Annotated in this window: 24 protein-coding genes, 1 tRNA gene and 3 pseudogenes; 15 read left to right on the top strand and 13 right to left on the bottom strand. The window is 59.1% G+C overall.

The window, feature by feature from the left end; all coding sequences use genetic code 11:
• The 3 genes from YUU_RS0138110 to YUU_RS53050 all read right to left on the bottom strand — a co-directional run.
• A partial coding sequence (locus YUU_RS0138110; RefSeq protein WP_027527032.1) for a sulfotransferase occupies positions 1-692 on the bottom strand: 692 nt, incomplete at its 3' end.
• Positions 693-990: 298 nt separating this feature from the next.
• The gene (locus YUU_RS62920; protein WP_084801738.1) at positions 991-1,164 is read right to left on the bottom strand and encodes a hypothetical protein; all 174 of its coding nucleotides are present in this window, start codon (positions 1,162-1,164) and stop codon (positions 991-993) included.
• A 128-nt stretch (positions 1,165-1,292) separates the two neighbouring features.
• Entirely contained in the window at positions 1,293-2,138 is an 846-nt protein-coding gene (locus YUU_RS53050; protein WP_210164184.1) for an ISL3 family transposase, read from the bottom strand.
• A gap of 961 nt (positions 2,139-3,099) precedes the next feature.
• Between YUU_RS53050 and xopAD (YUU_RS53055) the strand changes: the two genes are divergently transcribed.
• The 3 genes from xopAD (YUU_RS53055) to YUU_RS0138140 all read left to right on the top strand — a co-directional run bounded on the left by xopAD (YUU_RS53055) (position 3,100) and on the right by YUU_RS0138140 (position 13,103).
• Entirely contained in the window at positions 3,100-10,266 is a 7,167-nt protein-coding gene (xopAD, locus tag YUU_RS53055) for a XopAD/skwp family type III secretion system effector (RefSeq protein WP_371260553.1), read from the top strand.
• 807 nt (positions 10,267-11,073) lie between these two features.
• On the top strand, positions 11,074-12,138 hold the full coding sequence (locus tag YUU_RS61675; RefSeq protein ID WP_245288230.1) for an outer membrane beta-barrel protein: 1,065 nt from the start codon (positions 11,074-11,076) through the stop codon (positions 12,136-12,138).
• A gap of 263 nt (positions 12,139-12,401) precedes the next feature.
• Positions 12,402-13,103, top strand: a complete 702-nt coding sequence (locus YUU_RS0138140) for an SDR family NAD(P)-dependent oxidoreductase (RefSeq protein ID WP_027527034.1) — start codon at positions 12,402-12,404, stop codon at positions 13,101-13,103.
• A gap of 851 nt (positions 13,104-13,954) precedes the next feature.
• Here the strand turns inward: YUU_RS0138140 and YUU_RS62925 are convergent.
• A complete protein-coding gene (locus YUU_RS62925) occupies positions 13,955-14,233 on the bottom strand; it encodes a diguanylate cyclase domain-containing protein (protein WP_371260555.1) in 279 nt (92 codons plus the stop codon).
• Positions 14,206-14,874: pseudogene (locus YUU_RS53065) on the bottom strand (aldolase); the annotation flags it as partial. The pseudogene YUU_RS53065 and the gene YUU_RS62925, both read right to left, overlap by 28 nt.
• Positions 14,875-15,032: 158 nt before the next feature.
• Between YUU_RS53065 and YUU_RS53070 the strand changes: the two are divergent.
• The 3 genes and pseudogenes from YUU_RS53070 to YUU_RS57245 form a co-directional block, all read left to right on the top strand.
• Entirely contained in the window at positions 15,033-15,548 is a 516-nt protein-coding gene (locus YUU_RS53070; RefSeq protein WP_156944743.1) for a transposase, read from the top strand.
• Between the two features lie 459 nt (positions 15,549-16,007).
• Positions 16,008-17,585: a hypothetical protein gene (locus YUU_RS59300; RefSeq protein WP_156944744.1), complete on the top strand. Its 1,578-nt coding sequence runs from the start codon at positions 16,008-16,010 to the stop codon at positions 17,583-17,585.
• Between the two features lie 126 nt (positions 17,586-17,711).
• Positions 17,712-18,062 (top strand): annotated as a pseudogene (locus YUU_RS57245) (transposase); the annotation flags it as partial.
• A gap of 97 nt (positions 18,063-18,159) precedes the next feature.
• Here the strand turns inward: YUU_RS57245 and YUU_RS0138175 are convergent.
• Positions 18,160-18,690 carry a site-specific integrase gene (locus YUU_RS0138175; RefSeq protein WP_027527037.1) on the bottom strand — a complete coding sequence of 177 codons (531 nt, stop codon included), beginning with the start codon at positions 18,688-18,690 and terminating at the stop codon, positions 18,160-18,162.
• A 1,888-nt stretch (positions 18,691-20,578) separates the two neighbouring features.
• Here YUU_RS0138175 and xopAD (YUU_RS53085) point away from each other — a divergent pair.
• The 3 genes from xopAD (YUU_RS53085) (at position 20,579) to YUU_RS61680 (ending at position 37,455) form a co-directional block, all read left to right on the top strand.
• The gene (gene xopAD, locus YUU_RS53085) at positions 20,579-26,650 is read left to right on the top strand and encodes a XopAD/skwp family type III secretion system effector (RefSeq protein WP_051390109.1); all 6,072 of its coding nucleotides are present in this window, start codon (positions 20,579-20,581) and stop codon (positions 26,648-26,650) included.
• A gap of 1,246 nt (positions 26,651-27,896) precedes the next feature.
• Complete coding sequence (gene xopAD, locus YUU_RS53095) at positions 27,897-36,038, top strand: XopAD/skwp family type III secretion system effector (protein WP_245288231.1); 8,142 nt, start codon at positions 27,897-27,899, stop codon at positions 36,036-36,038.
• A gap of 403 nt (positions 36,039-36,441) precedes the next feature.
• Positions 36,442-37,455 (top strand): integrase core domain-containing protein, encoded by a 1,014-nt coding sequence (locus YUU_RS61680; protein ID WP_027527039.1) that lies wholly within the window; start codon positions 36,442-36,444, stop codon positions 37,453-37,455.
• 234 nt (positions 37,456-37,689) lie between these two features.
• Here the strand turns inward: YUU_RS61680 and YUU_RS53100 are convergent, their stop codons facing one another.
• Both YUU_RS53100 and YUU_RS0138215 read right to left on the bottom strand, forming a co-directional pair.
• Positions 37,690-38,346 carry a nucleotidyl transferase AbiEii/AbiGii toxin family protein gene (locus YUU_RS53100; RefSeq protein ID WP_051390110.1) on the bottom strand — a complete coding sequence of 219 codons (657 nt, stop codon included), beginning with the start codon at positions 38,344-38,346 and terminating at the stop codon, positions 37,690-37,692.
• Positions 38,343-38,606 carry a hypothetical protein gene (locus YUU_RS0138215; RefSeq protein ID WP_027527040.1) on the bottom strand — a complete coding sequence of 88 codons (264 nt, stop codon included), beginning with the start codon at positions 38,604-38,606 and terminating at the stop codon, positions 38,343-38,345. Before YUU_RS0138215 ends, YUU_RS53100 begins: the two co-directional genes overlap by 4 nt.
• A gap of 369 nt (positions 38,607-38,975) precedes the next feature.
• Here YUU_RS0138215 and YUU_RS59305 point away from each other — a divergent pair.
• Positions 38,976-39,080, top strand: a tRNA-Ser gene (locus YUU_RS59305).
• A gap of 344 nt (positions 39,081-39,424) precedes the next feature.
• Here the strand turns inward: YUU_RS59305 and YUU_RS59310 are convergent.
• Positions 39,425-40,021, bottom strand: coding sequence for a hypothetical protein (locus YUU_RS59310; RefSeq protein ID WP_156944745.1), 597 nt, complete (start codon positions 40,019-40,021; stop codon positions 39,425-39,427).
• Between the two features lie 242 nt (positions 40,022-40,263).
• Between YUU_RS59310 and YUU_RS60550 the strand changes: the two genes are divergently transcribed.
• The 3 genes from YUU_RS60550 (at position 40,264) to YUU_RS0138245 (ending at position 42,809) form a co-directional block, all read left to right on the top strand.
• Positions 40,264-40,602, top strand: coding sequence for a hypothetical protein (locus tag YUU_RS60550; protein WP_027527042.1), 339 nt, complete (start codon positions 40,264-40,266; stop codon positions 40,600-40,602).
• Complete coding sequence (locus tag YUU_RS60555) at positions 40,602-40,820, top strand: hypothetical protein (protein WP_027527043.1); 219 nt, start codon at positions 40,602-40,604, stop codon at positions 40,818-40,820. Before YUU_RS60550 ends, YUU_RS60555 begins: the two co-directional genes overlap by 1 nt.
• A gap of 198 nt (positions 40,821-41,018) precedes the next feature.
• A complete protein-coding gene (locus YUU_RS0138245) occupies positions 41,019-42,809 on the top strand; it encodes an adenylate/guanylate cyclase domain-containing protein (protein WP_027527044.1) in 1,791 nt (596 codons plus the stop codon).
• A gap of 45 nt (positions 42,810-42,854) precedes the next feature.
• Here the strand turns inward: YUU_RS0138245 and YUU_RS53105 are convergent, their stop codons facing one another.
• From YUU_RS53105 to YUU_RS62930, 3 genes are all read right to left on the bottom strand, one after another.
• Entirely contained in the window at positions 42,855-43,082 is a 228-nt protein-coding gene (locus tag YUU_RS53105) for a hypothetical protein (protein ID WP_371260556.1), read from the bottom strand.
• A gap of 136 nt (positions 43,083-43,218) precedes the next feature.
• Positions 43,219-43,524 carry a hypothetical protein gene (locus YUU_RS0138255; protein ID WP_027527045.1) on the bottom strand — a complete coding sequence of 102 codons (306 nt, stop codon included), beginning with the start codon at positions 43,522-43,524 and terminating at the stop codon, positions 43,219-43,221.
• 791 nt (positions 43,525-44,315) lie between these two features.
• A complete protein-coding gene (locus tag YUU_RS62930; protein WP_371260554.1) occupies positions 44,316-44,825 on the bottom strand; it encodes an excalibur calcium-binding domain-containing protein in 510 nt (169 codons plus the stop codon).
• A gap of 612 nt (positions 44,826-45,437) precedes the next feature.
• Here YUU_RS62930 and YUU_RS59320 point away from each other — a divergent pair.
• Positions 45,438-45,596, top strand: a complete 159-nt coding sequence (locus YUU_RS59320; protein ID WP_156944747.1) for a hypothetical protein — start codon at positions 45,438-45,440, stop codon at positions 45,594-45,596.
• Between the two features lie 223 nt (positions 45,597-45,819).
• Complete coding sequence (locus YUU_RS0138270; protein WP_156944748.1) at positions 45,820-46,239, top strand: hypothetical protein; 420 nt, start codon at positions 45,820-45,822, stop codon at positions 46,237-46,239.
• A 508-nt stretch (positions 46,240-46,747) separates the two neighbouring features.
• Here the strand turns inward: YUU_RS0138270 and YUU_RS57265 are convergent.
• Positions 46,748-47,688: pseudogene (locus YUU_RS57265) on the bottom strand (IS630 family transposase).
• Between the last annotated feature and the right edge of the window lie 293 nt (positions 47,689-47,981).

Consider the following 47,981-nt stretch of genomic DNA (forward strand, 5'->3'; position numbering starts at 1 on the left):
AGCTCATGAAAGTTCTGTACGGTTTGGTCTAGCGGTCGCGTTTCTTGGCGCTGAAGCATGGCGCTACCAGACAGCTGAAGCGCTGGGACCCCCAGGAACGCCCAAACCGTTGCCANGCAGGCGCTTGGTTGGTGAAGTAGCCTTTCATACTCGATCACGAGCATNCCGGTCGACGCGAAGGACTGAGCAACTCGGGCATGGAAATCGTCGGCGGCCTTGAAATAGGCCTCGCAGTCGGCGATTGACAATGTAACGCGCGGCGGCGGTGCCGCCTCGCCGTCAGAACTGAACTTCAGCCATTGGCCACTCTGCCTTGCTTGCACCAGCGATCGAAGCGATTCCATAGTGTTTCTCCGAAGCACGAGGATGACTTTCAGGCGTGGCCAACGAACCAGCTCGGCAAAAACACCGGAACGATCGTGAAACTGTGGTTCGTTGATCTTGCAACCAACATGCGTCAGCTTAGGCTTATCGCTTCGCGTCGGATAGCGCAGATACGCAAGCTCGAGAAGCTCGCGATCGCTCCGCAACGAACGATCCTTATCGTGCCAATTCGTATCAAATGTATTGAGCAGCTCACCGTTGCTCAACACGTTCGGATGCTCATTCAGTAACGCTTCAAGATAATGGGTGCCGGTCCTCGGCATTGCCAGGATTACAAATGGCTCGGGCGGCGATGTAGGGCGGGTCATTTACATCTTCCTTAGATAATATTGCTTGCGACAACTCGAGATCGCATCAACGACGGTAACGTTAGCAGGCTCATGGTCCCTGCGTTTCGCGGTAGCGGGCTCGCATCTGGAGACGTCCGGATGACTCATGGTGTGATTTGGCGATCTCATAACTTTCTGCAATCATTTGTTGAGTAGCCTTGGATGGTTTGCGGCATAGGGGCTGATGACACAAAAAGTCGGCCACACCAGCTGTTCGGCCAGCACATCTAAGACAACCATCCGGTGTAAAAAAGCAGACTAGGGCCGTCGTCAAACGTCAGATACACGCTGCAGCGTCTGCCGGCGTCAGCGCGCTCGTTAGGCGCCCTAGATAAGGAGCCGGGATCCGCCACAGTTCTGGCCCGTTCCGATTGATTAGGGTGCCGCTCGGCCAATCGCTCATCCTGCCCTCAATCGCGAAAACCACGACCATGACGTCCTCGATACGCATGGAAGCTGAGATTAACAGCAACGATCGATAGCCATCCGGATATGCCCGAGTTCAATTTAAATAAACTGACGTTTTCTACCCTCATTTCGTGGGATTGGTAAAATCGATTGTATGGATGGGACATCCAGTTAGCGGCGCAGTCGCCAGGCAGGCTGGATCACACGACATGAGCCGATCGGACCCCCGCTCATGCCGATCCGCGGCGCGATCCCGCGCGACGACAGGCCGTCGGCGTGCAAGTCGAGGATTTCGGCATAGAGTGAACGGCGATGGCTGCGCCGCGTGCTGCGCAGCTGATGAAGTTTTGTAGAAGGCTCTATCGGTGGTTCGAGCTTGGTTTTATCGTCTTCGACGATGTCGGCGATCGTGGCCTTTCCTGCGGTATCGACCGTCTTGCGATGACGACTAACTGCCGAATGCAGCGCTTCACCCAGATTTTGGAGAAGATGAAAACGGTCAGCGACCTGTGTTGCATCGGGAGCACCACGACGGGCGCCCTTAGAATAAATGCCGGCACGATCGCGCACGATAACTTCGATGCCTGGATGGCCTCCCAGCCAAGACGCGATCGCATTGGCATTTCGGTTCGGTAAAAGATCGATGACGCGATGCCGCTCTAGATCGCAGATGATGGTCCCGTAGCGTTGCCCCTTGCGCCAGGCCCAGTCATCGATGCCGATCACGCGCGGCGGCTCAGGCGGCTTGAACTCGGTTGCGTGGATCATCCACACCAGCGTGTCGCCGCTGGCCGGCATACCAAGTTTGTCCGACAAACGTGCACCCGGCTCCCCGCCGATCGCGAAGCCGATCGCCTGTTGCCTGTCGCAGAGACGGGACGTTCGCCTTGCTTTCGGTCGCGCCGTTTCCGGCAACCGCTCAGCGAATATCTGACGCAGGCATTGCGAATTCGTGCATCGAAAGCGTCGCGCGTGAAGCCGGATCTCGACGGCCCCGATCTTGCCGCGGCAGATCAGCTAAGCGTCGCGCGTAATGGCTGTGGACGCGGCCCATCTGGCAGCCGCAACAGGGGCAGAACGAAGACCGCTGTCTTCGTCCGAGCCACGAGCATCACCTTATTGCTCTGGGCAAGGATCTGGACAATCGAAACCTCGGGAAGACGAACGGACGGAAGGCAGGGAACAAGGGCGAATCACGAGCGTCGACTGCGATTCCGACCTTATGACCTTATTCGCGCTTCCCGTGAATCCGTCAACTTACACCAAATACGAGGAGGAACCTAATTCTGTCGTCCATCTTTCCTGCCAAGCCTAGCAGTGTACGGCAACCTTGCACTTGCTGATTTCGTTCCGGGACTCCCGTAGTTGTTTGATGGAAGCGGCAGTAGCGAAGATCAGTCCTGGATCAGCTCTTCCGCCGCCCAGGGCCATGAAGACCAGATATTGGGTGGCGCGTTTCGCGGTGACTTCGTCAGCTTGCTGTCAGCTCGCCTATCTAAGTACCGGCCCGCCATGGAGGGCCGGGGACACCCGCCTTATCGCATTACTAACGTCGGCGAGTGTTGTCCTCAGTGAGGCGGCTGCGCCGATCTCTTCTTATCTAACTCAGCGGTCTACCCAGGTTTACGTCGCCGGGCGTCGCGGCGAACAAGTTGCAGGTCAATGAGTATTCCATAGTGGCCTTACGAGTAGCTCGTTCAAATTCGAGGCAGATCCCTCGACGGTCTTTTACTCCGACGTTTATAGGGGGCCGGCTGCGGCATCGGTGCCGAAAAGGATGTCGGAGCAGAGGCCAGAAATCTTGCGGACTCTGCGGCTCACCCGGCTTGTTGGACATCACCACTGAACCGTTCGCTTTCGCTTGCGCCGTAACCTGCTCGGGGCTCATGTCACTGATTGTTCGCCGGAAACAGCGCGTCGCCACGCATGGTACAACAACCACTATTGCTAACATTCTCGGCTGCATAGGAGATGGATATTGAAGCGCATTAGCGACCGTGGGCGGTCGGACATCTCGGAAGAAGCTGAACGTACCCAGCGGGCGGAAAGTGTGCGCGATGAATTAGTGGGGGCAGCTCGAGGCCGATCGTTCTTGTCTGTCGTGGAGCGCGTGCGCTCTGATCTTCAACACTCCAGTGCGCCGGCTCGGGAAGCAAACTCGCAGCGTTTGGGCGATGATCAGTGGCGTGTCGACCAGGGGACTGGGAACGCGCAGATTGACACAACTGAACGATATGGCCGATCCTTGCCCTACCTAGAGGCTGGATCCGAAGCGTCGCGTATCAGCGATGTGGCCATGGAGAGCGCCGACCAGCGGTCTTATGGTTCTTATCCTCACGTGCTAAATCGGGGGGCGACCTCCGCGCGTGCGGACGGCGAAACTCTGCAAAGTGATCGAGCACCCCGAAGCTCGCAAATTGGGTTCCCACGCGGTAAGCAATGCGCGGCCGTGCTGAGCGAGAGAGCAGCGAAGCGGCGCATCGACGAGGTGACCGCGCAGAGCTTGCATGGCCTAACCTCGGAAGCACATAGACGTGCAGGACCAGACGAAGCGAAGCTCCGTGAAGCGATCGACACCATCGATCGCGCCTGTCGCGCTCACGACTTCTATACATTCTCAACTGCTGTGGTGGATCACACGAAGCAGGGCCATCCCAAGCAGCTGAGGATGCCGGGCCTTGCAGCCTTTCTGCAAAGAGCCGCCACCCATTTCGAGAGGGAATTTGTTCACGTCTGGGAGGACGATGTCCGCAGGCGAAGGACATGGGGGTACGCCACGACATGTAACGCGGTGAGCCGAGAGGCTGGAGGTGAAGCAGGTATAAAGGCTTGTAAGGCCATGGCAGCTCGGGTGTTAGAACTTGATGACGCGCAGATCAAGAAGCTTGATCCTAGGGCGCCTTCGCTCTTCGCTTCATCGTTTGGTCGTCACCCAGAGTCGAAGACATGCCGCAATGCAACGATGAGAATCGCCGAATTTTATCGCGATGAAAGTGGAGCGCTTTGGGACCTGAAGAGCCAGAGCCTATCGTTGCTTGCAAATGGGTTCAGCAAATGGCCGGCAGAGGATATCTGTCGCGAAGGCACGGTCGCGATCGCCGGTGTGGTCGTTGCCCATCGTGCGGAGCTCTCTGACCACAACGAGCAGCACCTGGCGAACCTGGTGAACGGTTTCAGCAAGTGGCCGAAGGAGGAGAACTGTCGCCGAGCAACCGTTGCCATCGCCAGAGAGATTCGCGACGGCCGAAGGCTCTCTGGTCTTCTTCCGTTGGGACTGGCAAACTTGGTGAACGGCTTTAGCAAATGGCCGAATGAGGAGGCCACCATTGATGCCGCAGTCACGATCGCCAAAGAGATTCGTGCTCGTGCCCGTGAAGCCACTGGGCTATCCAATTTCCCCGCGCGAGAACTCGCAACCCTGGCAAACAGCTTCAGCAAGTGGCCGGAAGAGGCCGGGTGTCGGAAGGCTACGATCGCGATTGCCGAGCAGGTGATTCATGGCGCTAACCTGCTCTCCCATGCTATTCCGCAGAACTCTGCGAACCTCGTGAACGCTTTCAGTAAGTGGCCGAAAGAGGCGTCCTGCCTCCAAGCCACAGTTGCAATCGCCTGTGAACTTCCCGACGACGGCCGGCTCGCTGCTTTTGATCCCCAGCACCTAGCGAGCTTAGTGAACGGCTTCAGCAAATGGCCAAAAGATGCGAACTGTCGACAAGGCGCAGTCGCGATAGCACGCGAGATCTTTGATCCCAGCCGCTGTGCCAACCGGGTCTCCGGTTTTTCCAACCGGCAACTGGCTAACTTGGTTAACGGTTTCAGCAAGTGGCCGGAAGAGCCGACTTGTTCTCGTGCTGCAGTCGCGATAGCGAAGGAGATCACTGGTTCCGGCCGCGCTGCCACCAGAGTTTCTGGTTTAACGCCGCACGGACTGGCAAACTTGGTGAACGGGTTCAGCAAGTGGTCCGATGAGGCGACCTGTCGCGAAGCCACAATCGCGATCGCCGATGAGATCCTTGGCCGCGCCGAACTCTCTGATTTCACTCATCAGGAGTTGGCAAACCTGGCGAACGGTTTCAGCAAGTGGCCGAAAGAGACGGTCAGCCGCCAAGCAATAACTGCCATCGCAGGTGATATCGTTCGCCGCCGCGCCGATCCCGAGGGTTCCTTCTCCGATTTTACCGATCAGCATCTAGCAAACCTGGCGAATGCCTTCAGCAAGTGTCCGGAAGACGTGGACGCAGGCCAAGCCACGGTCGCTATCGCCCGCGAAGTCCTTGGACGCCAGCTCTCGGGTTGTAGTCAGCAGGACCGCGGGAATCTGGTAAACAGCTTCAGCAAGTGGCCGGAAGAGGTTGACTGTCGTCAAGCCGCTGTCGCAATCGCGCGCGATGTTCGTGGGAGCGACAGGCTCTCTCAATTTAACGGACAGGAGCTGGCGAACCTAGTGAACGGGTTCAGCAAGTGGCCGGAAGAGGAATCTTGTGCTCAAGCCACGATCGCAATCGCCCGTGAGATCCGCGATAACGACCGGCTCTCTGATTTCATTCCGCAGCACATTGCAAGCCTGATCAACGACTTCAGCAAATGGTCGGAAGAGGCGGCGTGCCGGCAAGTCATAGTGGACATCGCGCGCGGACTTGGCCGGGGAGTGCAACGATTCAGCGCTTTCACGACGCCTGAGCTCAGCATCATTGCTAATGCTCTGGCGCGAAGTTTCATGACGGGCGAGGACAGCGGCGAGATTGCGGAAACCAGTCTGCTGAAGGATCGGCTACACCAGCTGTCTCATTATCTGCAGTATGCGAGTGATCGGCTGGAGCGGGCAGATGTTCTGGCCATCGCTACCATTCTTAAGGCTCTGGCTAAGGTCCGACTAATCGATGATCTCGATTCGCTTGCATCGATTGGATTGAATCGGCTCAACGAATTACGTTCTCATCCTGATTTCGCCGCCGAGAATAACCTCGAAACTATGGGCCATGTTTCTGCAGCTCTGCTGCCGCTAGCGCGCAGCCAACAGAAACAGTTGCGCTGGCACCGCAGGCAGGCTCTCAATTTGCTGAACGACTTGCAACCGATCGTGGAGCGCAAGATCGAGGCGCATCTCAATGCTGGCAGGGCCGAGCGGGCCCGTGGGCCCGTCGCGAGCCGCCGTCCCGCTCTCTCGATCTATCAAGTGCTAAAGGCCCGGACGATCGTACAGGAATTGTTCAAGCGGCCGTATGTCGAGGGCAAAAAGTCTGACTTGCAGATGAGGCGGCAGGAGCTTGAGCGCAAGTCCAAGGAGATCCTGGCCAGCGCGCGCAGCCTTATTGAAGGCGATCTCTCCCACATGAGTTGGAACCTGATCGCAGAGCTCGAAGCGGACGAGCCGCTCGATGCGCTAGACACGTTCATGTTACACAACGTGGCCGCGGTCCACGCCCAACATCCTGCGTCCAGCTTCGACGTGCACGCGCTGTTGACAGAGATGGACCATGAGCCCAGGCCCCCACAGGGGCAAGCTGGACTCGTGAAGTTGCCGGTCGTTGACATGCAGGGGCGACGACTAGCCACGGAGCCCGAGACGCGGTATTCGATTTTTCATCGCCTGACCTCGGGGGCCTTGCCGGTCGTCGCGGTTCAACTGCCGGGAAAGCCGAGCACATTCTTGTTAGCCCGGACGCTCACCATCGATGGTGTGCCATATCGAATGGACCTATTCGGCGGAAGCAAGTTAAAAGGGCCGAAACAAACCCTGTCTCAGATTGCCGCCCGCGCTCCGGGCGACGCGGGGGCCACCACTTCTGGGGGAAAGCTGCTTGCCATTCCGTATGCCGAGACCGCGCCTGGGACGGCGTTCGAGCAGCTGTCACGCGCCTGGTCCCCGTTCAAAGAGGCATATTATTACACTCAGCGCAGGGGATTTGCGGCGCCACCTGCTATCAAAGATCTAGGCCCTCATGACTACGCGCTGGAGGGCAGCTTCAAGTTGTCACTGCTGCCGGACCGCCGTACTGGCGAGGAACATCCCTTCAAGCTGTCTGGACCGGATGGGCCGATAGCTTTGCGACCGCATGACGGCTGCGGGTTCATCAGGGCATCGCTGGCCGAGCGTATGCTAGCTGTTCGCCGGGCTGGCCAGCAGGAAGCTTCCGATCGGGTGCCTGCTTTTGGTGAGGGACGGAGATCGTCGCTGCCCGCCTCGGCGCTGCAACACTATCCGCGCAGCGAGCAGGTGGCGCAAGAGGTGCGAGAGAAGGCTGCGAACTGGCTTGCGAGCAGACGAGAGCAGGAACTGACGTCCGAACAGCTGTTTCGCACCGTGACGGCTGGACACATCGAGGGGCCCGGCGCGGTCGCCGTGCCATCCGATGATGGCCATCTTCATGTGCCTAAGCTCAAGAGCGACACGTTGGCCGGGAGGGCTAGCGTGCTGATCGGCCGTTCCCCCTATGACAAACCCAATCTGCGGCCGTTCGCTGCCGAAAAAGTCAAGTCATCAGTTGACGGCGACCCGACGGCTGTGTTCCTCGACAAGTGCGTGGCCATGCAATACAGCTTCAATGTCGCGGAGAAGTCAGGGGAGCAACTGGCGGCCGACGATCCGACCTTTTTCGCCAAAGGCATTCTGATCGTGGTGCCGGATGAGATGTGGCCGGCGAACTATCGAGGTCGTGGCCTGGTGATGTCAGCCGAGGACGTCAAGTCCCACTCGGGCTGGACCAAGCGCAAGGATCGCGTAACGGCGGACACCTCGCTCGATTGTGTCGGCATTCTCCAGGCCACTGAGATCTTCGCTCCGGGGTCCCTGGTTGCCGTCCCGCCTGATGAACAGAAAAAGCTCGACGGCGACTTCGACGGCGATACGGTCACTATCATCGCCGACCAGCCGCGGCTTTATGAGCACGTCCGGCAATTCGATGACGCGGAGCAAGCTCGCGGATTTCACTCGCTTAAGCCGCCAAAGTCGCATACGCCGGCGATCGAGGACGGTAGGTACCAATTTAGTCGCGCCAACCAGATTCTTGCTGCCACGAAGGATGTCTTGGGAATCTACAGTTGCCTGCAGCGCACCTTTTTGGCTCAATCGCATGAAGCACGGCGCTGGTTTGCCGAGCGGGCCATCTTTGGCATCTATGAGGGCTTTCATCACGAGCTCACGCGAGACATCCGCCTCTTGCTTAATCAAGAACAGGCGAGCGGCGAGGATATCCAGAGCAAGCTTGAAAGGGCGATGCACGAGATCGAGGTCGCAGAGCATCCAGTCGCTCGTGAGATCTCCGAGTTGCTCGCGGCCGACCTGGAAGCGTGGGCTGGGAGTGCGAATGGGCAGATCCCGCCCGAAACGATCGAAAGCGTGAGCGACCGAACCGCGACGGTAAGCCAAGCGCTCTCTGAGCTCTTCCCAAATGTGGCGGAGGCCTATGTGACTACTGCCCATCCACGGGATCGTGTCCAGGCTGTGCTCGACCATTACCCTGCGCGCATCTATCCACGACCGGATGGTTACGATCCGGATGATCTCATAGAGAGTGCAAAGAATCTCCTAAGCCTCGGGATAAAGATCGGGACCGACGCCTATAAGTCCGATACTGGCGCCCGCGTCTTTATGAAGAAAAGCCAACAGCTTCAGCGACTTCTGCACCAGATGCCAGGCTTGAAAACCGTGCCCTACATCAAGAGCACGGCGGCGACGCTAAACCAGGGAAGATTCGATGTCGACGCGACGTTGGAGTCGCTAAAGGACAATCCCACGCTGGCAGCTTCAATCATGGAAGTCTCGATCAACCTCGCCGTTGAAAACCACATCCTGCCCAAACCATTCAGTCGGAACCTGACGGCCGAGGATTCCGGCATGACGACCACGTTGACCCGCGAGGAGGCCACGGAGCGCGCAAAGGCCGAATTTGCCAGGGCCGCGGCAGAAGAGAGGGAGATTACAGCAACGGCATTCCAGGTCGCCGAGATGCTCAGGCAAGCGGATATCCAGGTGAGTCTGCCGCATTTCCGTGACCGCTTGAGATCGAAAACCTCCATGACAGACGAGCTGACCGGAGCCACGGTTAAGTCCGACGGCAGCACCCAGCTGATCAGCAGCGCCGTCCGCTATGTCTTCGAAATCCCCGACAAGGATCTTGCGGGCGCCTTCAAGAAGACCATGCTTACGTTATACGAGTTGGGCTACGCCGAAATCCGCACCACTAACTGGTTCAGGATGCGAGATCCAACTTTCGTCGGCATAAAGACTGTGCTCGCCACCCCCGGCGGTTACCGCTTCGAGATCGAATTCCATACGCCAGACAGCTATCAGGCCAAGCTAGATAATCACGATACCTACAAGGAGCACGACAGGTTGCGGCGACAGGCGAGTGGAGCTGCTCTCGAGCAATCTAAGGCGGAATTGCTGGCAGAGCGCGCGAGAAAGGTCTGCAGTCAGGTGGCGATCCCCTACGGCGTCAAGGACTTCCCTCACTGGCATATCGAAGGGTCGGATGCACGTGGCGTCGACGCGGCGTTCGGATTGCGAGCCGCTGCACGAATAAGCACGCCAAAGATGTCTCAGACTGCAAAAGAAGTTGTTGCGGCACTCGGCGTGCAGCCGATTGTGCTCGTCGGCCTGCCGGCCGCCGGTAAGTCCTCCATCGGCGCAGCTCTCGCGAGGCGACTGGGGCTGGCCTTTATCGACTCCGACAAAAAGATCGAGAAGGAGACGCGCATGTCGATAACGGAAATCTTCGGTGCCAAAGACAAAGGCATGCAGTGGTTCAGGGAGCGCGAGGCAAGCCTGATCGCGCAGTGCGTGGAGAAAGGTAACGTGGTCCTCGCAACCGGCGGTGGGGCATTCGAGCGCGAGGAAACGCGGCGCCTCGTGCTGGACAAGGCGGTGTCGATCTGGATCGACACCAACCGAGACGAGATATGGAAGCGCCTGGCAAGAGACATTAGCCGTCCGTTGCTGCGGACCGACAAGGCGGAGGATAGCTATGTCGCCGAGAGCTCCAACGGGTCAGCTATCAAGAAGGAGCGCTTCGAGAAGATTGTAGCGCAGAGAACGCCGTTCTATCGCCAAGCCGATCTCACAGTCGTTCCGCCCCACAAAAGGAACAATAACAAGAACGCGGATGCATGTGTGGAAGCGCTCCACGCTTATCTCCGCCATTAGCGGGGGCAATATGAAGCAGGCGCTGGAAGTAGCCGGGCCTCAGTGTCGCGGCGCAGGCGGTGGGCTGTATCGCTGGGCCCGAAGTCAAGATCGCGATGCGCGAGGGGCTAGCGAAAGAACTAATTGAACGGGCCGCGAATGCCGCGGTCGACTTGACGGTCTCGCAGGCGCAATCCTATGCGGAGGACTGTTTGAATAACCTGAAGGAGCGCCTTGAGGCCAGTCCCATGCATGCCGCGGGCGCTCCGAGCCAGGTTGGCACGACAGCATCGTCGCAGAATGTGGCCTGACGGGCATACTAGAGCTTGCCTCGACGTGGAAGCCGGCACACTGTTGATGATTCAGGTTATCTCGTTATGAGGGAGAAAGCGCGAGAGCCTTAAGCTTTCCTTGCGTCGAATCTGAATTGGCTTTCGCGTTCAAATCGTCCGTCGGCGCACCCAGCGTCTCTGACGAGAGTGACATTGGAAGACCGACGCACCATATGGGCTCGTCCTGGGGTGCTGTCCGCTACGTTTCATTGCGCTCGAGAGGACCAGGTGCTCAACGGTCTGGGGACGCACATGCGCTGTTGCGCCCCCGCGAGCGACCAGCGGTGCGGGCCTACAGCGTGCGTTTGGGTTCGACCACAGACGTGCGGCTTGTTCCTACCACCACAGGCCTTGTCTGGTAGACAACATCGCCATCGAAAAAAAGCCGGGATGCGCATCGCAGCCGCTGGCCTAGATCCTGCACACCACAAGCAGCGCGGAAGTGACGCCACGACGTCAGCCGTTCGAGCTGCGTTGCCGATGGCGCGAGCGTCGGGTGTTCGAGGGTGATATGGGATCTGGATTCCTTTCGTGGGGTGCCGCAACAGTTGCACTCGTGGGATGCGGTGTCACTTATTCGGCAGATCTGGAGCCGGCGATGAAAGTCCCGCCAGCACTGTGGAGCTGGACCGGAGGCTATATCGGCGTGCACGGCGGCGGTGGCTATGGCCGCACATCCTTCAGTGACCCCTACGGCCCGTTAATCGATGGCGACATCGTCAAGACGCCTGCGTTCCTGGCCGGAGGGCAGATCGGCTACAATTGGCAAACGAACGGGTGGGTTTTCGGTGCCGAATTAGACGCGAGCCGTGCTGTTTCCGATGGCACAAACAGCTGCCTTGCTTTCTCAGGCAATGTTGTGATCGCTACCTGCAATGCAGGTCCGAACGTTTTTGTCACAGGGACCGCTCGTGTCGGCTACGCTTTTGGCCCGCAGGGCCAAACGCTGGCCTACATCAAGGCAGGGGTGGCCTGGCAAAACAATCGCGGCGATATCGCCAACAAGAACGAATTCCAGGATGGAAGCTTTGCCGGCTACCCACGACGAGTAACGGAGTTCGATTACGGCCGTTTAGCTCGGCTACCAGGCGATCGGGGCTCGCATCGCGCCCGCCGCGCCCGGCGGCGACTTCTCGCCGCTCACTACAGATGCCGCCATGCTGCGCGAAACCATCCGCCGCATCGACGACACGGGTGTGCGGTGTTCGACGTCGAGACCGCGCGCCTGGCTGCTGATTTCGAGCCAAATCGCTTCGCCGCCTTCCTCGAAACGGCGGGCACGCTGAAGGCGCGCGCGATCCTCATCGCCGGTGACGATCCGGACGAAGCGCGCCTGACGGAATGGTTCGCAAAATTCTACCGCGCCGCAGCGCCTCACGGCCTCACCGCCGATCTCGAATTCACGCCGTGGACCGCAGTCAAGAACGCGACGGCAGCTTTGCGGATTGTGACCAGCGCGAATGAGCCGAACGGACGGGTGCTGATTGACGTACTGCATGCCGCACGCTCCGCGACCAGCCTCGACGATATTGCGAGCCTGCCGCGCCGCTTGCTGAGCTAGGCCCAGCTCTGCGATGCACCCGCAGGCATCCCCGCCAGCAATGACGAGCTGATCCAAACCGCGCGCTGCGCCCGGCTTCTGCCGGGCGACGGTGGCATCGATCTTGGCGGGATCGTCCGTGCGCTGCCGGACGATCTTCCACTCAGTCTCGAGATTCCAAACGATGAATCGCTTCCGAAGATTGGTGCCGAGGAATGGGGACGACGCGCGCTGGCCGCAGCCCGCAGGATCGTCGCAGACGTGACAACCGGAAAGGCGAACGCATGAGCGAGTTTAAAGGACGTGTTGTGATCATTTCCGGCGGCTGCGGCGGCATCGGCCAGGCTGTTCGCATGCGGCTCGCTGCCGCTGGCGCGACCGTTGTCGTCTGGGATCTCGCCAATGCTGCCGACGATCGAATCGATCTGACCGACGAGGCGGCTGTCAACGGCGCCATGGCGCGCCTGTTGGAGCAGTTCGGCCGCATCGATGTCCTCGTCAACGCCGCGGGTATCACCGGCCCAACCGTCAACATTGAGCAGTACAGCCTTGCCGAATGGCGGCGTGTGCTCGATGTGAACCTCACCAGCACCTTCCTCTGCTGCAAGGCAGCGATCGCTCCGATGCGACGGCAGAACGCCGGTCGCATCGTCAATCTCGCCTCGATCGCCGGCAAGGAAGGCAATGCCGGCATGACCGGATACTCCTCGGCTAAGGCTGGCGTGATCGCGCTGACGAAATCACTCGGCAAGGAATTGGCTGCGACGGAAGTCCGGGTCAATGCGGTTGCCCCTGCGGTGATCGCTACCGATCTCGTCAAGCAGATGTCGGATGACGCCTACCGCAGTGTGCTGGCCAAGATCCCGCTCGGACGCGCCGGCAGGCCGGACGAGGTTGCCGCACTGGTCGCATGGCTCGCCTCAGATGAATGCTCATTCTCAACCGGTGCAGTTTTCGACTTGTCGGGCGGAAGGGCGACATACTGAGCCAGCCGTCGGCTGTGGAAGTTCGACAGTTATATCAGGAGCGGTCTTCTTCCTGCATCGGAGGCTCCTCCCTGACTTGCGCCGTCCTTCGGGCGTAGCCTATTTTATTGAGAATCGGAACCGGAGGCGGCGCGCAATCACCCCGATTGCGCGCCTCGATTGAGAGAGACAACGAGCGCCAGCAAGTTCGCGTTTCGGACGATCCTGCGCGTCGTTGGTTACACGACACTGGACACTATTGTCCCTGTCGTCAGAGACGTAGGTTGATAATTGCTGTGAATGAACTCCCGCTTGAAGGCCGATAGAGCAAGTCAAATTGTGAGTCATTGGGCCTGCTGCGCGCGGAGCTTGAGCGTGACACGTGACATGAAGCTCATGGGATGCGCGTCAAACCGACAACTGTCGCGAAAAATATACGTCTGAGGTCAGCTCATCAGTAAGATCGCCGCCAGATAAGGCTGGGGAGCCATTTAGGCGAAGCGGCGTATCATCGGTCGCACAAACCTAGCATCGCGTCACATTAGGGACGTGCAAACGAGATCTCTCGTCTAGCCGAGTGTAGGACATCGCAAATCGGAGCGAAATTCGCGCCGCCAGGAGGAGAGGTTTCACAGCTGCGATCCGATCCTCGTCTCAGCCGTAAGCCGCTTGCACAGCCCGCGGAAGGCAAAGAAGCAGTGGCAAGGGCCGTTGTACGTCCTGAGACGCTCGACCTTAATGCCGAGTTCTCCCGCCCACCTCGAAAAGAATTCGATTAGCCGGAACTATCTTCAGCAAATGGATGCAGACGTGGATCACGCCCGACAGCCAGTGCAGGTCGGCGAGGTCCTAGAAACCTATACCCGTGCGGCTCATCCGCGGGGCTGCATGGTCGTTTTGGCAGCCACGAATTGCGCGATGAGAACAGTCTCGATAGCCGCAATATCGTTGCCATCATGCGCTCGGGGCGTTCGGGAACAAATGCCAGGCGAGCCGATGTCGACAATAGCGTCGCTCCAGGCGATACAATCGCGTCCAGCCGCCTTCGCTTCGTACAACGCCCGGTCTGCCTCCTTCATGAGGGCTTGTGCATCGCCGTCGAAATGATCACGCCATGCGGCCCCGATGCTGATACTGACGTTGCGGCGCAGGCTCGCTCCAGGTAGTAAAGGTCATCCCAGGCTTCGGCGATGGTGTTGCCCAGCACCATGACGCCATGATGCTTCATGAGGATGATGTCGGCATTCCCGACGGAAGCGGCGATGCGATCGCCTTCTGCGCTGTCGAGGGCGAGGCCGTTATAGTCGCGGTCCAGGGTGGTTCGCCCGTAGAACTTCAACGCGGTCTGGCCGGCAAACAGCAGCGGTTCGCCTTCGACCATGCAGAGGGCGGTTGCGTGAGGCATATGGGTGTGGAAGGCAACCTTCGCCCGCGACACCTTCAGGTGCAGTCGCGTGTGGATGAAGAAGGCCGTGGCCTCCGGCATGCCTTTTCCGGACAGCACGTTGCCATGAAAATCTCAGATCAAGAGATGCGAGGCGGTGAGCTCGCTGAAGGCGTAACCGTAGGGGTTTAGGAGAAAGAGGTCGTCATGGCCGGGCACGACAGCAGAAAAGTGGTTGCATATCCCCTCATGCATGCCGAGCCGTGAAGCGAAACGAAAATAGGCGGCGAGATCGACGCGCGCGTTCCATATGGCTTCACTGTCGAAATCCGGTCGATTTGGCCGAGCGATCATCCTAGCATCGGCGGGCGTCGCTGGATTGGTGTCGTGGTTCAAGGCGTGAGCCATTGTCGAGTCCTTTTGAGCCGGCCACAGGTCGTGCCGCTAGTTTGCTTTTCTTGTCTTCTGCTCGTCGGGTACGAGCGTGCCGGGCGCGGCCGCGACGCTGGAGGTCAGATAGGCAAGGATCACCTCGACGATGTGCGCCGTTCGGCGCGTGGACAAGGATGCGCCTGTCTCTCGCCCAGTTCAGCGAACCGGTGTGGTCAGGTCACTTGCCGTCCTGGGCGGGCTTCATCACCACTGCCTCAGGGCGTAGGTTTTCGGTACACACAGCCAGAAGTAATCTGCTGTCGCGTCACGAAAACCTCACCCTGGAGGGGAAGCGCTCACTCCAGATTCTGCTCGCCGCAAATCGGCGCCTCAACGCCGCTTGTGTCCTCAAGGAGGCCTTCGGCCAGCTCTGGGATTACGGGCGCGAGTGTTGGGCGAGGCGCTTCTTCGACAACTGGAGAGCCAGCCTCAAATGGCAGCGCCTCGAACCCTACGAGCGCTTCGCCGACATGATCGAGCGCCACTGGGATGGTATCGCTGCCTACTGCGAGCCAGAAAACAGAGTCTCGCTTGGCTTCGTCGAAGGCCTCAACAACAAAATCCGCGTCTTCCAGCGACGGGCTTACGGCCTGTGCGACAACGAATATCGCCGCCTCAAGGTTCTCACCTGCATGCTTCCGCCGCCATGATCCCCAAAATCGTCCACTCGGTTCCCTGAAGACCCCGGATTGGTCGAGGTGGTCAGTTAAGTACCGGCAGACACTTGGGATCGGCGAGGACCGCGACTGTCCTTTGCTGCCTTTTAGTGAGTCCAACTCGTTCCAGCGTCAGCACCATTTGATGAACCGAGGACCGGCTGACGCGGAATATTCCCCGATGTCGGCTTCTGCCGGAGGCCTGCGGTTCAGCTTCATATAGGCATCGCGCTGTCGGCCATGCTTGTCCCGCGCTCGGGGTCTATTTCAGTCAGCTTCTCGAAAGCTAGGCCTGGTAGTTGTGATCTTCTCCGGTGACCTCGTGGACGTGAGGCTGGCGTGGACGCAAGCAACTTCAATCCATTCGATGTTTCGGGCCGGCCGGAGGCGCATCACGCCATATTGCAACAACCGCAAGCGGGACAGGCCGGGCAGGAGGACTTTGAGCGACGCTTGGCTGAGGTGCGCCAGGCCGATGTTGCTCCAGCCGCGGACGCGACACCAGATTCCCGCTATCCTCATCTAACTGAAAAAGACCGGACCCTAATCGAGGCGGCAGCCGAGCATTTTGCGAGGAATGTACAATCGCACACGGTCGGCACTTATACTTGGGCTCTTCGCGTACTGGGAAATCATCTTGCCTCTCGGGGCCAGACGATTGATGCGCTTGATCACGATTCGTTGGTCTGGCACGCTAGTGCGTTCTTTCCCGCTGATGGTTCAATGGTTACCGCATTGAACGCGCTTCGTAAGTACCGCGAGCCCAAGGCTTCAGATAGCTCCCGACGTTATGTTCCTTCTTTGGAGGATGCGAGCCTGATCGACTCAGCCATCGGCGCAGCTGCTGCGCGCCGAAGATGGACGCCTACTACCGCCGACAACAATGAGAAGACTCTTCGCAGATTGGCGAAATCTCTCGAGTCTCAGGGACAAACAATTGCTACTCTTGATCACAATTCCCTGGTCGCTCACGTCAAAAAGTCCTTCGGGGATGACGTAAAAATGGCGTCTGCGTTGGAGGTGCTTCGTGAGTACCGTGAGCCCGATGTTGTAGCTGCTCGCATTCCGCGTCGAAAGGATGAGTGTGTTCCCTCTATGGAGGACAAGGATCTCATCGATAGTGCGGTTCTTGCCAGCGGGCGACCCGAGCATACCGTCAAACACTATACCGACAAACTTTACAGGTTTGCTGGAGTGCTCAAAGAGGACGGCCAAGGAATTGCTAAGCTGGATCACGAGTCCCTGATCAGGCTTGCGAAACGCCTATACTCAAGCAACAAGAATTTAATCACCGGGTTGAACATCATTCGCGATTACCGCAGCGCGCAGGAGCCCGCCGGCGCGGGCAGCTCTCCACATGCGGAGGGCCTGGCCGTGCAGTCGCCGGTGCCAAGTGTCAATTCAGGGGAGCTTCTGCGACGGCTGGACGGTCAGCCCGCTCCCTCGCGATCTATTTACGATTCGGCGGAGCTTCGAGGTGTCGCGGATCAAACTGGCCAGTTGCCAGCCGAAAGTTTGGACACAGCAGAGCTTATGGCGATGCTGGCTTCACCCACCCGTTCGCCGGGAGACAGTGTTGATCAGCCAAGCCCAGCCTTCCGCTCGCCAGTCCACGCTGTCGCTCCTGATGAGATTGGGCCGGCAGCGGATAGAACCGGCCAGCTGCCGGCTGAAAGTTTAGATACGGTAGAGCTTTTGGAGATGCTGGCTTCACGTACCCATTCGCCGGCCGACAGTGTTAATCAGCCCAATCCTTCGCCCCTGTGGGAGATGGGGGAGTCGACCTCCGGCCCGGAATATCTCCCGGTTCACGCGCCGCTTGCGGTGCCGAATCTAGATTCGTACCTTCCCCTGGGCTGGCAGCACGGCGACCAGTGGGCGACGGAAAACTTCATGCAGGGAATGCGCTTGCATAACGTGCTGCCGAGCGCGGCTGAGCCGCAGACAAATCTCGCCATTCAAGGCGTGAACTACACGGCCACTATCGGGCCACCAGGTTGGGAGAATGAGATCTTTCTCCGCCAACGCTGACTAGCCCGTCATATTCATCAGCGGATTGTTGAGAAGCTGGCGAGCGTGGCGTAAGCCGCGGAGGTGGCGTAGGATTCGGTTGCTGACACCCACCCTGCGCGCATCCGGGCCGCCGCCGCACTCGCCATGACCGACAATACGAGTCCGCCGTTCTCATTTCCAGCCGTTTTCCCGCAAGAAGATCACAGCCGCGTTTGACGGCGGCAGGCTGACGCCGGATGGCGGCGTCATGCTTCTGGCCATGGCGGACCAGCGCTTCGGCTTGGCCGCGAAGTTGTCCTGCGTATTCTCCGAGCGGCGCGATCCGGGACGCTTCGTGCACAGCCTTGGGGATATGATCCGCGCCCGTATCTTCGCCATCGCGTGCGGCTACGAGGATGGCAATGATCTCGATCGTTTAAGCGGCGATCCGGCGTTCCAGCTGGCCTGCGGCCGGACACTGGCCGTGATCTGTGTTCGCAGCCGACGCTATCGCGCCATGGCCTTGAACATCTTCACGTAACAGCACGGTTTCCGGCCAGAGTAGGCAGATGCTTTCTTGCGGCTCTTGCCGGTAAGGCGAACGCAACTTGGGCTATCGAACCGGATCGCCCTGGGACAGAGATCGAGAGCCTCCTGTGTCCGTGCCCCGCTGTTGTAGAGGAACGAGAGCAGTGCGTGATCGCGCATGCCTTCGAGCGTGGAGCGGTCTGGCTGGGCAAGGATCGCTGCTACCTCCGCTGGGTCCAGATAACAGGGTTCGGATACCGGCGCCCGCTTGACTGGGATGTGAAGGATTTCCACGCACTGAGCGATCGATGCGGGGATCCTTGGTTGCGACGAAGTTGAAGAAGCCGCGGATCGCGGCAAGCCTGCAGTTGCGCGTGCCGATCGTACCGCCGCGGTCGTGCTCGGCGTGACCGAGGAAGGCAGCCACCCCGTCGGCAGTCAGATCGGCCAGCGTGATCACCGCCACCTTCCTTTCCGCGCGTTGTGCGGCGAACCGCAGGAACAGCCGCCAGGCGTCATGATAGGATCGGACCGTGTGGATCGATGCATTGCGTTGCTCGACGAGCCCTTCGTAGAAGAACGCGCGCATCAACTCCGGGAACGCGTTCTTGTTCATGGCCGCACCTCCTGCCCCAGATCGAGGAGGCATGGCGCGCCTACGGCCCTGAACCGCTCGTTCGCAAGATGCAGCAGGTCTTGTGTAACGGTGATGTAGATGAGGGTGTAGTGGACATCCTTATGGCCAGGATATGTCACGAGGAACGGGCAGCCGGTCTTGCGGATTGATACCCGAGCGGTACCATTCGAGGATACGGTGCACGACCATCGAGTGGCGCAGGTCATGAAGACGGGGGACCATTCGCCCTTCTGGCGGCTTCAGCCCGGCTCGGCGGATCACGTCGACGAGCAACAAGGCGATGACCTGCTTTGTATAGCGGGCGTTGCGCCCCTCGTGACAGAACAGGGCGGAGTGCGGATCCTGCGTGCACCGGCCTGCTGCCGCGCATCGAGATAAGCCCGAGGCGAAAGTGTAGTGCTAATGCACGTAGCCGTAACTTGCGACCAAAGGCCGGACTTTTCTGGAGCTGAACACGTAAGCTGATGAATGCGTCAGCTTGCCGTCAGATTGTCTCTCTAGGAATTTGCGCCGTTAAGCCAGTAGCTGCCTTCACAGCTGATAAGCCAACGAGCAGTTTGATGCCTGGAGTGCTACGACGATCTCTCCATTCGAGTTGAGCATCTGTCAAAACGGTCGCCGAAATTGATCGGGTGGAGTGTTCGGAAGCGTCTTTCGGGCCAGAATGGATATCCGCTAAGGAGGCAGTCTTCCCAATCCAAGCGGCAGACAGCCGCGCTCGAACCGGTCAATGTGTCATGTCGTCTGATATGATGCGGGCGGCTTCATGTCTCGACGATTGCAACAATCGTAAGCCGGGGTCGAAGATGACGTCCAAGTCCTATCGAGATCCTACTGGATCATTCGAAATCACGATCTACGGTCAATCCTCATTGGCAAGGAGCGTTTCGATGAAATTAGCGGCAAAGGCGGGAAGGAGTTCGTTGAAAGTGATCAAACGTCGTGGCTGGCGCGTTCTTGCCTGCAGCGAAGTTGGGCTATGACGGGCATTGATGGGCGCGGCAAGTCGCCGGTCACGGAACTTGCAATCGGACCCTCCGAAGGGGCAGAGGCGTCTCGTTCGTCGGGGCGCCCTGGTGCTGCAGAAGGCCGCCAATCATTCAGTTCTGTTGTCGATCAGCTGCGTTCTGAGCATCAGGAGTCAAGGGCGTCCTCGTCTCGCACCGCGCCCGGCAGCGCGGATGTTTTCCGCGACATGTCTGCTTTCAGCGCACGGCAAATCCTGGCGCATGAGCTGCAGCGCGAAGCCGGTGGCAGCCGTCGGCCTTTCCTCTCCCGGGAGGAAGCGAGCTCCTCCCGTTCCGATCGGTTTCTGTTGCGCGAGCATCCAGAGCGATCGCAAACAGAGTCGCGTCCGGCGGGTGGGCGATCGATCGCTGACCGCGGCGGCCGAACAGAAAGGCGGCGCATGCAAACGGTCCACGGTGCAGGCGCGGAGCGATCTGATGTCGAGTCTAGCAGTGCATCACGTCGGGAGGCGAGCTCTGTCCGTTCGGGGGGCGAGCCCCTCCCCGGAGATCGAGGGACCGAAGGCTCGCCACTGGACGCACTGCAGCGGCATAGCCATTCCTTGCCCGGCCTGGATGCCCAATTACGAAAGCGGTGCAGGGAGCATGTGGAGACCGACCAAGGCTCAGGTTCGAAGCGACCTGCGAAGCGCCATCATGGGGCGCCATATCGTGAAGCCAGAGTCTCACGCTCTGATGGCGAATCCGAGCTCGGCGACCAAGATGCCCGGAACTCGGCGCGAGCGACGCTTGCGCCCCATGCAGAATCCCTCGCCGGCCTAAGCGGGGGGCAAAAACGAAAGCGTGCCGACGATGCTTCCACGCAGAGCGTCGAGGGCGCGAACGCAGAAATACTTCGAATGCGGACAGAGGAGCTCAACGCAGCTCTACAAGAGATCGATCGCGCTCGCGACATTCGTGGGTTCTCAATTGCAGTCGTCGATCATGCGAAGCGGCTGCGGGGCGCGGACCTGGCTACGTTCCTGCAAAAGGCCGCGGGCGACTTCGAAGCAAGATTTGTCGGCCAGTTGGTGGGCAACATTCGCTCAGCGTGGGGTTATGCCACGGCCTGCAACGCGGTGAGCCGAGAAGGCGGAGGTCGAGCCGGCATAGAGGTTTGCAGGGCCCTGGCTGCTCGCGTGTCTCGGCTTGATGACACGCTAATGAGGAAAGTGGAGCCTAAAGCTCTTTCACTCTTCGCTTCATCGTTCGGTCGACACGCCTGGGCGGAGGAATGCCGGAACGGAGCGATCAGGATTGCCGAATTTTGTCGCTATGATACTGGAGTCCTTCGAGAGCTGAACTGCCAAAGTCTATCGTTGCTGGCGAATGGTTTCAGCAAGTGGCCAGAAGAGTCAGAGTGTCGTGACGCAACACTGGCAATCGCTGATGAACTCCTGAATCGCGCCCGCCGTGGTGCTGACGGACTTCGCTCTTTTCCCCCGCAGCAGCTGTCACACCTGGTGAACGGCTTCAGCAAGTGGCCACAAAGGACGGCCACGCGCAGGGCCACACTCAGGATCGCCGATGAAGTTCTCGGTCGCGTCGAACAACTCTCCAGGTTTACCTACCAGGACTTGGCGAACCTGGCCAACGGTTTCAGTAAGTGGCCGGACCGGACGGCCACGCGCGAGGCCACCCTTGCAATTGCCGATGAAGTTCTTTTCCGCGGCGCCAAGCTCTCTAATTGTCCGGACCAGGAACTGGCGGCTTTGGTTAATGCCTTCAGCAAGTGGCCAGATACGATGGCCACTTGCGAGGCGACACTCGTAATCGCTCGCGAAGTTCTGAGCCTGCGCGGCAAGGACCGTCTTCCTGGCTTCAATCCGCAAGGACTAGCTAACTTGGTCAACGGCTTTAGCAAATGGCCGGCAGAGGAAGATTGTCGGCAGGCCACAGTCGCAATCGGCCGTGAGATTTGTCGCCGAACCCGCGAGCTCGCTCGTTTCAACGAGCAGCACTTGGCAAACCTGGTGAACGGTTTCAGCAAATGGCCGACTGAGCGAGTCTGTGGCCAAGCCACAGCGGCAGTCGCCCGTGAGGTCCGACAGTCCGGCCGACTGTCTCGTTTTAGTGAGCAGGAGCTGGCGAACTTAGTAAACGGCTGCAGCAAGTGGCCCAAAATGTCGAACACTCGCAAAGCTGCGGTTGCAATCGCCACCGAGATCCATTGCCGCGCCCAAGGTGACGACCGGCTCTCCAGTGTTCCTCATCACTTCTTGGCGAATCTGGTGAACGGTTTCAGCAAATGGCCGGAGGAGGAGGCCTGTCGCCAAATCACGATTGCAATCGCCAACGAGGTCCGTCGCTGCGGCGAGCATGAGGATCAGCTTTCTCGGCTTACTCCGCAGGGGCTATCGAATTTGGTGAACGGCTTCAGCAAATGGCCGGCAGAGGTGGACTGTGGTCAAGCCACAGCCGCAACCGCCCGTGAGCTCCTTCGCCGCGCCGGCGAGCTCTCTTGCTTTGAGGAGCAGCACCTGGCCAACCTGGTCAATGGTTTCAGCAAGTGGCCGGCAGAGGACGACTGTGGCCAAGCCACGGCCGCAATCGCCCGTGAGGCCCTTCGCCGCGCTGGCGAACTCTCTTGCTTTGAGGAGCAGCATCTGGCGATCCTCGTGAATGGTTTCAGCAAATGGCCGGAGGACGTGACCTGCCGCCAAGCGACAGCGGCAATAGCGGCTAGGGTCGGTAACACCGCCCAGCTGTCTGGCTTCAATGAGCAAGAAACTGCGATGCTGGCGAATGGCTTCAGCAAATGGCCGGAGGAGGCGAGCACTCACCATGCAATGATGGCGATTGCTTCTGACGTTCTTTCTCGTCCTGGCAACACCGATCCGCTCTCCGGTTTTACTCCGCAGGGGCTGGCGAGCCTAGCAAATGGCTTCAGCCATTGGCCCGAAGAAGCATCGTCTCGCGAAGTCATTGTCGCAATTGCAGCTAAGATTCAAGATGCTGACCGGTTAGCTCATTTTGATGAGCAGGAGCTGACGAACCTGGTCAACGCCCTCAGCAAGTGGCCGGACGAGGAGGTGTGCTTTCGAGCGATAGTGGATATCGCCAGCGGGCTTGGCACCGCAGACCGACGATTCGCCAGCTTTAGCACGCCTCAGCTCGGCATCATCGCGAATGCTGTGGGGCGAGCCGTGTTGAGGGGAGAGGAGAGCGGCGAGATTAGCGAGACCGCTCTGCTGAAGGATCGGTTACATAGGTTGGCCCACTACCTGCACTATGCAAGTGATCGCCTCGAGCAGGCCGAGCTCTTGAGCATCGCCAACCTTTTCAAGCCGCTGGCTAAGGCTAGGCTGTTCGATGATCTGAGCTCGCTCGCATCGGTTGGGTTAAATCGGCTTGACGAATTGCGTGGTGACGCCGGCTTTGCGAGCCGGCATAACCTCGAGGCCATGGGACATCTCTGCGTCGCTGTGCTACCGCTGGCACGCAGTCCTCATCTGCGCTGGCACCGTAGACAGGCCCTAAATTTGTTGAACGACCTCCAGGGCATTGTCGAGGAAAAGATCGCTGCGCATATTGAGGCGGACGATGCGGAACGGATCCGCGGCCCGTACGCGAGCCGTCGCCCCGCGCTCTCAATCTATCAAGTGCTCAAGACCCGTGCGATCCTGAAAACGATGTTTCGCCGACCGTATGTCGAGGGCAAGAAGTCCGATCTGCAGATGAGGCAGCAGGACTTGCAGCGTGGGACCAGAGAGATCCTGCGCATTACGCGCGATCTCATCGAGCGCGATCTTTCCAATATGTGCTGGAATCTGATCGCGGAGATCGAGTCGGATGGTCCCGTGGGTGCGCTGGACTCGTTCTTGGCGCAGGATGCAGCGACAATCCTGGCGCAACATCACCCCGCTGCCTTCGACGTGCATCGGGTCTTGCGAGACATGGACCACGAGCCCACGCCTCCAAAGGAAAACGCGGGTTTGATGCAATTGCCAGTGGTAGACATGCAGGGCCGGCGCGTGGCCACGGAGCGCGAGACAAGGTATTCCGCTTTTCATCGCCTGACCGCAGGTGCGGTTCCCGTCGTCGCGGTCCAACTGCCGGCAAAGCCGAGCGCCTTTATGCTGGCGCGGACGCTCACGGTTGACGGCGTGCCCTATCGCATGGACTTGTTCGGCGGAGGCAAATTGAAGCCGCCGCGATTGACTGTGGCGCAGATCGCTGGCCGTACGCCAGGTGACGTCCGCGTACGTTCCGGGGGGCAGCTCTTGGCCATTCCGTATGCCGACACAGCAGCCGGCACGGATTTCGAGCGAATGTCGCGCGCCTGGGCCCCCTTCAAGGAGGCTTATTTCTATACGCAGCGCAGGGGATTTGCGGCGCCTCCGGCGATCAAGGGTTTGGGACCTCACGACTCCGCGTTGGAGGGCGCATTCAGGCTGTCGCTGCTGCCGGACCGTCCGGAAGGCGAGGCGCATCCCTTCAGACTTAGTGGACCGCAGGGGCCGATCGCGCTGCGGCCACATGACGGTTGCGGCTTCATCAAAGCCTCGCTGGCCGAGCGAATGCTGGCCGTTCGCCGCGGCGCGACTCAAGACGGTCCTGAGCGGGTGCCGGCCTATGGTGAGGGACGCAGATCATCGCTGCCCGCCTCGGCGCTGCAGCATTACCCGCGCAGCGAGCAGGTGGCCGATGAGGCGGAACAGAAGACCAAGACCTGGCTCCAAAGCAGAGAAGGGAAAAAACTGACCTTCGAACAGATCTATCGCACCGTGACGGTCGGAAACATCGGGGGACCCGGCGCCGTTGCAGTACCATCCAGCGATGGCCGTCTCCATGTGCCCGCGCTCAAAAGCGAGACTTTGACCGCGAAAGGGGGCGTCCTGATCGGGCGCTCCCCCTATGACAAGGCCAATCTGCGTCCGTTTGCCGCCGAGCAAGTCAGGTCGGCAACCGACGGGGATCCAACCGCGGCGTTTCTCGATACGTGCGTGGCCATGCAGTACAGCTTCAATGCGGCCGAGAAATCGCACGGTGAGCTCGCTGCCGACAATGCCACGTTCTTTGCCAAAGGCATTCTGATCGTGGCGCCCGATGCAATGTGGCCCACTGCCTTCGCCGACCGAGGCGTGGTGCTATCGGCCGAGGACGTCAAGTGCCATTCGCGCTGGACCGAGCGCAAGGACCGCGTCAAGGAGGACACATCGCTCGAATGTGTCGGCATCCTCCAGGCAACCGAAGTGTTCGCTCCGGGGTCGCTGGTTGCAGTCCCGCCTGACGAACAGAAAAGGCTCGATGGCGACTTCGACGGGGACACTGTCATTATCCTGGGCGATCGGCCTGCCCTGTATCAACACGTACGCCAATTCGATCAAGAGGAGCAAGCGCGCGGACTACGCTCCCTTAAGCCGCCCAAGTCGCACACCCCCGCCATCGAGGGCGAGCGTTACCAGTTCAGTCGCACCAGCCAGATCCTGGCCGCCACGCAGAACGTCCTGGAAACGTATACGGGTCTGCAGCGCACCTTTCTGGCGCAATCCCACGACGCACGAGGCTGGTTCGCCGAGCGGGCCGTATTTGGGACGTATGAGGGCATTCAGCAGGAACTCAAGCGTGACCTTCGTGAGCTGTTAAACCAGGAACAGCCGAGTCGGCAGGACATCCAGGACACGCTCGTCAGGGCAAGGCACGAGATCGAGGCGGCAGACCATGCGGTCGCTCGCGAAATCGCCGGCCTGCTCGTTGCCGACCTTGGGACATGGGCTACGGATGAGCACGCCCCGCCTGTAACCGCTGAGGGCAGCGGCAATGCAGGGCTGACGCTGAGCACGGAGCTGTGGGAGCTCTTCCCCGATCTGGCGGAGGCTTTTTCCGCAACGGCTCAGCCACGAGAGCGTGTCCAAATGCTTGTTGACCACTACCCGGCGCGGATCCATCCCCGACCCGATGGTTACCATCCCGATGACCTCGTCCGAAGCGCAAACAACCTCCTCAGTCTCGGGATCAAGGTCGGAACCGACGCCTATAAATCTGACACGGGTGCCGGCCTTTTTCTGAAGAAAAGCCATCAGCTTCAGCGACTGCTACAAGCAACCCCGGGACTGAGGCCCGCTCCCTACAGCAAGAACATAGCAACAAGTCTCAACCAGGGCAGGCTGGATCTCGATGCGACATTGGCAAATCTGAAGGACAATCCGACGCTTGCGGCCTCGGTCATGGAAGCCTCCATCAAGCTTAGCATGGAGAGCGGCATTCTGCCTGAACCATCCGGCCGTCGCCCGGCCGCAGCCGATTCTATTGCGACGATCACTCTGACCCGCGAGGAGGCCGCCGTGCGCGCTAAACTTGAGACTGAGCGCGCCAAAATCGAGGAGGAGACAATCACGACTACGGTATGTGAGATTGCCGAAACGCTCCGCACAAAATACCAGATCGAAGTTGAGATGCCCCACGTCGATCGCCGCTTGAAATCGGAAAGGACCATACGATTGCAGCTCACCGGCGTGAGCGTCCCCTGCGAGAGCGCTTCACAGCTGATCAACAACGCCGTACGTCATGTCTTCAGGATCCCTGATGGGCAGTTTGCAGCGGCCTTCAGAAAAGCCATGCTGGCCTTCGACGATCGAGGCTATGCTGAGGTCAGCACGACCAATTGGTTTAGGATACGAACGCCGAACTTCGTGGGGATCAAGACTGTGCTCGCCACAGCGCAAGGTTACCGCTTTGAACTGGAGTTTCACACACCAGACAGCTATCGGGCCAAGCTTGCCAATCATGATACGTATAAGGAGCTGGAGGAGCAGCAGCAACCAGGAGCCGGAAATGGACAGGATCAAGTTAAATCCAAAGAACTCGAGCTCTGCGTGCGAGAGGTTTGTAAGCAAGTTGCCATCCCTGAGGGCGCTAAGGATATCTTGCATTGGAGAGCGGAAGTGGGCCGCGCGGGGAGCGCCAGCTCCGTCTTTACGTTCCTCTAGGCTGTCGCCTCCGAGCCTCGAATCTTAGATCACCTCATCGCCTGCTCTGTAACCTCTTCATCGCGATCTCACCGTACGGCGCTGTTGGCAAGCTCAGGACCAGTAGAATCCATGATCTTGGCGTCAAAGATCTTGGCGTCAAACGACGGATGAGCGAACCAAGCCATATGCCGCCGCACGATAAGTCAAGCTTTGGCGTTGCCGCGACTGCGCTCGGATGGCACGACGAGGAGTATGAAACGCTGCCGGTCTGATGGAAGGTGCTGGAGCAGCTTGCTGACCCCGCGAGGTCGTTCCACGGGCCAAATCATGTAGCTCTTCACTCGCCCTCCTTCGGTTGGTCGAGTCAGCATCATTTACGCTGTGACTAGTGCCGCAATGCGGCACAAAGCGCGTATCGTCACGCGCTCGGACGGGGCATATACCTCGCCGAAGAATGGGCCCGCTGCCGAGCTTCCTTTTGCGATGCTCATCGCTGCATCATGATCGAACATTGGGTCCGACCGCATACAAGTACGCGGCGCGATGCGCGCGATCTTTGCAAGCTCCCTCGCGGATTGCCTCCGTTTTCGGCTGTGCGCAGGTCAGCTTCACGTCAGGTGAAGTGGATATCTTCGATGCCACAGTGCGAACAATTGTGCAGAGACGGTCCGCGCTTGCCGGTTGTGGCGAGTCACGTCTCGTCGGTGCAGCGTAAGGAGACCTCTCCGATCAGCTGCCGAAACACAATCGTTGAGGCTGTCGCGGCGGCACCGTGTGTGCCAAACGTTCTAATTCGGCTCATTCTCGCTTGCATGGAGGGCGGAGTTTGACTGGAGTTGATCGACCTGGGAACGCGCCCAGCGGACCAGATGCGCACTGGTCCCGTGCTGAATCAGATGTTGGCGGTGGAGGGGATGGCTCGACGTTCAGTTCTGTCGTGCAAGGCTTGCGCTCTGAAAATCGAGATTTGGGGGCGTCGTCCGCTCAAAGGCCACCTTCGGCCAGCAATGTCCGGCGCCGCATGCCGCCCGGTCGCAGCGTTGAGTTGCGTGACGACCAGCATGATCGCGCCGTTGATGTGCGTGACGACCAGCCAGGTTCTCTCCATTTGCCGCACCGCGGCGCGCCAAATTGGGAGGAAAGCTCGTCGCGTTCCGGTGCCGAGGTTCGCGGTGCCGATCAGTCCAGGAGTTCACGACAAAGTGCTCCTTCCTCGCGCAAGCGGTCCGTATCCGACCTAGATCGAGAGTCAAAACGGCGCCGAATGGATGGTGTCGCCACACATGCGCAAAGTGGAATCTCAGAACAGCAATCCAACGCAGCCCTACACGCGATTCGTTTCGCCCGCGACATCGTTGGATTCTCATGTGCAGTGGTAGACCATGACAAGCAGCTGCAAAGGGCTGACGACGCGCTTTATGCAACATTCATACAAAAGGCCGCCTCCCAATTCAGAAGTCAATTTGTCCCTCGCTTCGAGGACGATATCCGCCGCGGTAAATCGTGGGGCTACGCGACAGCATGCAACGTGGTCAGTCGCGAGGCCGGAGGTCAGGAAGGTGTCGAGGCTTGCAAGGCGATCGCGGCTCGCGTGTCGCAGCTTCATGGTGCGTTGTTATGCGAAGTCGAGCCAAAAGCTCTTTCGCTTTTGGCTGCATCATTTGGTCGGTATCCGCAATCGAGGACATGCCGCAATGGAACGATCAGAATCGCCGAGTTTTGTCGCGATGAAGGCAAGGCGCTTGGGGCACTGAATAGTCAAAGTTTGTCGTTGCTGGTGAACGGTTTCAGCAAGTGGACGCAGCGGCCGGAGACTCGTGATGGCACGCAAGCCGTTGCCCGTGAGGTCCGTCGTCGCGCCGACCTTCGTTTCCGGCTCTCTGATTTTTCGCAGCAAAACTTGGCGAACCTTGTGAACGGTTTCAGCAAGTGGCCACAACAAGCCGATTGTCGCCACGCTATGGCCGCGCTCGGCGGTGAGGTCCTTCGCCGCGCTTCCAGTGACTTCGGGCTCTCTGCTTTTAATCAGCAGGACTTGGCGAACCTGGTGAACGGTTTTGAAAAATGCCCGGAAGAGGCGGTCTCTTGCCAAGTCATAGCCACTGTCGCGGGCGAGGTCCTCCGCCGCGATCGCCATGCCGGGCTCTCTGGACTCACTCACCTGCACCTGGTGAATCTTCTGCACGGGTTCAGCAAATGGCCGGAACAGGCCGCTTCTCGCGGAGCCGCAGGCGCGCTGGCCGGTGAGGTCCTTCGTCGCAACCACCGTGCCCGCCTCTCTGAATTCAGTCAGCAGGAACTGGCGAACCTGGTGAACGGCTTCAGCAAATGGCCCGAACAGGCGGCGTGTCAGCAGGCCACCGGAGCAATTGCAAGTGAAGTCGCTCGCCGCGCTGACCGCGGCGGGTTGGGGCTCTCTGATTTTAATCATCAGGACCTGGCGAACCTGGTGAACGGCTTTAGCAAATGGCCGGAAGAGGGCGGCCATCGCCAAGCCACAGGCAGAATCGCCATAGAACTCTGTCGCCGTGCCCGCGAGCAAGGGCTCTCTGGTTTTACTCCGCAGGAGCTGGCGAACCTGGTGAACGGGTTCAGCAAATGCCCGGACGATGGAAATTATCACAGAGCGACAGTCGCAATCGCCACTGAGACTATTCGCCGCCGCGCCCAACTCTCTGATTTTACTTACCAGAATCTGACGAACCTGGTGAATGGTTTCAGCAAGTGGCCGGACGGGGCGGACTGTCGCGAAGCCGCGCTCGCAATCGCCGGTGAGGTCTTTCGCCGCGACGACCAGCTGTCTCATCTTACTCAACCGGCGCTGGCGACGTTGGTAAATGGATTCAGCAAGTGGCCGGAACAGGCAGCGTCTCGCCAGGCCACGGTCGCCGTCGCCGGTGAGGTCGCTCGCCGCGCTGACCGCGACCTCGGGTTCTCCGAATTTAGTCATCAGGAGCTGGCGAACCTGGTGAACGGTTTTAGCAAATGGCCGGAAGAGGCGGTTCATCGCCAAGCCACAGTCAAAATCGCCACAGAACTCTCTCGCCGCGCCGGCGAGCAAGGGCTCTCTCGGTTTACTCCGCAGGAGCTGGCGAACTTGGTGAACGGGTTCAGCAAATGCCCGGACGATGCGGACTATCACAGAGCGACAGTCGCAATCGCCACTGAGATTATTCGCCGCCGCGCCCAACTCTCTGATTTTACTCACCAGAATCTTGCGAACCTGGTGAATGGTTTCAGCAAGTGGCCGGACGGGACGGACTGTCGCGACGCCGCGCTCGCAATCGCCAACGAGGTCTTTCGCCGCGACGACCAGTTATCTCATCTTTCTCGACAGACGCTGGCGACATTGGTGAACGGGTTCAGCAAGTGGCCGGAAGAGGCGCCATCGCGCCAAGCAGCAGGCGCGATGGCCAGTGAGGTGCTCCGTCGTGACCGCCGTGCCCGGCTCTCTGAATTCCGTCAGCAGGACCTAGCAAACCTGGTGAACGGCTTCGCTAAGTGGCCGGAAAACGAGTGGTCTCGCCGGGCCACCGGAGCGATTGCCGGTGAGGTCCGTCGTCGCGCCGCGCGCGGCGAGTTCGGGCTCTCTGATTTTAATCACCAGGACTTGGTGAACCTGGTGAACGGTTTCTGCAAGTGGCCGGAAGGGACAAGAAATCAGCAAGCCGCGGACGCGATCGCGCATGAGGTCCTTCGCCGCGGCGCCCAGCTCCGTGATTTTACTCACCAGCACCTGACTAATCTGGTGAATGGTTTCAGCAAGTGGCCGAACGCAGCGGGTTGTCGCGAGGTGACAGTCGCAATCGCTGAGGAGATCCGCCGGCGCCAGCTCTCCGATTTTGCTCCACACGAACTGGCGAACTTGGTTAACGGTTTCAGCAAGTGGCCAGAAGCGGCGGCGTCTCAGCAAGCCATAGTTGCAATCGCGCATGAGGTCCTTCGCCGCGGCGCCCGGCTCTCTGAGTTTAATCACCAGCACCTGGCTAATTTGGTGAACGGTTTCAGCAAGTGGCGGGAAGAACCGGATTGTCGTGACGCCACGGTCGCAATCGCAGGTGAGGTCCGTCGCCGCCAGCTCTCTGACTTTGCTCCGCAGGGCCTAGCGAACTTGGTGAACGGCTTCAGCAAGTGGCCAGAAGCGGCGGCGTCTGAGCAAGCCACAGTAGCGGTTGCCAGCGAGGTCCGTCGCCGTTGGGCCCAGCTCTCTGATTTTAACAACCAGCACTTGTCTAATCTGGTGAACGGTTTCAGCAAATGGCCGGAAGCACCGGACTGTCGGGACGCCACGGTCGCAATCGCATGGCAGGTTCTTGGGCGCGCCGCATCGCTCTCTGATTTTACTTCGCAGGAGCTGGCGAACCTGGTGAACGGTTTCAGCAAGTGGCCAGATCAGCCGGGGTCTCAGCAAGCCACAGCCGCGATCGCGCATGAGGTGCTTCGCCGCGCCGAACTCCCTGACTTTACTCGCCAGGAGCTGGTTAATCTGGTGAACGGTTTCAGCAAGTGGCCGGAATCGCCGGACGCTAGCCAAGCCACGTTTGCGATAGCGGGTGAGGTCCTTCGCCGCGCCGAACTCTCTGATTTTAGCCCGCAAGGACTGGCGAACCTAGTGAACGGCTTCAGCAAATGGCCGGAATCGCCGATCTCTCGCGACGCCACTGTTGCGATCGCGGGTGAGGTTCTTCGCCGCGCCGAACTCTCTGATTTTGCACCACTGGGACTGGCGAATCTGGTGAACGGCTTCAGCAAGTGGCCGGACGAGGAGGACTGCCGCAAAGCCGCGGCCGCAATCGCCGGGGAAGCCAGTCGGCGCCAGCTCTCTGATTTCGCTCCGCAGGTAGTGGCGACCTTGGTGAACGGGTTCACCAAATGGCCGGAAGAGGCTGCGTGCCGGCAGTCCACGATGGACATCGCGCGCGGATTAGGTGCTCGAGGGCAGCGATTCGGTGTGTTCACCACGCCTCAGCTGAGTATGCTCGCCAATGCTCTGTCGCGAACGATCATGGGGGCAGAGGACAGTGGGGAAATTACGGACGCTACTCTGCCGAAGGATCGGTTGCACAAGCTCGCCCACTACCTGCACTATGATAATGATCGTCTGGGGCAGGCTGACGTTCTGCACATCGCAACAATCTTCAAGGCGCTGGGTAAGGCTAGGCTGGTTGATGACCTCGGTTTGCTCGCACTGACAGGCTTGAATCGGCTCTCGGAATTGCGTCAAGCCCCTGATTTTATGACCCGGAACGATCTGGAAACCATGGGCAATCTGTGCGCTGCTTTGCTGCCGCTGGCGCGCAGCCCAGAGAGGCCGCTGCGCTGGCATCGCAGGCAGGCCCTCAACCTGCTCAACGATCTCCAACCCGCGGTCGAGCACAAGATCGAGGCGCATCTGAACGCAAGCGATGCCGAGCGGACCCGTGGCCCGCTTGCGAGCCGCTGCACCGCCTTATCGATCTATCAGACGCTTAAGGCTCGTGCGGTCCTGCAGAGATTGTTCAGGTCACCGTATGTCGAGGGCAAGAGGCCCGATTTACGGATCAGGCAGGATGAGCTGCAGGATGGGACCAGAGCGATCCTGGCTGGCGCGCGCGACCTGATTCAAGGCGATCTTTCCAGCATGAGCTGGAATCTGATCGCGCAGATCGAGGCCGACAGTCCAGTAGATGCGCTGGACTTATTCATGGAGCAGGATAGGGCGGCGATCCAGGCGCAAAATCCTGCGTCTGTCTTCGACGTGCATCAGGTCTTGCAAGCCATGGACCACGCGCCAAGGTCTCCGCAGGGTGACGCGGGGCTGATGCAGTTGCCGGTGGTGGACATGCAGGGGCGGCCATTGGCCACGGAGCCGGAGAGACGGTATTCGATTTTTCATCGCCTGACCTCGGGAGCCCTGCCCGTGGTCGCGGTGCAACTGCCAGCAACGCCGAGCGCCTTCATGCTGGCGCGTACGGTGAACGTCAACGGTGTACCATACCGCATGGACCTGTTCGGCGGCAGCAAGTTAAAGCCGCCGCGAATGAGCGTGTCTCAGGTTGCGGCCCGAGCTCCAGGCGAGCTAGCAAAGCCTTCCGGGGGAAAGCTGCTGGCGATTCCCTATGCCGAAACCGCCCCGGGCACGGCCTTCGAGCAGCTCTCACGGGCCTGGGCCCCTTTCAAAGAAGCCTATTATTACACTCAACGCAGGGGTTTTGCGGCGCCTCCGGCCATCAAAGGTCTATCTCCTCACGACTACGCGCTGGAAGGCGCCTTCAAATTGGCGCTGCTGCCGGACCGCCCTGCCAACGAGGAGCATCCGTTCAAGCTGAGAGGGCCCGACGGCCCCATTGCGTTACGACCGCATGACGGCTGTGGCTTCATCAGGGCCTCGGTGGCCAACGTTATGCCAGCTGTTCGCCGGGCTGCCGAGCAGGAAGGTCCTGACCGGGTGCCTGCCTATGGTGAAAGGAGATCATCCCTACCGGTCTCGGCACTCCAGCATTATCCGCGCAGCGATCAAGTCGCGGATGAGGCGCGCGAGCAGGCCAGGAGCTGGCTTGAGAGGCGGGACGAGCAAAAGCTGACGTCAGAGGAGCTGTTTCGCACCGTCACGGCCGGGCATATCAACGGTTTGGGCGCCATCGCCATCCCGTCCGCTGATGACTGTCTCCATGTGCCGACGCTCAAGAGCGAGACGTTGAGCGGTGGTGGCGTGCTGATCGGGCGATCCCCTTACGACAAGCCCAACCTCCGTCCCTTCGCCGCCGACCGGGTCAGGTCGGCCGCCGATGGGGATCCTACTGGGGCATTTCTCGATAAGTGCGCCACCATCCAATACAGTTTCAATGTCGCCCAGAAATCGGCGGAGGAGTTGGCCGCCGCCGATCCCACTTTCTTCGCCAAAGGACTTCTGATCGTGGTGCCGGATGAGATGTGGCCGGCCGACTTCGCCGACAGGGAGCTGGTGATGTCTGCCGAGGATGTAAAGTGCCATTCGAGCTGGACCAAGAGCAAGGACCGCGCGAAGGTGGACACGCCGGTCGACTGCATCGGCATCCTCCAGGCGACCGAATTGTTTGCCTCAGGCTCGGTGGTTGCCGTGCCGCCCAATGAACAGAAGAAGCTTGACGGCGACTTCGATGGGGATAGCGTGCTCATCATCGGCGACCGGCCGCAGCTTTACGAGCATGTTAGGCAATTCGATGAAGAGGAGAAAGCGCGCGGGTTGCGCTCCCTCAAGCCGCCAAAATCTCATACCCCAGCGATTGAGGACGGTCGCTACAAGTTCGGTCGCGCCAGCCAGATCCTCGCCGCCACGCGAAATGTTCTGGAAATCTATACTGGCCTGCAGCGAGGTTTTCTGGCTCAATCCCATGAAGCCCGACAGTGGTTTGCCGAGCGTGCCATCTTCGGCACGTACGAAGGCATTCACCAAGAGCTCAAGCGAGCAATCCGAAGCCTGTTGGAGCAGGAGCAGGTCAGCGCTCAGAACGTCCAAGACAAGCTCGATAATGCGCGGCACGAGATCGAACTGGCACACCATCCGGTCGCGCGCGAGATGGCCGAGTTGCTCCTCATCGAGCTCGAGGCGTGGGCCGTGAGCCTGCCCGAACAACTCCTGCCCGAAACAGTCGCCGGCGTGAGCGAGGCACAGCTCGCATTGAGTCAACAGCTCGGCGAACTGTTCCCCGAGCTGGCGGAGACCTATCCGGCAATGGCTCGGCCACGTGACCGCGTCCAGCTTATCCTCGATCGTTACCCTGCGCGCATCGACCCACGACCAGATGGCTACAATCCATCCGACCTCGTGCAAAGTGCAAGCAATCTCCTGAGCCTTGGCATCAAGGTCGGAACTGACGCCTATAAATCCGACACTGGCGCCAACACCTTTATGAATAAGAGCGGCTACCTTCAGCGCCTGCTGCAACAGACGCCGGGGATGAAATCGGTGCCCTACACCAAGAGCATGGCGGCTACTCTCAGCCACGGTCAGTTCGATGTCGATGCGACATTGGACGATCTCAAAGACAATCCGACGCTGGCGGCTTCAGTCATGCAAGTATCGATTAAACTTGCCGCGGAGCGAGGCATTCTGCCTGAACCCTCGGGCCGAAGGCTAGCTGCCGATGATTCGGCCACGACAATCACATTGACCAGCGAGCAGGCAGCACAGCGCGCCCAAATGGAAGCCTCCCGCGCTCAAACCGAAGAGAAGGACATCACTCCGACGGCAACTTCGGTTGCCGAAGCCCTCAGGAATGCCGACATACCGGTGAAGCTGCCCCATCTCGCTCAGCGTTTGAGATCGGAAGGGTCGATGACAGATCAGCTCGTCGGCACGCAGGCCCCGTTTGAGGCCGGTACCCAGCTGATCAGCAACGCTGTACGCCACGTCTTCCAACTTCCTGATAAAGATTTTACACGTGCCTTCAAGAAAGCCATTCTAGCCTTCGAAGAGAGCGGCTATACCGAGGTCAGCACGACCAACTGGTTCAAGGCGCGATCGCCGACCTTCGTCGGCATCAAGACTGTGCTCGCTACGCCGGGCGGATACCGTTTCGAGGTGGAGTTCCACACGGCAGACAGCTACAACGCCAAGATCAACAATCACGACACGTACAAGGAGCTGCAGAAGCTGCAGCGCGTGAGTCGAGAGCCCCTGGATAAGTCCAGAGCCGAGCAACTCTTGGAGCGCGTGCGACAGGCCTGCAACAAGGTTGTCATTCCCGACGGGGCCATCGCGATTCCCCACTGGGAGGCCGATGCGGCTAGTACAGTTGGTGGTGCCAGCCTAGCTCGCCGGTTGCAAGTGGCCCCGCCGAGACATACGGCGCACTCCCCGCTTGCGACAGAGATTCTTGGCGCGTTGGGCGCGCGACCGATCGTGCTCGTCGGGATGACGGGCGCAGGGAAATCCACTCTTGGCCGTGTACTCGCCAAAAAACTGGGGTTGAGCTTCGTGGATTCCGATAAAAAGATCGAGGCGAAGACCGGCAAGTCCATAACTAAGATTCTTGCTGAGGATGGAGAGGCGCATTTCAGGAATCTTGAGATGAATGAGATCAGGCAGCTGCTCGAACAAGGGCCGGCGGTACTCGCAACCGGTGATGGAGCGTTCATGATCGACGAAATCCGGCAGCATGTCGGACAGAAAGCGGTCACGATCTGGCTTAATACCAACGAGGACGTGATCAGGCGGAACCTGAGGCACAACACCAAGCGTCCGAAGATGCAAACCGCCGACCAAGATAAGACGGTCACAAATCGTGTCCAAGTGCGCAATCCCATCTATCAGCTTGCCGATCTCACCATTGCCCCGCAGCGCCAGCGGGATCTCATGAGCGCGGATGCTTGCCTCAGCGCGCTGCACGCCTACCTTTGCGGTGAACGCAGAGAGGTCCAAGCTCCGTTAGAGGCGGCACCATGAGGGCGCCCCTCAAGCATGCAAATCCCATTACGGCCATCCGCGCTCCACAATCGCAAAGCCGATCGAGCTGGAAGGAGTTCCGGGAGGCTCTGAAGGCCTGCGGCTGCACGGGTTGAGTTCGTCGTCTTGAACCTGGTTGAAAAGGCGACTGACGAACTGAGTCCGTGCGATGTGTGTCTGGACGAGTCCGAAAGCTTATCCGAGAGAAAAGGACGTCGGCGGCCACACCATCGACGGTTCAGTACCCCGAACCATGGGCCGGTGAAGTTGAGCGGGTGGACCTGGAGGCAGGACCGACGTCAGAGAATGGGAATGAGGCTGCCCGCAAATCTAATTAGCTGGGTGTGTGTACTGAAAACCTCATCCGAGTTGATGGCGTGATGGAATCGCCTAAGCTGGCGGAATGATCGGGCTGCTCTGTTTCGTTCTGGCCGTCCTGGCTTCGCCATTCAAGTCGAAGTTGCGGCTTGAGGCTGAGAATGCGGTGCTTCGACATCAATTGAGTGTTTTGAGGCGCAAGCTGCATGGTCGCGTCCGGCTCACGAACCATGATCGCTGGTTCTTTATCCAGCTATATCGCTGGTTTCCAGCGATCCTGAAGGTTCTCACAATCATCCGGCCAGAGACGCTCGTGCGTTGGCACAGAGCCGGCTGTCGCTGCTACTGGCGTTGGAAATCGCGGCCACTGGGAGGGCGACCGCAGATCGAGACGGAGCTACGCGCTTTGATCCGGCGGATGAGCGTCGAAAACCCGCTTTGGGGCGCACCACGCATTCACGGCGAACTGCTCAAGCTCGGGGTGAAGGTCGTGCAGTCGAGCGTCGCCAAGTACATGGTCAGACGGCGAGGGCTACCCAGCCAGGGATGGCGGACCTTCTTCCATAACCACGCGCCGGACATTGCCGCCATGGACCTATTAGTTGTTCCGACCATCGGTTTCGACCTGCTCTATGCTTTCGTGATCGTCCGGCTCGGCCGCAGAGAGCTGATCTGGATCAACGTCACAGCAAATCCCACGGCAGAATGGGTTGCGCGTCAAATCACGGAGCTTCCCGTGGAACGAGGCTCCGCGCTACAGATCCGGGACCGTGATCGCATCTACGGTGCAGTCGTCACACGCCGACTGCGTGCCATGGGCATCCGGGACAAACCTACCGCGCCAGCTTCACCCTGGCAGAACGGCTTTGCCGAACGACTGATCGGATCGATCCGGCGTGAGTGTTTGGACCACATCATTGTCTTAGGCGAGGCACATCTACGCCGGATTCTGAAATCTTACGCTCGCTACTATAATGAGACACGAACGCACTTGGCCTTGGACAAGGATGCGCCTGTCTCTCGCCCAGTTCAGCGAACCGGTGTGGTCAGGCCACTTGCCGTCCTGGGCGGGCTTCATCACCACTACCTCAGGGCGTAGGCTTTCGGCACACACACGGGGCTCAGGTTAATCCGCTTTTCGGGCTCGGAAATAAATGGTGATGTCGATCGCTGCGTTCGCTGTGCCCTGGCCGCGTGTGCCAGCTCGTCTTTGCTGTGAGGGCATAGTCGTCTTCGATCAAATCGTCGAAATGATCGAGGCGGTTACGTTTCCGGGGCAAAGACAGCTCAATCATCGTCCGAATAGGGCGCGTATGAAGGAGGAGCGTGCGCGTCAGATCGATTGCAAGAGAGCCTTTGCGTCTTCAAGTGCCGTTTGAGCGATCGGCTTGAATGGATCCTTGATCGTCAATTCCGCGATCGTCGCGTTTACGAAGTCCGGGTTCAGGCGTTCGAGGGTGCCTAGTGTTTTGGCCACGTCGTCCTTGTGGTCTTTCAGCGCGCTGACGATGGCGTCTCTATCGTGCTTTGCCGCCGCAGCAATATCGAAGATGTCGCGCGGCTTGATGCTGCTGCCACGGTAGTGAATTTTCTTAGTGATGATTTCGGCAACTGTTTCGAGGTCGACCTTTTCGTTCTCAACCGTTAGTCTCGTGACCGCCGGCGTTGTTAGAGCTTGTCCCACGATGAAGTCAATCTCGCCGATCTCGTCGAACGCGAGTTTGATAAATCCAGACCCGTCACCCCCATAATCAGACGGCAGGATCTCGAATTCGAAATCGCGCAGTTTTGGGTCCAGAAAGGGAAGGAGCTGCGCGTCGGGCAGGAAGATATCGACGTCGTGGCTTTCGCGGTGACCAATTTGCAGCATCATCGCCGTGCCGCCCCCGAACGACCAGGAGTCGACAATGGTCTGTTCGGCATTAACCTGACGGATCAGCGAGCAGGCAATGTGAAAGAGGCGCGTCCAGCCTGGTCCAGCGGCGCTCACGCGGCGAGCGGATAAGACTCGCCTGAATATGCGGCGAAGGTCTTGGCTGCGATCGCCAGCTCTGCGTCGCTGATACCAAACGCGCTGGCAAACGTCTTCTGCAACTCTGGAGCAACCTCGCCGAAGAACGCCGACATCTGTCCTGGTGCCGCCTTTGCCGCCGCCGGATGCGTCAGACAATAGGCAAGCGCCTGTGCGTCCAGCTTCTTGCTGTACGACGCATTCACGGTGGTCAACACCGAGGCGGGAAACTTGCTCATTCTCTCACTGTCTCTGGTGGCTGTATGGCTACCTTCGCCTTTAAGATGGCCCGGCCCGCTGCCGTGTCAACACAATAGCATCAGAGGATCAACGAACCCTGAATTTCAGGGTTCCCGTCGTTTATAAAGCCCGCTAACCAATTGATTTGTAACATATAATTGCGCCTCTGCCAATATCAAGCCGGCAGCCAAAAAAAAGCACGCAAAATCAACGGCTTGTTTACGGGGGACGGTCCGAAGCGACGAGGGCGTCCTTTGCAGTATCAAGGCTGCCGGCTGCCCCTTGAGCGCGCATGAGCGGTGGCCTTTGGCGGGCTGTGAAGATGGGCTGAACGAGTTAGGCTGATCGTGCGACGAATGCCCACTTTCGGTCGGATAAGCCCGGTGGTGCGACCAGCAAGTCGTTGATTGTTCTCACCCCGGGGCTGTCTCTTAATCAGCGGGTCCCAGGTTCGAGCCCTGGTGCGCCCACCAAAGGAAAATCTTTGGTTTCCAATAGCTTCGCCAGATGTCTGTTGAAAACAAAACGACTCTCGTGCGACGTTTTTAGGATCGGACGTCGCACGGCTGGATTACCGGGCGACTTTTCCTTTGTTTCGGCATCTTCTCCTTACTTATGTATCTTCACCCCATTCGATACAGCGCGCAGATCCGATGGTAAAGGTCGATGACGTCCTCGTCGTAGAATAGGATACTAGGGCGAAAAAATCGGACAATCTGTTCTGCCCGTCGCCGCAGGGGACGCCGTGCAGACGTGGAAGGTGGTCCAGCTGACAGTTAAACTACAGTCTGCACGCCCATCGAGTACCGAATTCTCATCATTCCGGATTTCGTGAGCAGCCGAATTCATCCATCAGGGAGTTTGCGATGGTCAGTTGCGAAGCTTCGCTAGAATAGAAATAAATATTTCCCTCCCAAAACTCAATTCGATCAGAACTCTCTCCGGCAATTAACCAGCCATCCCAGCCATCAATCATTATTAGTGACATCAGGCCAATCAACATTCCGGTCAAACGAGCTTGCTCCGGGGAAATCGCCGTCTGATCACGTTCGTGATAGTGACGAGGATCGAAATAATGTCCTGGGGCTTCGGACAGAGATCGAACTTCTCCGGCACCAATGCGGGCCGACACGAACGCTTCATGGATGCTTGGAAAATCATTGCTCCAATAATCAATCCATAGCAATCGTCCCGTATCAGATGAGTGCCACCGGTTCATTGCCTCTGCGAAGTGAGGCAGATGGCGAACATTGGATGGGGGTCGGCCACCAACTCGAGTCTGCTTAGATACGATTGCTGGATCAAGCGTGAGCGCAATGCGACCGAGTTGAGCATTTGAAACAACTCGAAAGCCGTTCCGGCCAAACAAGCGCTCGGTCTCATTCGGTGTCAGACATCGCATTCCTGTTGTCATCTATGATTTCCAATCAACTCAAATTGTTTCCGATGCTCCTCATGCGGAGTAGTGGGGCGCTCCCACCGGCCTTTTGTGACTCATTCTGCGGGACCAGAATACAGCAACGTTCCGACGAACACACCAATCGCACCCCCAAATCGGAAAATCGGGGGAATAGGGTTTTCTGGCAGCGGATTGGGATGTGCTTGTGGTGGCGATATAGGCTGTCCGATCTTGGGTTCAGGCTATGAAGGTCGCGTTTGGGCGAGGGTCACGAGGAGGCGTTCGCGGAAGGTCGCGGCGATGCCTCCGATGTTCGCGATGCCATCGCTCCTGTCATGCCGAAGCCGGGCGAGGATATCAGTTCGGTCTCTGACGTATTCGCGAATGTATATCGCCATTGCATCGAGCTGGCAGCTGGTCGGGCTGCTGAGTGCATACTGTTGGGCGATTGCGATAGCCGATCTGCTGTCGATGATGTGCGGCAGGCGCGTGAGCTGGCGCTGCTCATCTGCAAGAGCGAGGACGCTGTCGAGAGCTTCATTGCGCATTGCGATATCGCGGCGCGCGATCTGTTGATGTCTTACGGGATGTCGTGATGGTGCTGTCCATCGTCCTGCGCATCAAGCGCACGCTGGACGGTGCCGAGATCGACAAGATCATTTTGGACGTTGAGATGCGTAAGGCGTTGGCGATTGAGCGTCGGCGGCGCGAAGAGTGGCGCAAGGCCGAGTTGGCGGCCGAGCGATTTCGGGCGGAATGTGATCCGCTTGATGCCGCACGGCTGTCATCATCCGCACACGATCAGGTGCGGTAATCAGAGACACCTAGATCGGAAGGCACGGCGGACGTAACCGGCCTGATGATCTTGAAGGCCCCGACGTGCACGCGTCGGGGCCTTTTTCATGACTGCTCGCTTTCGGCACTAAGCCCGTCAGCATTGCTGCTGTATCTATTGCAGGTGGCGCCGACATCTGACCCGTCGTAAGGTACCGTGCTAGTTGGGTTGCGGGCCATGGTGCAAGATCGGCCAGTTCGGGTCGAGCGCAGATTGACGGCGATCTTGGCCGCCGACGTGGCCGGATATTCGCGGCTCATGCACCACGACGAGGAAGGCACTCACGTCAAACTGAGCGCCCTTATGATGGACGCTGTCCATCCGGCTATCGCCGAGCACGGCGGCCGGATCGTGAAGAACACTGGAGATGGGTTCTTGGCGGAGTTTCCGAGCGCGGTCGAGGCTGTTCGCACCGCGATGGAATTCCAGACCCGCATCAAGGAACTTACAGCAGGCGAGGCAGAGGACAGCCGCGTTGCCTTCCGTGTCGGCATCAACATCGGCGACGTCATCGTCGAGCCGCATGACATCTTTGGCGACGGCGTCAACATCGCGGCACGGCTTGAGAGCATTGCAGAACCGGGCGGCATTTGCATTTCGTCTGCTGCCTATGATCACGTCCGAGGCAAGGTGGCAGTTGAGTTCACCGATCTGGGCGAACAGAGCCTCAAGAACATCGACCGGCCGGTGCGGGCCTATGCCGTCGCAGATCGGACTGAGAAAGGGGCAGAGGCTGTCCGGGCGGGGTTGGCAGCTTCTTCACGACCGCGTCTCTCGATTGTTGTGCTGCCGTTCGCCAACCTCAGCGGTGATCCCGAGCAGGACTATTTCGTGGATGGCGTGACCGAGAGTTTGACCACTGACTTGTCACGCATCAATGGTGCGTTCGTGATTGCGCACAGCACCGCGTTCACGTTCAAGGACAAAGCAGTCGATGTAACGAAGTTGGGACGTGAGCTGAACGTCCGCTATGTGCTCGAAGGCTCGATGCAGCGTGGTGGCAACCGCCTCCGGGTCAACGTGCAATTGATAGACGCCGAAATCGGTAATCACCTTTGGGCCGAGCGTTTTGACAAGCCAGTTGCCGATCTTTTCGACATGCAGGACGAAATCGTATCGAGGCTCGCCAACTCTTTGAATGCCGAACTCGCTGCGGCTGAGGCGCGGCGAGCCGAGCGTGCAGCCGATCCAGACGCGATGGACCTGGTTTTCCAGGGGAGAGCTTGGTGGAACAGGGGGTGGACGGCCGAATACATAGCACGAGCGCGCGGCTTCTTCGAGCGAGCCATGGCACTCGATCCCGAGAACATTGAGGCAATGGTCGGTTTGGCGTCGGTCGAAGAGGCGGAGGGAGCTGCCCTTTTGACCGACGACGCGTCAGCACGATTTGCAGCAGCCGAAGCGATCTCGACCAAAGTATTGTCCCTTGCACCGAGATGCGCTGAGGCGCACTTGGCGCTGGGCGTCGCGCTGATGTTTACGAAACGCGTGGTCCAAGGCGTCGCAGAATTCGAGCATGTGTTGACGCTGGATCGCAATTCAGCCCTCGCACACAGTTTTATCGGGTATGCCAAGTATCTTCTTGGTTGCGGCGCAGAAATCGAAGCTCACATTAACGAGGCGCTTCGTCTCTCTCCCCTCGACACTCATGTCCACCGGTGGATCGCATGGGTCGGCGTCGCGAAGGTGGCGCTCAACGCGGACACTGAAGCAGTTGCTTGGCTGCGACGGGGCATTGAGGCCAACCCAAATTACTCCCTCGCGCATTTCCATCTCGCGGCTGTTCTCGCCCGGCTCGGCGAGATAGGTGAGGCGCAAGCGGCCGTGCAAGCGGGACTTGCACTCAATCCAATGTTTACCATCCGCCGCTTCCGTGCCAGCAATGCATGGAGCGACAATCCGGCTTACCTCGCCGGGCGCGAACGCCAGTGTGAGGGTATGCGCAAGGCGGGGGTACCTGAGGGGTGATGTCCGCAAAGCGTCGTTGGCTTTGTCAGCTTTGAACTTCGCGCGTCACAAATCCCGCTCCATCGCGGGATGTTTCCGGTTCTTGACTTTGAGCCAGTGCTTCGACCTGCCGGCCTGATACGGCCGGTCGCGGCGTTTTGACACCAATCCCTCAAGACGCATTTTGCAGGTGGCGCGGAAAAGATCAGGCCCAAGCTCGCCACGCTCGAAGGGATTGACGAACACGCCCTCAGGACGCCGCGCCAGCAGGCGCTCCAAGTTCGCCTTGCGCATCGACAAGGGGAGCATGCGGAGGTCGTCACCGCCTTTCGGCAAGAAGATCGAAGGCGCAACTCACCTCGGGATGATGCCACTTGTGTCCCGCCGGGACACTCTACATCGCGCGTGCGAGATTTGAAGGCAGGTTGGGCTAGGGCTTGGGCCGGTAGTTGGGGCAGAAGTTTCGGGTTGCTTTCAAGACGGTGGTCTTGCCGAGGCAGACCTTGTCACATTGCGCCTGCAAGTCCAGATCAGGGTGATCGTCGAAGAACTTGGCTAAGTCCTTGCTCTCACCCGCCCCGGCGCGGTGCACCATGTAGCATGGGGGATTTTTGTCTGAAGCCGAGCAGGCATCGAAGATATACGCGATCTTGTCGCACATGCTCGCATCAAGTTTTGAAGCCTGAGCCGGACTGATCAGCAGAGCCAGTGCAATTAATTCCAGACACTTTTTCATCGCCCCTCCTTGGTTGTACTAAATGATGTGATGATGATAGCGGCAAAAAGCAGTGCGCGCTGGACCATTAGCTTATCCAGTGTACGAAGAGGACGAATCGGCTCCATGAGGGCGTTCTGCCGCAGGTAGATCCAAGCGTCGGCGGAAATTGAGCGGATGAGGATTAGTCCGTTAGAGGTATGCACGAAGTGTCACGAGAGCGCTTGCGCGGCGCTCATCCTTCTACACTATTCAACTACCACGTCCTGCCGTCCGGTAAAGGCATGCAATTGATCCCCATCGACGGTCAGCATCCACCGGACGAAACGGGACAAGTCGCTCCATTTAGGAGGTCGCCATAAGTTTCTATCTGGTCGTTTATACCGCAGCCCACCTCGTTGGTGCCGTCAGCCCTCCGCTTGATTTGGAATGGTGCGCTCAGCGTGAGGACGAATACATCGCAGAGAACCAGAACTCCGCTCTAGTCGAGGGCGGCGTCATAAGCGGTGCTCCTTACACGTTTGCATGTGAGGAGCACGACAAGTCGCCGAAGGTGCAAGCCAAAATCGCGTCCAAAGATCGCGTTTGGTATGCCGGGTATTGCCGCGCCAGCGGACTTGCGTGCCATGATTACCTGAACGGCGACGTCGAACAGAAGGGCTATCACTGTTACACCGTCTACCGCAATATCAACACGCCGCGCCAGAAGATCGTCAGAGACACTTGCGGGATCGCGGCGATCCTCATGAGGACCAAACAAGGGAGTTGACCTGCCGCTCTACCATCAACGCCATGGGCCGCAGGACCTATAGCTAGGGCCGCAAAGCAGCTCCCCGCCGTGGCGGCCACGGTTCGCAAGCAACTCCATCCCCGTCGCGGTCGTGATGTTTCCAATAACCGGGCTCCCCCCGTCTTGCGGGTGCCAAGCCGACCAAGCGGGCAAAATCACAGTTGGGAGCGGACGCAATATGTCTGAGCGTTGTCGTGATCGGCCAAGAACTCGAAACACGGAGCCAAATAGCCGGATAGGCAACCAAAATGGCAGCGATAGCGATTAATGCCGTCATAGCCCACCGCAGCTTCGTAGTACGATCATGGCGCGCCGCTACCGCACGGAAGCGGCGCTGCAAGTTACGCAATCGCAGTTCAGGACCAGGGCCTGGACGAACGGGATTGGGGTTAGGAAGGTGTGGCATGAAAATTGTTAGAATGAGTGCGCCAGCCGCAAGCTGGTGCGATCCAGCCGGTGAAAGTCCGGTCCAAGTAAGGCGTAGCGTCCGCTTGGTAGCGAGTGTTGCGTGGCTACTGGCGACAGTAGTCATGAAGCGTACACAGCGATTGCATGGGGTGTGGGATTGAGCCACGAAAGATCAGATATCGCAGGGGCCGAGAGTTTTCATTCACTCGAAGGCAACATGTGCGGCGCCGTTATGCGAGGTGCTGACGCCCTGCCGGGGTCGAAGGCCACATCACGTGCAAAGGGATCGCATCGGAAGCTGGGAGATCTCGGGTCTGACCGGAACGGCATAACCGTTGCCGGCCCGCATCGGGAAGGCGAGGAGCCGTAGCCGATGATGAACGGACCCGAGAAGTCTGACTCTGCCATAGTAGCTGGGAAGCCGACGAACAAAGCGGAGCGATCCGCGGCGGAGTTGGTGGAGCAAAGGGCAGGGACCAAGGGGAATGCGGGACAATGAAGCACGCGCTGGACTCTGAGCCAGACAAGCGTGACACAGGTGTTGGCTCGCATACGGCAACATCTGCCGTTGACCCTAGGTGGGAGCCGCATGCGGGAAAGCCGCACGTGCGGATCTGTGCGGGGGGCGCGAGGTAACTCGCGTCCCTACCGCGAACCACTCTGGAGCCTTGTATCACGAAGTAAGCCCTCAGTCAGCGCCAACCAAGGGACGGTGCGTTATAAGGGAGAACTAGCGATGTCCAAACGATGGGGCGCTTCACTTCGCGGCCATGATTTCGACCTCCAAGACTGGCGCGAAATGCTCAAACCGGCCGGTGATCCGTGGGTTGAGGTACATGGCTCGGACACTGTGCTGCGATCTGCTTCTCTTGATGAAACTGACCTCAGCCAGTGAGGTGCGCGACCGTGTTGTCGCTCAGATTGAGCGGCTAAATGGCGCGATTTCCGTCATCAGATAGTGTCAACCGCTCCAATTTAATGGTGTTGTCGAAGTTGCTCCCGACGGCAAGGTGCATCGAACGCTCTTCGTGGCGGGTGTCGTAAACGAGCGCTCGAGAGCTGGCGCGATAGCGGTTGCGATAAGACCAGACGGTGAGCCAAAGCCGGAGCCACCTGCGATGCCAAGTGAAGCGCAAAGGTGGTTGGCAATCGCAGACAGCGAGGATCGTCTGGAGGATGCGCTGATCTACTTCGGCCGTGCATCTGCGACCGATCCAGGGCGGCACCCGCCAGCCTTCTGGTTCGACATCTACAAGGCGCTCGAATGTCTCATTGACAGGTTCGGAGGTGCAGCGGCGGCAAAGGCTCGCGGCATCGGGGGGAAGCGACGGTTGAAGCAATCAGCGGCTGAGGCAGAGTTCATCAAGCTCGACTGGGCTCCGCCTAACGATGTCGAACGACTGAAACGGACCGCGAATTGGGCAAGGCACGCTCGGCGGAAGTTTGATCAGCCTTCACCTGCAACGACCGAACAGGAAGCAAAGGACCTGATGATACGCTTGCTGCGAAAGGCATTTGAAACCGCAGGCACGCCATGAGCCTGGGCTCAGGAGCTCTTTAAGCCCGACGAGGGGAATGGTAGCTTGATCGCACGTGCAATATGTATTCGGTCACCACAAACCAAGAAGCGATTCGCGCGCTATTCCGTGTGGTCATCCACACATTCACACACTCAAAGTGCCGCGCACCTCGAGCATTATCTCAAACCCATTCTGTCGACTCGTTGCTACACTGGCGAATGCGCTAACGCGCAAATCTGCGATTGAGGGTACGATGTATCGTCGTGCTCTGCTTGCTCCCCACCCCTATGAATGTCTCACCGGAGAGAGTTCCAAAATCAAATGAGCGCGGGGGTGTTCGCACACCTCTACTCATTCTGTTTCTCTACCATTGAGCCCTGATCATTTGCTCTTTCTGTTTCGCTTTTTCGACGTTTTCCTCGCTGTGCGCTTCTTGATCTCAACTTCATCGGTTCGAGGTTTAGGCAGTCGAAAGCCTCGCGAACCTCTCGCTCAATTTTCTGTCGGGGCTTAAGGCGTGATGGCATTAAGTTCGATAGCCTGAATTTTTGAGGTAGTTGGCGCACTCCTCGGAAGTGAAGGCATCGAGTGCGTGGCCGATTGCGGCGCAGACCGCGTCGACGGTTCGCGCGGCAGCTTTGCGGAGCAGGTGCTTGAGCTTGGCAAAGACCTGTTCAATCGGGTTCAGGTCGGGCGAGTATTTTGGCAGGAAGAAGAGTTTGGCGCCGACCGAACGGATGAGCTGGCGAACTGCTTTGCTCCTGTGGCTGCCGAGGTTATCCAAGACGACGATATCGCCGGGTCGAAGGACGGGCAGAAGAACCTTCTCGACATAGGTGCGAAAGCTCACGCCGTCGATCGGCCCTCGATGAACCATGGCGCATCGATCCGGTCATGGCGCAGGGCCGCCAGGAAGGTCATGGTCTTCCAGCGACCGTGGGGAACCTTGGCGTGAAGTCTGCTCCCGTGCGGCGCCCATCCCCGCAAGGGCGCGCCATATCGGTCCTGGTCCAGGTCTCGTCGATGAAGACCAGCCGCTCAGCTTCGACGCGACCTTGATACTTTGTCCACTGGGCTCGCCGCCGCGCGACCTCGGGTCGATCGCGTTCGCCAGCCGCCACGCTTTTTTTTGAAGCTGAGCTTCTCGGAATGCACGAAGTCCCACACCGAGTGGTAGTCGACCTTCAAGCCGCGACCGGAAAGCTCGGCAACGAGACCGCGTATGGTGAAATCGCCGTCCCTGATCCGCTGCGACAGCCAGACTGCGTGGTCTCCCGAAACCGCCTTCGGCTTGTGACCGCCCATCTGGCCAGGTTCAACGCTGCCAGTCTCCTCGACCCGCTGCATCCAGCCGATGGCAGTGCTGATCGCCACCCCAAACTGTTTGGCGGCCCGATTGCGCGACATCCCGCCCTCGATCGCGGACACGACACGCTTACGGAGATCCAGAGAATAAGGCTTACCCATCCATGCTGGCCTCCAATCCAGCCAGCATGGTGAATCAGAAACACGCTGATTTGGGAATCTTGAGGGTTCTGTGAGGTCGCGTGGCAGGCTCGAGCCGCGCGCTCGGTCGTGCGTGCGACCTCACAGAAGCCGGATTGAACGAAGCTGCGGAGTTGTGGGCGCTATGGGAGTAGTGCCGCGGATGCGGCTGCTGGGAAGGCGCGCCTGTGGTCGCCGCGCGTCGGCGACACTTTCATCGGATGTGAAGGGCCCAATTGATCGGGCCAAGGGCGCGATCCAGCGAGCGGTTTGCT

It is taken from the genome of Bradyrhizobium sp. Ec3.3 (assembly GCF_000472925.1).
Taxonomy (GTDB): Bacteria; Pseudomonadota; Alphaproteobacteria; order Rhizobiales; family Xanthobacteraceae; genus Bradyrhizobium.

Bases quoted from the DNA above. Each gene is read 5' to 3' on its own strand.
- YUU_RS62920 (WP_084801738.1), bottom strand. From the start codon at position 1,164: ATGCGTATCGAGGACGTCATGGTCGTGGTTTTCGCGATTGAGGGCAGG.
- YUU_RS0138140 (WP_027527034.1), top strand. From the start codon at position 12,402: ATGAGCGAGTTTAAAGGACGTGTTGTGATCATTTCCGGCGGCTGCGGC.
- YUU_RS53070 (WP_156944743.1), top strand. From the start codon at position 15,033: ATGCGCCTGTCTCTCGCCCAGTTCAGCGAACCGGTGTGGTCAGGTCAC.
- YUU_RS0138175 (WP_027527037.1), bottom strand. From the start codon at position 18,690: ATGAACAAGAACGCGTTCCCGGAGTTGATGCGCGCGTTCTTCTACGAA.
- xopAD (WP_051390109.1), top strand. From the start codon at position 20,579: ATGCGGACAGAGGAGCTCAACGCAGCTCTACAAGAGATCGATCGCGCT.
- xopAD (WP_245288231.1), top strand. From the start codon at position 27,897: ATGGATGGTGTCGCCACACATGCGCAAAGTGGAATCTCAGAACAGCAA.
- YUU_RS61680 (WP_027527039.1), top strand. From the start codon at position 36,442: ATGATCGGGCTGCTCTGTTTCGTTCTGGCCGTCCTGGCTTCGCCATTC.
- YUU_RS0138215 (WP_027527040.1), bottom strand. From the start codon at position 38,606: ATGAGCAAGTTTCCCGCCTCGGTGTTGACCACCGTGAATGCGTCGTAC.
- YUU_RS59310 (WP_156944745.1), bottom strand. From the start codon at position 40,021: ATGACAACAGGAATGCGATGTCTGACACCGAATGAGACCGAGCGCTTG.
- YUU_RS60555 (WP_027527043.1), top strand. From the start codon at position 40,602: ATGGTGCTGTCCATCGTCCTGCGCATCAAGCGCACGCTGGACGGTGCC.
- YUU_RS0138245 (WP_027527044.1), top strand. From the start codon at position 41,019: ATGGTGCAAGATCGGCCAGTTCGGGTCGAGCGCAGATTGACGGCGATC.
- YUU_RS53105 (WP_371260556.1), bottom strand. From the start codon at position 43,082: ATGCGCAAGGCGAACTTGGAGCGCCTGCTGGCGCGGCGTCCTGAGGGC.
- YUU_RS0138255 (WP_027527045.1), bottom strand. From the start codon at position 43,524: ATGAAAAAGTGTCTGGAATTAATTGCACTGGCTCTGCTGATCAGTCCG.
- YUU_RS62930 (WP_371260554.1), bottom strand. From the start codon at position 44,825: ATGACTACTGTCGCCAGTAGCCACGCAACACTCGCTACCAAGCGGACG.
- YUU_RS59320 (WP_156944747.1), top strand. From the start codon at position 45,438: ATGTCCAAACGATGGGGCGCTTCACTTCGCGGCCATGATTTCGACCTC.
- YUU_RS0138270 (WP_156944748.1), top strand. From the start codon at position 45,820: ATGCCAAGTGAAGCGCAAAGGTGGTTGGCAATCGCAGACAGCGAGGAT.